Source organism: Erwinia sp. AnSW2-5 (assembly GCF_045107195.1).
In the GTDB taxonomy this organism is placed as follows: domain Bacteria; phylum Pseudomonadota; class Gammaproteobacteria; order Enterobacterales; family Enterobacteriaceae; genus Erwinia.
Genome location: NZ_JBJGXA010000010.1, coordinates 169,622 through 227,292 on the forward strand (window position 1 = coordinate 169,622; position 57,671 = coordinate 227,292).

General features: G+C 54.6%; 46 protein-coding genes (2 of these 46 running past the window's edge). 24 read left to right on the plus strand and 22 right to left on the minus strand.

The genetic code is table 11. The annotated features are described in order from the left end of the window. The 3 genes from ACFL9S_RS09070 to treF form a co-directional block, all read right to left on the minus strand. On the minus strand, positions 1-307 hold the 5' end (the start) of the coding sequence (locus ACFL9S_RS09070; RefSeq protein WP_405261522.1) for a DUF2817 domain-containing protein. It extends 788 nt beyond the left edge of the window; only the first 307 of its 1,095 coding nucleotides appear in the window; the start codon lies at positions 305-307; its stop codon lies off the left edge, out of view. Between the two features lie 3 nt (positions 308-310). Further along, complete coding sequence (locus tag ACFL9S_RS09075) at positions 311-1,090, minus strand: ABC transporter substrate-binding protein (protein WP_405261523.1); 780 nt, start codon at positions 1,088-1,090, stop codon at positions 311-313. Between the two features lie 171 nt (positions 1,091-1,261). Further along, positions 1,262-2,896 carry an alpha,alpha-trehalase TreF gene (gene treF / locus ACFL9S_RS09080; RefSeq protein ID WP_405261597.1) on the minus strand — a complete coding sequence of 545 codons (1,635 nt, stop codon included), beginning with the start codon at positions 2,894-2,896 and terminating at the stop codon, positions 1,262-1,264. A 463-nt stretch (positions 2,897-3,359) separates the two neighbouring features. On the opposite strand from treF, the gene ACFL9S_RS09085 reads away from it, so the two are divergent. Together ACFL9S_RS09085 and ACFL9S_RS09090 are read left to right on the plus strand one after the other, a co-directional pair. Further along, positions 3,360-4,763 (plus strand): MFS transporter, encoded by a 1,404-nt coding sequence (locus ACFL9S_RS09085; protein WP_405261524.1) that lies wholly within the window; start codon positions 3,360-3,362, stop codon positions 4,761-4,763. 141 nt (positions 4,764-4,904) lie between these two features. Beyond that, entirely contained in the window at positions 4,905-5,531 is a 627-nt protein-coding gene (locus tag ACFL9S_RS09090; RefSeq protein WP_405261525.1) for a LysE family translocator, read from the plus strand. 55 nt (positions 5,532-5,586) lie between these two features. Here ACFL9S_RS09090 and ACFL9S_RS09095 read toward each other — a convergent pair whose 3' ends face one another. Together ACFL9S_RS09095 and ACFL9S_RS09100 are read right to left on the minus strand one after the other, a co-directional pair. Then, positions 5,587-6,132, minus strand: coding sequence for a 3-isopropylmalate dehydratase (locus ACFL9S_RS09095; protein WP_405261526.1), 546 nt, complete (start codon positions 6,130-6,132; stop codon positions 5,587-5,589). 2 nt (positions 6,133-6,134) lie between these two features. Continuing rightward, complete coding sequence (locus ACFL9S_RS09100; RefSeq protein ID WP_405261527.1) at positions 6,135-7,436, minus strand: aconitase/3-isopropylmalate dehydratase large subunit family protein; 1,302 nt, start codon at positions 7,434-7,436, stop codon at positions 6,135-6,137. A 138-nt stretch (positions 7,437-7,574) separates the two neighbouring features. On the opposite strand from ACFL9S_RS09100, the gene ACFL9S_RS09105 reads away from it, so the two are divergent. Further along, the gene (locus ACFL9S_RS09105) at positions 7,575-8,468 is read left to right on the plus strand and encodes a LysR family transcriptional regulator (protein ID WP_405261528.1); all 894 of its coding nucleotides are present in this window, start codon (positions 7,575-7,577) and stop codon (positions 8,466-8,468) included. A gap of 124 nt (positions 8,469-8,592) precedes the next feature. On the opposite strand, the gene ACFL9S_RS09110 is transcribed toward ACFL9S_RS09105, so the two are convergent. After that, positions 8,593-9,372, minus strand: a complete 780-nt coding sequence (locus ACFL9S_RS09110) for an L-threonylcarbamoyladenylate synthase (protein ID WP_405261529.1) — start codon at positions 9,370-9,372, stop codon at positions 8,593-8,595. Positions 9,373-9,512: 140 nt separating this feature from the next. Then, on the minus strand, positions 9,513-10,577 hold the full coding sequence (locus tag ACFL9S_RS09115) for an SDR family oxidoreductase (RefSeq protein ID WP_405261530.1): 1,065 nt from the start codon (positions 10,575-10,577) through the stop codon (positions 9,513-9,515). Between the two features lie 95 nt (positions 10,578-10,672). Here ACFL9S_RS09115 and ACFL9S_RS09120 point away from each other — a divergent pair, with 95 nt between their 5' ends. Then, positions 10,673-11,581 (plus strand): LysR family transcriptional regulator, encoded by a 909-nt coding sequence (locus ACFL9S_RS09120; RefSeq protein ID WP_405261531.1) that lies wholly within the window; start codon positions 10,673-10,675, stop codon positions 11,579-11,581. 109 nt (positions 11,582-11,690) lie between these two features. Here the strand turns inward: ACFL9S_RS09120 and ACFL9S_RS09125 are convergent, their stop codons facing one another. After that, positions 11,691-12,503, minus strand: a complete 813-nt coding sequence (locus ACFL9S_RS09125) for an IclR family transcriptional regulator (RefSeq protein WP_405261532.1) — start codon at positions 12,501-12,503, stop codon at positions 11,691-11,693. A 336-nt stretch (positions 12,504-12,839) separates the two neighbouring features. Between ACFL9S_RS09125 and ACFL9S_RS09130 the strand changes: the two genes are divergently transcribed. From ACFL9S_RS09130 to araD, 11 genes are all read left to right on the plus strand, one after another. Further along, entirely contained in the window at positions 12,840-14,366 is a 1,527-nt protein-coding gene (locus ACFL9S_RS09130) for a sugar ABC transporter ATP-binding protein (protein WP_405261533.1), read from the plus strand. A 41-nt stretch (positions 14,367-14,407) separates the two neighbouring features. After that, entirely contained in the window at positions 14,408-15,508 is a 1,101-nt protein-coding gene (locus ACFL9S_RS09135) for an ABC transporter permease (protein WP_405261534.1), read from the plus strand. Beyond that, complete coding sequence (locus ACFL9S_RS09140; protein WP_405261535.1) at positions 15,505-16,605, plus strand: substrate-binding domain-containing protein; 1,101 nt, start codon at positions 15,505-15,507, stop codon at positions 16,603-16,605. Before ACFL9S_RS09135 ends, ACFL9S_RS09140 begins: the two co-directional genes overlap by 4 nt. Before the next feature lie 10 nt (positions 16,606-16,615). Beyond that, the gene (locus ACFL9S_RS09145) at positions 16,616-17,461 is read left to right on the plus strand and encodes an SMP-30/gluconolactonase/LRE family protein (RefSeq protein ID WP_405261536.1); all 846 of its coding nucleotides are present in this window, start codon (positions 16,616-16,618) and stop codon (positions 17,459-17,461) included. Positions 17,462-17,722: 261 nt separating this feature from the next. Next, the gene (yiaK, locus tag ACFL9S_RS09150; RefSeq protein WP_405261537.1) at positions 17,723-18,721 is read left to right on the plus strand and encodes a 3-dehydro-L-gulonate 2-dehydrogenase; all 999 of its coding nucleotides are present in this window, start codon (positions 17,723-17,725) and stop codon (positions 18,719-18,721) included. A gap of 13 nt (positions 18,722-18,734) precedes the next feature. Further along, entirely contained in the window at positions 18,735-19,205 is a 471-nt protein-coding gene (locus tag ACFL9S_RS09155; RefSeq protein ID WP_405261538.1) for a YhcH/YjgK/YiaL family protein, read from the plus strand. A gap of 13 nt (positions 19,206-19,218) precedes the next feature. Then, positions 19,219-20,514 carry an MFS transporter gene (locus ACFL9S_RS09160; RefSeq protein ID WP_405261539.1) on the plus strand — a complete coding sequence of 432 codons (1,296 nt, stop codon included), beginning with the start codon at positions 19,219-19,221 and terminating at the stop codon, positions 20,512-20,514. Then, positions 20,511-21,992 (plus strand): FGGY-family carbohydrate kinase, encoded by a 1,482-nt coding sequence (locus ACFL9S_RS09165; RefSeq protein ID WP_405261540.1) that lies wholly within the window; start codon positions 20,511-20,513, stop codon positions 21,990-21,992. The genes ACFL9S_RS09160 and ACFL9S_RS09165 overlap by 4 nt, the downstream gene beginning before the upstream one ends. Next, positions 21,989-22,651, plus strand: coding sequence for a 3-keto-L-gulonate-6-phosphate decarboxylase UlaD (gene ulaD / locus ACFL9S_RS09170; RefSeq protein ID WP_405261541.1), 663 nt, complete (start codon positions 21,989-21,991; stop codon positions 22,649-22,651). The genes ACFL9S_RS09165 and ulaD overlap by 4 nt, the downstream gene beginning before the upstream one ends. Positions 22,652-22,653: 2 nt before the next feature. Next, complete coding sequence (locus ACFL9S_RS09175) at positions 22,654-23,511, plus strand: L-ribulose-5-phosphate 3-epimerase (RefSeq protein WP_405261542.1); 858 nt, start codon at positions 22,654-22,656, stop codon at positions 23,509-23,511. Beyond that, positions 23,508-24,209 (plus strand): L-ribulose-5-phosphate 4-epimerase, encoded by a 702-nt coding sequence (gene araD, locus ACFL9S_RS09180; protein ID WP_405261543.1) that lies wholly within the window; start codon positions 23,508-23,510, stop codon positions 24,207-24,209. The genes ACFL9S_RS09175 and araD overlap by 4 nt, the downstream gene beginning before the upstream one ends. A 66-nt stretch (positions 24,210-24,275) precedes the next feature. Here the strand turns inward: araD and ACFL9S_RS09185 are convergent, their stop codons facing one another. The 3 genes from ACFL9S_RS09185 to ACFL9S_RS09195 form a co-directional block, all read right to left on the minus strand. Continuing rightward, on the minus strand, positions 24,276-27,362 hold the full coding sequence (locus ACFL9S_RS09185; protein ID WP_405261544.1) for an efflux RND transporter permease subunit: 3,087 nt from the start codon (positions 27,360-27,362) through the stop codon (positions 24,276-24,278). Continuing rightward, on the minus strand, positions 27,359-28,459 hold the full coding sequence (locus tag ACFL9S_RS09190; RefSeq protein WP_405261545.1) for an efflux RND transporter periplasmic adaptor subunit: 1,101 nt from the start codon (positions 28,457-28,459) through the stop codon (positions 27,359-27,361). The genes ACFL9S_RS09185 and ACFL9S_RS09190 overlap by 4 nt, the downstream gene beginning before the upstream one ends. A 78-nt stretch (positions 28,460-28,537) precedes the next feature. Beyond that, a complete protein-coding gene (locus tag ACFL9S_RS09195; RefSeq protein ID WP_405261546.1) occupies positions 28,538-29,185 on the minus strand; it encodes a TetR/AcrR family transcriptional regulator in 648 nt (215 codons plus the stop codon). Between the two features lie 161 nt (positions 29,186-29,346). On the opposite strand from ACFL9S_RS09195, the gene ACFL9S_RS09200 reads away from it, so the two are divergent. The 3 genes from ACFL9S_RS09200 (at position 29,347) to ACFL9S_RS09210 (ending at position 33,951) form a co-directional block, all read left to right on the plus strand. After that, entirely contained in the window at positions 29,347-30,327 is a 981-nt protein-coding gene (locus ACFL9S_RS09200; RefSeq protein WP_405261547.1) for an L-tyrosine/L-tryptophan isonitrile synthase family protein, read from the plus strand. 2 nt (positions 30,328-30,329) lie between these two features. Then, positions 30,330-32,597, plus strand: a complete 2,268-nt coding sequence (locus ACFL9S_RS09205; RefSeq protein ID WP_405261548.1) for an L-tyrosine/L-tryptophan isonitrile synthase family protein — start codon at positions 30,330-30,332, stop codon at positions 32,595-32,597. Positions 32,598-32,781: 184 nt separating this feature from the next. Continuing rightward, complete coding sequence (locus tag ACFL9S_RS09210) at positions 32,782-33,951, plus strand: cysteine desulfurase family protein (protein ID WP_405261549.1); 1,170 nt, start codon at positions 32,782-32,784, stop codon at positions 33,949-33,951. A gap of 68 nt (positions 33,952-34,019) precedes the next feature. Here the strand turns inward: ACFL9S_RS09210 and ACFL9S_RS09215 are convergent, their stop codons facing one another. From ACFL9S_RS09215 to ACFL9S_RS09230, 4 genes are all read right to left on the minus strand, one after another. Beyond that, positions 34,020-35,336, minus strand: coding sequence for a c-type cytochrome (locus ACFL9S_RS09215; RefSeq protein ID WP_405261550.1), 1,317 nt, complete (start codon positions 35,334-35,336; stop codon positions 34,020-34,022). A 10-nt stretch (positions 35,337-35,346) separates the two neighbouring features. Beyond that, on the minus strand, positions 35,347-37,131 hold the full coding sequence (locus ACFL9S_RS09220) for a GMC family oxidoreductase (RefSeq protein ID WP_405261551.1): 1,785 nt from the start codon (positions 37,129-37,131) through the stop codon (positions 35,347-35,349). 2 nt (positions 37,132-37,133) lie between these two features. Continuing rightward, a complete protein-coding gene (locus tag ACFL9S_RS09225) occupies positions 37,134-37,871 on the minus strand; it encodes a gluconate 2-dehydrogenase subunit 3 family protein (RefSeq protein ID WP_405261552.1) in 738 nt (245 codons plus the stop codon). Positions 37,872-38,172: 301 nt separating this feature from the next. Then, positions 38,173-40,635 (minus strand): EAL domain-containing protein, encoded by a 2,463-nt coding sequence (locus ACFL9S_RS09230; protein WP_405261553.1) that lies wholly within the window; start codon positions 40,633-40,635, stop codon positions 38,173-38,175. A 455-nt stretch (positions 40,636-41,090) separates the two neighbouring features. On the opposite strand from ACFL9S_RS09230, the gene sbmA reads away from it, so the two are divergent. Together sbmA and leuA are read left to right on the plus strand one after the other, a co-directional pair. Then, positions 41,091-42,320 (plus strand): peptide antibiotic transporter SbmA, encoded by a 1,230-nt coding sequence (gene sbmA / locus ACFL9S_RS09235; protein WP_405261554.1) that lies wholly within the window; start codon positions 41,091-41,093, stop codon positions 42,318-42,320. A 643-nt stretch (positions 42,321-42,963) separates the two neighbouring features. Then, a complete protein-coding gene (gene leuA / locus ACFL9S_RS09240) occupies positions 42,964-44,637 on the plus strand; it encodes a 2-isopropylmalate synthase (RefSeq protein ID WP_405261555.1) in 1,674 nt (557 codons plus the stop codon). On the opposite strand, the gene ACFL9S_RS09245 is transcribed toward leuA, so the two are convergent. The 3 genes from ACFL9S_RS09245 to gltP form a co-directional block, all read right to left on the minus strand. Further along, complete coding sequence (locus ACFL9S_RS09245; RefSeq protein ID WP_405261556.1) at positions 44,619-45,383, minus strand: AraC family transcriptional regulator; 765 nt, start codon at positions 45,381-45,383, stop codon at positions 44,619-44,621. The genes leuA and ACFL9S_RS09245 overlap by 19 nt on opposite strands. Positions 45,384-45,695: 312 nt before the next feature. After that, positions 45,696-47,240, minus strand: coding sequence for a methyl-accepting chemotaxis protein (locus tag ACFL9S_RS09250; protein WP_405261557.1), 1,545 nt, complete (start codon positions 47,238-47,240; stop codon positions 45,696-45,698). Between the two features lie 345 nt (positions 47,241-47,585). Beyond that, on the minus strand, positions 47,586-48,890 hold the full coding sequence (gene gltP / locus ACFL9S_RS09255) for a glutamate/aspartate:proton symporter GltP (protein ID WP_405261558.1): 1,305 nt from the start codon (positions 48,888-48,890) through the stop codon (positions 47,586-47,588). A gap of 521 nt (positions 48,891-49,411) precedes the next feature. On the opposite strand from gltP, the gene acs reads away from it, so the two are divergent. The 3 genes from acs to actP all read left to right on the plus strand — a co-directional run bounded on the left by acs (position 49,412) and on the right by actP (position 53,509). After that, on the plus strand, positions 49,412-51,367 hold the full coding sequence (gene acs / locus ACFL9S_RS09260; RefSeq protein WP_405261559.1) for an acetate--CoA ligase: 1,956 nt from the start codon (positions 49,412-49,414) through the stop codon (positions 51,365-51,367). A gap of 175 nt (positions 51,368-51,542) precedes the next feature. Further along, complete coding sequence (locus tag ACFL9S_RS09265) at positions 51,543-51,854, plus strand: DUF485 domain-containing protein (RefSeq protein WP_405261560.1); 312 nt, start codon at positions 51,543-51,545, stop codon at positions 51,852-51,854. Next, the gene (gene actP, locus ACFL9S_RS09270; RefSeq protein ID WP_405261561.1) at positions 51,851-53,509 is read left to right on the plus strand and encodes a cation/acetate symporter ActP; all 1,659 of its coding nucleotides are present in this window, start codon (positions 51,851-51,853) and stop codon (positions 53,507-53,509) included. The genes ACFL9S_RS09265 and actP overlap by 4 nt, the downstream gene beginning before the upstream one ends. 102 nt (positions 53,510-53,611) lie before the next feature. On the opposite strand, the gene ACFL9S_RS09275 is transcribed toward actP, so the two are convergent. The 3 genes from ACFL9S_RS09275 to ACFL9S_RS09285 all read right to left on the minus strand — a co-directional run bounded on the left by ACFL9S_RS09275 (position 53,612) and on the right by ACFL9S_RS09285 (position 55,417). Then, positions 53,612-54,157, minus strand: a complete 546-nt coding sequence (locus ACFL9S_RS09275; RefSeq protein WP_133842636.1) for a YfaZ family outer membrane protein — start codon at positions 54,155-54,157, stop codon at positions 53,612-53,614. Between the two features lie 140 nt (positions 54,158-54,297). After that, a complete protein-coding gene (locus ACFL9S_RS09280; protein ID WP_405261562.1) occupies positions 54,298-54,996 on the minus strand; it encodes an LrgB family protein in 699 nt (232 codons plus the stop codon). Next, positions 54,989-55,417: a CidA/LrgA family protein gene (locus ACFL9S_RS09285; RefSeq protein ID WP_405261563.1), complete on the minus strand. Its 429-nt coding sequence runs from the start codon at positions 55,415-55,417 to the stop codon at positions 54,989-54,991. The genes ACFL9S_RS09280 and ACFL9S_RS09285 overlap by 8 nt, the downstream gene beginning before the upstream one ends. 107 nt (positions 55,418-55,524) lie before the next feature. Between ACFL9S_RS09285 and ACFL9S_RS09290 the strand changes: the two genes are divergently transcribed. Continuing rightward, on the plus strand, positions 55,525-56,427 hold the full coding sequence (locus ACFL9S_RS09290; protein ID WP_405261564.1) for a LysR family transcriptional regulator: 903 nt from the start codon (positions 55,525-55,527) through the stop codon (positions 56,425-56,427). A gap of 113 nt (positions 56,428-56,540) precedes the next feature. On the opposite strand, the gene ACFL9S_RS09295 is transcribed toward ACFL9S_RS09290, so the two are convergent. After that, positions 56,541-57,671, minus strand: partial view of a Na+/H+ antiporter gene (locus tag ACFL9S_RS09295; RefSeq protein ID WP_405261565.1) — the 3' portion only. 519 nt of this gene lie beyond the right edge of the window; only the last 1,131 of its 1,650 coding nucleotides appear in the window; the start codon falls outside the window, past its right edge — the gene reads right to left on this strand; the stop codon is at positions 56,541-56,543.

Genomic DNA, 57,671 nt, shown 5'->3' on the forward strand with positions numbered 1-57,671 from the left:
ACGGATTGATCAGATGCACCAGCACCAGCGCCACATCCTGCGGCAGGGTGCTGCCATCCAGCCCTTCCAGCCAGGCGATCTGGCTGTCGGAGCCGTAATACCCTTCCACGCCGTGAGTGCCGGAAACCACCAGCATCACCTGCGGGGCATCCCCGCGGCCAATCACCGCCACATCGGTCGACAGCGCTTCGCCCTGCGGGCCGCTCAGCGGATGCGGATAGCTGGTGACAGCGCCTCCCAGCGCCCCTACTGCCGCCAGAAATCGTGCGCGCTGCTGGCGAAAATCAGGCAGTGTCGTTAACGTCATCGCTTACTCCGGGCGGTGATAAACATCGAAGCTGAAATACTGCTTCGCCAGGCGATCGTAGGTGCCGTTTTTGTGCAGTTCAGCCATCGCAGCGTTAATTTTGGCGATGCGAGCACCGTCGTCTTTACGCAGGCCGATCCCCACACCTTCGCCGAAGTATTTCGGGTCATACAGCGGTTTTCCGGCGATATGATACTCCGCGCCCTGCGGCGTTTTCAGGAAGCCGGACTCCGCCGCTGCGGCACTGGTAAAGGTGGCATCAAGACGGCCCGACGCCAGGTCCGGGTAGATTTCCGACTGGTTCGGATAGCTCACCACCTGCACGCCCTGGCTGCCCCAGACGCTTTTCGCAAAGCCTTCCTGAGTGGTGCCCTGCGCCACGCCAACGGTTTTGCCTTTCAGCGATGCCAGTTCCGGCATCAGCTTGCTGTCTTTACGGGTCAGCAACGCGCTCGGCGTGTTGTACAGCATATCGGTGAAGGCCACCTGCTCACGGCGTTTTTCGGTCATCGCCATGGCTGACAGGATGGCGTCAAACTTCCGCGCCTGTAACGCCGGGATAATGCCGTCATAACCGGTTTGTACCCAGACACATTTCACTTTCATCTGCTGGCAGATGGCATTACCCATATCAATATCAAATCCCTGCAACGATCCGTCAGCAGCCTTGGATTCAAACGGGGGGAACGTCGGGTCAACGCCAAAGCGCAGCTCGTCTGCGGCCAGAGCCGAAGCGCTAAATCCCGCCAGCAAAGCCAGCGCGGTCAGGGTCAGTTTTTTCATCTCAGGATCTCCGGGATCATCATGCGGGTTATCCCCAAGTAATAGCATGATTTTTCATGGAGAAATAAGGCTTTTGTCTTATGGCAGGCGAGGGGTAATAAGCCCGTTTTATAATGCGCGGTTTTATCGGGTAGACGTCGATGAGGGTGGCCGGGCGGCCACCCTCTTATCTCAGCGTCGTGGGTACAACTCAAGCAGACGGCGCGTCACGCCGTTGGTCCAGCCGAAGCCATCCTGCAACGGGTATTCACCACCGCCGCCGAGTAGCGCGGCATCACCGCTGATGTTGTATTTCTCCACCAGCTTGTGATGCTGCTGCCAGGTGGTGTCGACGGTCGTCAGCCAGCGGGTGGCAATCTCCTCCGCCAGCGCGTCATCGCCGTAACTGCTGAAGCCTTTTACTGCCAGCCACTGCATCGGTGCCCAGCCGTTCGGGCTGTCCCACTGCTCACCCGTCACTTCCATGCTGCACAGCATACCGCCCGGTGCCAGCAGATGGTCACGCACCGCTTTCGCCGTGCGCGTTGCCTGCTCCAGGCTCGACATCCCCACATACACTGGCGTCACCGCCGCTGCGGAGAAGGCGGCTTTCTCCCCTTCTCGCCAGTTGTAATCGCGATACAGGCCGGTTTCTTCTTCCCACAGATACTTATCCACGACGCCACGGCGGCGCAGCGCCAGCTGTTGATAATGGTCTGCGGTCTCCTGCTCGCCTTTACTGGCCGACAGGCGGGCAATGGTGGTTTCCAGCTTGTAGAGGAAGGCATTCAGGTCAACCGGCACAATGCTGGTGGTCTGGATGCTTTCCAGACGGCCAGGTTCAGCCAGCCAGCGCGAGGTGAAGTCCCAGCCGGATGCCGCTCCGGCACGCAGGTCGCGGTACACCTCGCTGGACGGGCGTGATGACCGACGCGCGGTTTCCACATCTTCCACCCAGGACTCGTCACGCGGCGTATCCCGGTCATCCCAGTAGCGGTTCAGCACCGAACCATCGGGCAGCATCACCACGTGGCGATACGCCTGATTTGGAGAGAGATCGCCCTCGCCGTCCATCCAGAACGCATACTCGCTTTTCAGCTGTGGCAGGTAGTGCTGTGCTTCATGGATATCATTCTTTTCGAACAACTCCACCATCATGGCAAACACCGGCGGCTGCGAACGGCTGAGGTAATAGGTACGGTTACCGTTAGGAATATGCCCGTATTTATCAATCATCCACGCAAAGTTGTCGGCCATGTTGTGCATCAGATCGCCACGCCCGGCGGCAGCAAAGCCCAGCATGCTGAAATAGGAATCCCAGTAGTAAGTTTCACCAAAGCGCCCGCCCGGCACCACATAGGGTTTCGGCAGCGGCAGCAGGGATGAAAACTCGCAGTGTTTTTCCGGCTGGCGGGTTAATACCGGCCATAGCGCATCAATATGCTGTTCGATGCTGTTTTCCGGGTCGGAAACATAGCGGCTATCGTGGGCACGCGGCAGCTCGAAATGCTCCAGCACGAATTCCAGCAGATTAAAATCATCCCGCTCACGCGCCAGATAATAACGATAAAGAATGCGTTCCGGTTCAAACCTTGGCGCGCAGTCGGCAAAGGTTTTACTGTCGGAGAAAATACGCGACATCTGCACTACTTCGAACAGCTCCTGATAGCGGTCTGAAGGGGTGAGAATATCGGACGCAGGTAGCCCACGGATCGGCTCCGGCTGTGGCTCGACCCCGGACTCAGGCCCAGCCTCATAATCATCATACCAGGCTTCATATTCAGTATGGTTATTGTCAATCATCGCTTCGTTTTGGTTAAAAGTGATAAGAACCTCCTGATGCCGAATAATCTGGCAAAGTCGCTGGATAAGTTAGATTGCTATTATAGTACCGCAGTCTCAGCGCGCAACCCGATGTTTCCATTACTCTTAATGAACAGATATTTCAAAAAATAAACAGAAGGGTAAATAAGCCAAATTCATTGACAATAAAAATGAAAATTGCCATTTTTCATTCATGGGTTCATTGCATTTTTATTTTTGAATATCGTGTTCATTAATCGCCAAATTACAGCAGGTTAACGGCGCTGGTGGCAAAAAAAGGCAAAAACGGATTACCTGGCTTTTTTAGCCGCATTCTTCAATCCTTACAGAAGATTAGCGTATTTTTCCACTGACGCACGATACGCAGCTGTGCCTGGTGCGCCCGCACTGTTATGTTACGGGCTTGTAAAAGTTGAGGATTGGGTCATTTTTTGTCTAATTCAGACAATACCCAGATGGAGTCCTGATGGAAAACCCCTTGTCCACGGTTGCAGCACCCGCTCGCACGCAGTGGATCGCTCTGCTGGTCGCCGTCACTTTCTTTATGGAGAACCTGGATGCCACGGTGATCGCCACCGCGCTGCCGCAGATGGCGCAGGATTTTTCTGTCAGCGTCATCGCCATGAATGTCGGCATCAGCGCCTACCTGCTGGCCGTCGCGGTTGGTATTCCGCTCAGCGGCTGGCTGGCCGATCGCTTTGGCGCACGGCGCATTTTCGCGGCCGCCATCGTGCTGTTTACCTTCGCTTCTCTGCTGTGCGGCATCAGTGACTCACTGTCGATATTTACCTTCAGCCGGGTATTGCAGGGAATAGGCGGCGCGCTGATGGTGCCGGTTGGCCGCCTGCTGGTGCTGCGCATCACCACCAAACAGGATCTGGTGAAGATGATCGCCTTTATTACCTGGCCCGGACTGATTGCCCCGGTGCTTGGCCCTCCGCTGGGCGGGTTGATCGTCTCGCTCGGCCACTGGCCGTGGATTTTCTGGCTCAATATCCCGCTTGGCATCATCGCACTGATCGCCACCTTCTGGCTGATCCCGCCAGGGATAACCGGGCAACCCGGGCGCTTCGATCTGCGCGGTTTTCTGCTGACCGCGATGGCCTGCGCCGCACTGATCACCGGGCTGGAGTGGCTGGGACAGGGCGCGTTACTGCACGGTACCCTGCTGCTGCTGCTCGGGAGCACCTGCACCTGGCTGGCATGGCGGCACGGCCAGCAGAGCGACTCACCGATGTTGCCGCTTGATAACCTGACCATTGCCACCTTCCGCAGCACCCTGCTCGGCGGTTCCCTGTTTCGTGCGGCGATTAATGCTATCCCGTTTTTGCTGCCGATGATGTTTCAGGTGAGTTTTGGTCTGTCGGCGGTAGAGGCCGGCGTGCTGGTGCTGTGGGTCTTTGCCGGAAACCTGGCGATGAAGCCCTTTACCACGGCGGTAATGCGCCGCTGGGGCTTCCGCCGCGTACTGCTGGTCAATGGCGTGCTGAGCACCGCCGCTATCGCGGTATGCGCCATTATCACCCCGGAGCTGCCTTATCCGCTGCTGGCGCTGGTGCTGTTTATCGGCGGCATGTCACGATCCATGCAGTTTACCTGTTACAACTCACTGGGCTTTGCCGATGTACCGTCGCCACAGATGAGCGCCGCCTCCACGCTGTTCAGCATGTTCTTTCAGTTCAGTCAGGCGGCTGGTGTGGCCTTTGCGGCGCTGGCGCTGCGCGCCTCAATGGCCTGGCAGGATAATCCGCAGCCTCTGGCGGCCGATTTCTCCTGGGCCTTTATTGCGGTGACCGCGCTTTCACTGCTGGCGTTGATCGACAGCCTGCGTCTGAAACCCGGGGTTGGGGAGCATGTACTGAATCGCTGACAGCCCGCGCGGCAGGAATATTTCCCAACTGTGATTTACTTCTCATTGCCGGGAAAATAAACTATTGCACCTTCGTAATTTGACGAAAAGAACAGACCCACCGCCCTCAGGCTGAGGGTGATAACCAGAAAGGATTATGTAATGACGCTTCAACTCTGGCTGGCTTATACCGGTGTGATTGCTGCACTGATTGCCATTCCCGGCCCTTCGGCCCTGATCAGCATGACCCACGGCCTGCGCTACGGTCGTAAACAGGCACTGGCAACGGTGACCGGCGGCGTGCTGGCCGCGATGATGCTGATGACCGCCTCTGCGCTGGGCCTGGGTGCCATCCTGGCGGCGTCCACCACCGCCTTTACCGTGCTGAAAGTGGTCGGTGCTGCGTATCTGATCTGGCTGGGCATTGCGGCCTGGCGTGATAACAGCGAACCCACTGCGGTGAGCGCCACGGAGCTGGAAGAGGCACCGGGTGCATTACGCCTGTTCCGCAAAGGTTTTATGGTTGGCATCAGTAACCCGAAAGATCTGCTGTTCTTCGCGGCGCTGTTCCCGAACTTTGTTGATGCCAGCCAGCCACATGCGGCGCAGTTTGCCACGCTGGCCATCACCTGGGCGGTGCTGGATCTCAGCATTATGTTCAGCTACGCCTGCGCCGGACGCCGCCTGTCAGGCGTGTTCTCCAACGCACGCCGCCTGCGCATCCTCAACCGTTCTACCGGCAGCCTGTTTGTCTTTGCCGGTGGTGCGCTGGCAATTTCAGCGAAATAATCCCGCCCGTTCCCGGACGAAGCCTCTGTGCAGGCTTCGTCCACCGCTCCCCGCGTTACCCGGTACGAATGCGCCCACTGGCGCGCGCATAGGCAAACAACCCGCCCGCATCAATGATATTCGCCAATTCTCCCACCGGATCAATTGCCCGCTGCTCACCCGTTGCCAGCACGGTCACCGTCTGACTGACGGTATCAATACTCACCCGGTCGCCGGTTTGCAATTGCTGATAAAGCGGCGCTGCCGTAGCGACAGGTAGCAGTTCGCCTGTCGCCACGCAGTTGCGGAAAAAGATGCGAGCATAAGACTGGGCAATCACTGCCTGCACACCGGCCGCTCCCAGCGCCATCACGGCGTGCTCACGCGATGAACCGCAGCCAAAGTTTTTCCCCGCCACAATAATGGGGTACGCAGAACGCCCGCTCTGCGCGTCGATAAACGGCAGCGCGCCTTCCGGCAAACCGCACATCGCCAGTGAGGCCAGCTGCGCGTAGCCCTCCGGCGAGGAAGGGTTCACTTTCAGATACTCGGCGGTCAGGATCTGGTCGGTATCAATATTGTTACCCAGCACGTACACCGCACCGCTTATGATCGATTCCATGCTTACACTCCGAATTCAACAGGGTTGGTGATCATGCCGGTCACCGCAGCAGCGGCGACAGCATAAGGGGAAGCCAGATAGATCGTGGCGCGCTTGTGCCCCATGCGGCCGACAAAGTTACGGTTGGTGGTAGAGATCACTGAAATCGGCTGGTGCACGCGACCAAAGGTATCGGCCGGGCCGCCGCAACAGGCCGCGCAGCCCGCTTCTGACGACAGCTGCACGCCAGCATCGGTAAGGATCTGATACACCGACTGCCCCTCAATCTGCGTGGTGATCAGACGATGAAACACCTCTTTGGTGGCCGGAACAGCGAAGGTGGGAATGGACACTTTTCGCCCCTTCATCACCCGTGCGGCAGCGACAAAATCCGCCAGCTTACCGCCCGTGCAGGAGCCAATATAGGCCTGGGAAATCGCCACATTCTTCAACGTATCAATCGACACCACGTTATCTGGTGAGTGCGGTTTTGCCACCAGCGGCTGCATGGATGTCACATCGAATTCGACCACCCGGCTGTAGACAGCGTCCGCATCGGCCGTCACCACGCTAAAGGGGATATCGGTGCGTTCCGCCAGATAGTCGAGGGTTGCCTTGTTCGGCACCATAATGCCGTTCTTCCCGCCGCACTCCACCACCATATTGCACATCGTCATACGCTCTTCCACCGACAGCGCATCAATCACGCTGCCGCCGAACTCAATCGCTTCATAGGTTGCGCCCTCTACCGTCAGCTCTGCCAGCAACGCCAGGATCAGGTCTTTTGCCTGCACATGAGCAGGCAGGACGCCGTGATAGTTGGCGCGAATAGTGGTGGGTACTTTCAGCGGGATTTCGCCCGTCCCCAATGCATAGGCGGCATCGGTGATCCCCAGCCCGACCGCAAAACAGCCAAAGGCCCCGGCGGTAACCGTATGGGAATCGGTGCCGAGTAACACCTCGCCGGGCCGGGTATGCCCACCTTCGGCCAGGCCAATATGGCAAACACCCTTATATTGTGGCGTACCGACGTCGTAGAAATATGTAATATTCTGCTCGCGAGCGAACTCACGCATCACACGAATATTGTGATTAGCCTGCGGGTCGGCCGAGTAAACAAAGTGATCCGGGATAAGAATAAAACGGTCGACATCCCATATTTTAGCCTGCTCACCAAACTCTTTTTTAAATACACTGGCGACGCCCGGCGTGCAGGGATCGTGCGACATTAATATATCCACTTTCGCCCAGACTATTTCTCCAGGCGTGACAGTTTCCCGCCCGCTGGCACGAGCGAGTATTTTCTGACTGATTGTCTGCCCCATGATGATTATCTCTGCGTGATACTTCGGCCATTAAAGAATAAATAAATTTTAATCACCTTACCGCTTTTCACTGCGCGGTAAACGTGGAATATGCTAATATCCTCTATTGTTTCCGCCCAAGAACAATCCGGGATAATAATGAGCGATTTTGAAAACCTGCACGGGATGATTATTTTTGCCAAAGTGGTGGAAACGTTAAGCTATACCGAAGCTGCGAAAGCCCTGGGGCTGGCAAAATCCTCGGTGAGTAAAGAGATCTCGGCGCTGGAAGTGCGCCTCGGGGCAAAACTGCTGCAACGCACCACGCGGCGGATTCAAGTCACTGAAGTTGGCATGACGTACTATCACTACTGTTACCGCATCCTCCATGAAGTCAAAAGCGCCGACCTGTTTATCCGCCAGTTCCACGAGGAGCCGACCGGTAGCCTGCGCGTGGTGGCCCCGGTGACCTTTGGTTGCCAGTGCATTGTCCCGGCGCTGAACAGTTTTGTTGCCAGCAATATCCACGTGAGTGTCGATCTCGACCTGACCGATCGCGCGGTCAATCTGGAGGATGATGGCTTTGATATCGCCATTGCCATTACGCGTGAGCTGCCCGACCACCGCCATTATCGCCCGCTGCTGGATATCGCCTGGGGATTGTATGCCGCCCCGGATTATCTGAAGAATATCGATCCCATCGCCAGCCCGGACGATCTGCCGCGCCATGATTTTATTCTGTTTCGCGGCCCGGCCCACACTATTTCATTGCCGTTCCGTAAAGAGAAACAGAAAAAAGACATTGAAGTCCGCAGCCGTTTTCGCGCCAATAACAGCATCGCTTTATTAAATTCAGCCGTGGCACAAACCGGCATCGCCTATCTGCCCAATTATATTGCACAGGAAGCGGTTGCACGGGGAGAACTGGTACAGATATTACCCGACTGGGAAATGGATATTTATAAGTCATACGTTCTGGTGAAGAGTGATAACTTTATTTCACCGCGCGTGCGATTATTTATTGAGGATTTGCAGAAGGCGTTACAGAAGTAATATTATTGGCCGAAGAAAGGGGCGGAACTGGCCGACCGAAAATAATGGTCGGCCACTACGGGAAATATTAATGTAGGGGCTGACCTTCTTTTCCGGTCAGCCCTTATTAATCTCCGGAAGGAGATTAATAATAGTTGCCGTGACGGTAATCCCAGGTGGTAAAGATGTCAGACATGATCGACATAATCTTTTCCACATCCAGACCTTTACGGATCAGCACCGGGCATGGCGTGATGTTACGCTCGCCTTTCTGCTCTGGCACCAGCTTGCCGTTATCGTCAACCATCGCGACCATCACACCCTGCTCGTAGCGGGTCTTCTCAGACTCGTTTGGCTGGATAGATTTCACGTAGTCGTTGGCAGCAATAATCAGGTCTGCGTGCGCTTCGATGCGGTCGCCAATGCCTTCTACCAGACCACGGTTGCCTTTGCCTGATGGGTTCGCGGAGCTGGCGAAGGAGAATTTACCGTGGTTTTCCCACAGCTCTTTCGCCAGATTTTCACCAGGCACGCCGAACTTGATCACGAAGCAGCTGGTCTGACGGCGGTCCATCATCAGCTCTTTAGATCCGTCATCCGGGATACGCGCTACCGCTTCTTCTTTCCACGGCAGAATGCAGCCCAGCAGAACATCTTTGTCCCAGTGCTGCTGATACAGTTCTTCGATTTCCGGGTTCAGCTGTGCCAGCTCTTTCAGCTGTTCCAGAGAACCACACAGCACCACGCCTGGCTTGTTACGGTTACGCTGCTTGGCGTCAAACTTGCGCTCCAGACCTTTGGCATCAGAGGTCATGATGATGTAGCCCACTTTGGTCGGGCAGACGATCATGCCGCCGTTAGCAGACAGGATCTTCACGGCTTCCGGCTGTAAGCCACCATTCCAGTTAACAACTTTATCGTTCATAACAGCACCTTTGCGTTCGGATTCGGTTCAAATTAAGTGGGTAATCACCCGTTGAAACCATCCTGCCACAGCCAGTTTTTAGCGCAACAATAAACATCAAAAAGCCATGATTGTTTCCTAATGGAAACAACCGTTGCCTGTCAGCGCGGGATTAGCTGCTCTGCTTTAAGACGGTCAAACAGTTCAAAAAAGGCTTCTCGCGTCGGCTGATAGCCATTAAACCCGGCTTTGCGGCTTTTGCTGACATCAGTAAACACTTCCATCGGGCGACCGAGATCGGCATCGGTGTGCCACCAGGAGGCCAGTTTTGTCACATCATTCTCTTTCAGGCTGTGCTGGCGGGCAATCTCCTGCCACTGCTGTGCAGCATCGTTCATGCGTCCTTCCAGCGGCTGCTCACCGTTGAACGGCGCGGCGTCAAGGCCAAAGTATCCGGCGATTTCTCCCCACATCCACTGCCAGCGGAACACATCACCGTTGACCACATTGTAGTCCTGGTTTTGCGCTGAAGGCGTGGTGGCAGCCCAAATCAGCTGGTCGGCCAGCAGACGGGCATCGGTCATATCGCTGACGCCCTGCCACTGCGCCTGTGATCCCGGGAAGACAAACGGCTGACCGCTCGCTTTACACAGCGTGGCGTACACCGCCAGCGTCTGCCCCATATTCATGGCGTTACCCACCGCGAAACCAATCACCGTGTGCGGGCGATGAACGCTCCAGGTGCAGCCATATTTTTCTGCGGCGGCAAAGACTTCATCTTCCTGCGCGTAGTAGAAGTTTTCTACCGGCTGGCGTCCCTGCTCTTCCCGGAACGGCGTCACCGGCACCGTGCCTTTGCCGTAGGCATCAAACGGACCGAGATAGTGCTTCAGCCCGGTGATCAGCGCCACATGGCCGCCTTTCAGGGTGTCGCCCAGTGCATCCAGTACATGACGCACCATGCCACCGTTGACGCGGATATTCTCTTTCTCGTTTTCCTGACGCGCCCAGGCGCTGAAGAACACCTTATCGACCACCACGTCTTCGAGTGCGGCCTGAACGGATTGGGCATCGGTCAGATCGGCGGTTAGCGAGGTAACCCCGGCGGCGACCGGCGTGCGGCCGCGTGATAACCCATAAACCTGCCAACCCTGCGCCAGCAGGCGTTCTGCCAGGGCACTTCCGGTGACGCCGCTGACGCCGACAATCAAAGCTCGTTGCTGCATAATTTCTCTCCTGTTCAGTGATGCCTTCAGCTTAATAGAGAATTAAATTCCCATCTCAGGTATAAATTCACAGTATTCATGAACTGGAGGAACGAATGGCTACATCTGAAGATCGCCTGAAAGGGATCACGGCTTTTGTTGCCACGGTGGAGAGCGGCAGCTTTACCGCCGCCGCCGAGCGGCTGCATCTGACCAGCTCGGCCGTGAGTAAAAGCGTGGCGCGGCTGGAAGCGCGCCTCGGTTCACGCCTGTTTGAGCGCACCACCCGCAGCCTGGCGCTGACCGATGCCGGGCAAGCCTACTACGACACCTGCACCCGCGTACTCGGTGAGTTGAGCGAAGCCGAATCGGTGCTCGCCGCTCAGCGCACCATCCCTGTCGGCCGCCTGCGCGTTGCCGTTCCGCACACTTTTGGCCGCCTGCATATGATGCCGCTGCTCAATCACTTCTGCCAACAGCACCCGGATATGCAGCTTAATCTGTCGTTCTCGGACCGCTTTGTTGATCTGTTTGAAGAGGGTGTGGATGTCGCGGTACGCATCGGCGGGCCAGGCAGTTATCCCCCTTCGCTGGCGGTACGCTATCTTGGTTGTGAACAGCTGATCTTTTGCGCGTCGCCTGACTATCTGGCGCAACACGGCACACCGCAGTCGTTAGAGGCGCTGGAACAGCACCGGGCGATTGTGTACGACCGCATCGACGGCAGCACCAGTCCGTGGCATGTCACCTCGCCGGATGGCCGTGTCACCACGCGTACCGTGCCGCACCGGATGGCGCTGGGGGATGGCGAAGCGCAGCGTTCAGCGGTGATGGCCGGGCTGGGCGTAGCGCAGATGGCAACCTGGCTGATGGAGGAGCAGCTGGCACGTGGTGAACTGGTGGCTTTCCTGCCGGAACTGACGGTGCCAGGCCTGCCGCTGTATGTGGTCTGGCCGCGCAGAAAGCAGCTCACGCCGAAGGTCGATGCGCTGCTGAGTGCGCTGGAGACATTGAGGATTGGATAAAGATGCCCTGAGGGATCCCCCTAACGCGCGGTGGCTGACCCTGTGTTTCGGTCAGCCAGTGACACAGGCCCGGCCAGTGGTGCGCATCACCAACACGGGGCGATCCACATTACCCATGAAAACCCAATTCAGCGGAGATCGCTTTCGCGGTGGCCACCACGGGTGCCATCAGTTTCTTCACCCCGACCTGCTGGAGTTTCGCTGTCGGCAATGATACGGAAACCGCAAACGGCACCCGCTGCTGAATATCAAACACCGGGGCAGCAATACAGGAAACACCCAATTCGTTCTCTTCACGGTCCATCGCCGTCTTCTGCTGGCGAATATTTTTCAACTCTTCCAGCATTTCCGACAGCGTGGTGATGGTATTTTTTGTCAAGGGCTGAATGGTGTCCTGATGGCTCTGCCAATAGTGCGCCGGGTACTCTTCGCTGCCCCAGGCCATAAAGATTTTGCCCATCGCCGAGCAGTACAGCGGCATATGCTGGCCGATATAGGCACGGGTACGCATCATCCCGGTGGTCGGCTCCAGCTTGTAAATCAGGATCACATGGTCATCTTCCCGGCTGGAGAAGTTCACCGTTTCCCCCACCTCAAGATTGAGTTTTTCCAGGTGCGGCGCCGCGACGTGGATCACGTTGAGCGACGACAATGCCTTCTGCCCGACGGAGATAAACTTGGTGGTCAGCCGGTAGCTGCCCGGCGAAGGGGCCTGCGTCACATAACCGCTGCTGTGCAGCCCCTGCAACAGCCGGTGCACGGTACTTTTGTTCATCCCGGACAGCTCCGAGAGATGGGCCAGCGGGCAACCGTTCGGGTAGTTGCTTAAGAGTTCAATCAACTGAAGGCCACGAAACAGGCTCTGTGTCCCCAGCGGCTTGTCTTTCTTATCATCCTTCACGCTATCCGCTTTTACGCTCATCCACGCTTCCTCTAAGTTTCCCGCGCCCCGCACCGGGGAGTTGCCAGATGGTAACTCATGCATCCCGTACTGTGAATATGAAACGACGTTTCAGTGTGTTTTCTGAGAGACAAATCTGCCAAAAAACGCCTGTTCAGAAGTGAGCTATTCATCACAATTCCACAACATTAAAAACAACACATTGTTTTTAAACGATAAATAAAACCTCCATGCCTTTGCTTTCCATTCCAACTGAGAATAGTATTTTTGAAACTTGATTTCGCATATTGGAATATTGCGGTGTTTTTTCTTGCTGTCACCGCTTTTGATGCTCACCAGGAGTTGCAGGAGGCTGTCATGCAGCATACACCCGGTACACCGGTTCTTACGCTGAGCCATATCACCAAACGGTTCGGTGGCAATATCGCCGTCAACGATGTCAGTCTGGAGGTTTTCCCCGGCGAAGTGGTCGCCCTGTTAGGGGAAAACGGTGCCGGAAAATCCACCCTGATCAAAGTACTGGCCGGCGTTTATGGCCGCGACAGCGGAGACATTCGCTTTCGCGACGCCAGCATCGCCTCTGCCGCCAGTTTGAAAACCGCTCGCCAGCAACCCATCGCCTTTATCCATCAGGATCTCGGGCTGATTGAGTGGATGACGGTCGCCGAAAATATGGCGCTGGTGATGGGATTTACCCGTCGTCTGGGGCTGATTGACTGGCGTGCCGTGCGCGAACGTTCACGGGCTGCGCTGGATGAAGTCGGTATCGCCCTTGACCCGGATGCCCGCGTGTTTGAGCTGTCGCGCACGGAGAAGTCCCTGCTGGCGATCGCCCGTGCCGTGGCCGTCAATGCCGAAGTGCTGGTGCTGGATGAACCCACCGCCTCGTTGCCCGCCAACGATGTCCGCCATCTGTTCAGCGTGATCAACCGCCTGAAAAGTAAAAAGGTCGGGATGATTTACGTCACCCACCGTCTGGATGAAGTGATTGAGATTGCTGACCGGGTCTGCGTGATGCGCGACGGCAAGCGCGTGGCAGGCGGGATGACGGCGCAATATAACTTGCGCAACCTCGTGGAAATGATCGTCGGAGAAGCCATCGACGGCGATCAGCGTGAAGCGCTGCCCGAAGGGCAACCTCCGGTGCTGACGCTCAACGAACTGCGCATCGATGAAGTCGGCCCGGTGTCCTTCAGCCTGCAACCCGGCGAAATGCTGGCACTGGCCGGGCTGCGCGGTGCAGGACAGGAAGAAATTGGCCGTCTGCTGTTCGGCCTGCGCCAGCGCAGCGGGGGCACCATTGCGTTCCGCGATAAGGACTATCACGCCCGGTCCCCACAGCAGGCGATGGCTGCGGGCGTCTCGCTGGTGGCGGGTGACCGCACCGGAGAAAGCCTGGTGATGTCGATGAGCGTGCGTGAAAACCTGTTTATTAACCCCTGCGCCAGCGGCCATCCGCTGCTGTCACGCTACGGTCGCCGGGCCGAAATCGGCGCCAGCTGGTGGAAAGTGCAGCTATTCGATGTGCGTCCGAAAGACGTCAACCTGGATATCAGCGCCCTTTCCGGCGGTAACCAGCAAAAAGTGGTGATGGCACGCTGGATGCACCTCAATGCCCCGCTGCTGATCCTCGAAGACCCCACCGCAGGCGTCGATGTCGGCGCACGCGAAGAGATCTATCACCTGCTGAACAAAGCGCTGGCCGACGGTGTAGCGGTGCTGGTGATTTCCAATGACTTTGAAGAGATTGCCCATATCTGCAACCGCGCACTGGTGTTTAACCGTGGTCAGGTGGTCGGCGAACTGAAAAATGACCAGGTCACGTTTGCCAACCTGCTCGAACTGGCTTCGGCCAGTCACGAAACCCCTGTCGCTACCGTCTGAATTGTTAACGCCACCCTTCGACGGTGGCAGGAGAAGCTGTTATGTCCAAAACATCCGTAAAATCGACCGCGCTGGAACAGCGGGTCAGCCTTGGCGAGCATGGCGCCGCCGCGTGGTTAATGCAAATCGTCACCCGCTACGGCCTGCTGCTGCTGTGTATCCTGCTCACCATTCTGTTTTCCGTGCTCTCGCCGTCGTTCGCCAGCATGCTAACGTTGCAGGCGATCCTTGCCAGTAAAGCCAAAATCGCCCTGCTGGCGCTGGCGGCCACCATTCCGATGATAGTCGGCAAAATCGACCTTAACGTCGGCTTTGGTATCGTGCTGTGGCATATCCTCGCCATCACCTTGCAGGTGGAATATGGCTTCTCCTGGCAGATGGCGGTGCTGACCGTGCTGGCGATCTCCGCGCTCTATGGCCTGCTGAACGGCATTCTGGTGGCGCTGGCCGATATTGACAGCTTCGTTGCTACCCTCGGTTCCGGCACCGTGCTGTACGCCGTGGCGCTGTGGCACTCCGGTGGCCGCCAGATTGTCGGCGACCTGCCTGATGCGTTTACTGCCCTGCACCACACCGAAATCTTCGGTATCCCGGTAGGTGCTTTCTACGTGCTGGCGGTGGCCATTATCCTGTGGCTGATCACCGAACACACCCCGCTCGGGCGCTGCATGTATGCCGTCGGCGGCAACCCTGCGGCAGCACGGCTCAACGGCATTGCCGTCAACAAATTTACCATCGGCGCCTTTATCGCCTCCAGCGTACTGACCGGGTTCAGCGGCGTACTGATCGCCGCTGAACAGGGCGTCGGCCAGGCCAGCGTCGGCATGGATTATCTGCTGCCTGCCCTGGTGGGTGCCTTCCTCGGCAGCACCACCATCCGTCCCGGCCGCGTGAACGTCTGGGGCACCGTGGTGGGGATCGCGATCCTGGCGATCGGCATCGCCGGTATCCAGCAGTTCGGCGGCGATTTCTGGGTAGAACCGCTGTTTAACGGCGCCACCCTGCTGCTCTCCATTACCCTCGCCGGTTACGCTCAGCGCCGCCGGATGCTGAACCAAAAGGCCGTGGTGCGCAGTCAAAGCACTCCGGCTACCACTCCTGACAATAACCAGAAAACCATCACTCCAGGGAGTACCCTATGAAACGTCATCTTCTTGCTCTGACCCTTGGCACCCTGCTGGCAGGATCGCTGCCCGCCTGGGCCGACAGCTACCTCGATCAGGCCACCGCCGCCATTACCAAAGCCACGGCCAGCGTCACCGAATGGGACGGCCCCACCACCGGGCCTGTCCTGCAAAAGAATAAGAAGGTGATTTTTATCGCCTCGGATATGAAAAACGGCGGCGTACAGGGTGTGCAGCAGGGGCTGAGTGAAGCCGCCGCTGCCGCCGGCTGGAAGCTGGAAACCCTCGACGGCGGTGGCTCAGTAAAAGATCAGCTGGCGGCACTTAACCAGGCCATTGCTCAACGCCCGGATGGCATCGTGATTGGTGGCTGGAACCCGAACGTTGCCAAGATCCCACTGAAAAAAGCCATCCAGCAAAAAATCGTGCTGATGGCCTGGCACGCGGAACCGCAGCCAGGACCGATTGCTAAATATGGTGTGGTCGCCAACATCACCTCTGACTCCAACGAAGTGGCGCGCCTCGCCGCGCAGTATGCAGTGGTACAGTCCGGCGGTAAGGCACAGGTGCTGATCTTCACCGATTCGCTCTACCAAATCGCGCTGGACAAGGCCAATGCGATGAAACAGGAAATTGAGAAATGCAGCGGCTGTAAAGTGGTGGAATTTATCGATACGCCGCTGGCGGATACCGCCAACCGTATGCCATCCATGACCTTCAGCCTGTTGCAGAAGTACGGCGATAAGTTCCAGTACGCGCTGGCGATCAATGACCTCTATTTTGACTTTATGGCCCCGGCGCTGAAAACCGCAGGGAAAGGCGGTAAAAATGCGCCGTTTAATATCTCCGCCGGGGATGGCTCGATCTCTGCCTTCCAGCGTATCCGCAGCGGTGACAGCCAGATCGGCACCGTGGCCGAGCCACTGAAACTGCACGGCTGGCAGTTGCTGGATGAGTTTAACCGCGCCTTCGCCGGGCAACCGCCGTCAGGTTATGTCACCCCGGCGCACCTGATCACCAAAGACAATATCGGCAGCGATGGCGGACCGCAGAACCATTACGACCCGCAGAACAACTACCAGGGACATTACAAAACCATCTGGGGCGTGAAGTAACGGAGGCATTATGCAGATCGATGATCTCAGGCTGGAAACACTCTGCTCCCCGGCGATCTGGGCCGAAGGACCGGTGTGGCTGCCAGAGCAGGACGCGGTGATCTTCAGCGATGTGAAAGGCAACCGTATGTTCCACTGGCAGCGCAGCGGTGAAGTCAGTCTCTGGCGTTCACCCTCGCACTATGCCAACGGCAACGCCCGTGATAATGAGGGCCGGGTGGTGAGCTGCGAGCACGGCCGCCGTGCCATCAGCCGAACGGAGCACGACGGCAGCGTCACGCTGCTGGTGGAGAAGGTCGACGGTAAACGCTTTAACTCGCCGAACGACGTGGTAGTGCGATCCGACGGCACGATCTGGTTCACCGATCCGCCTTACGGCATCGTCAGCGACGACGAGGGTTATCACGCGCACAGCCAGGTGATCGGCTGTTACCTCTACTGTTTCGATCCGGCCAGCGGACAACTGACCATCGCCGCCAGCGATCTGCAACGCCCCAACGGGCTGGCCTTTTCGCCCGACGAGAGCCTGTTGTACGTGGCGGATATGTCGATTGTCGACTTCCCTACGCTGGGCCGACGCCAGCTGCGGGTCTATCCGGTCGACGGCAGGGAACTGGGCAGTGGACGGCTGTTTGCTGAGGTTGCTCCCGGTTTCCCGGATGGCTTCTGCGTGGATCATCGCGGCAACCTGTATTGCAGCTGCGCCGACGGGGTGATTATTTTCGACAGCCACGGCCGCACGCGGGGCAAGATCCCCGTGCCTGAACGTGTGTCGAACTGCGCCCTTGGCGGCCCGGACGGTAACGAGCTGTATATCACCGCCACCACTTCGCTGTACCGGGTGATCATCGGTTAGCCGGCCGGGCGAGGCATGCCTCGCCCCTACGGTGGCAGGATGATGTTGTAGGGGTCAGGCCTGCCTGACCCGGTTTCCCCACGCCACAATCTCACCCAATGTGTTGGCGATCACAGAACCCGACACTAATTTTATCTCACTGTTTTATAAAGATAAAATCCCACCTCATTTCTTTGACTTGTTCCCCCCTGGCGCATAGGATTTATTTGGAACGATATTCCACATATTGAAATAAAGCCACCTTCGGGGAGAGACAGCAGTATGAGAATCAGCTATCAGCAGTTGAAACAGGAGTTCCTGCGGGTGTTACTGGCACGCGGTGTGCCGGCGGACAAAGCCGAAAGCTGCGCCACCATGTTCACCGACACCAGCGAGAACGGCGTCTACTCCCACGGGGTGAATCGGTTCCCCCGCTTTATCCAGCAGCTGGATGCCGGGCACATCGTGCCGCAGGCCGAAGCAGAAAAAATCCTCTCGCTGGGTGCGATAGAGCAGTGGGATGCCCACCGCGCCATCGGCAATCTCACCGCCCGCAGCATGATGGATCGCGCGATTGCACTGGCCGACGGGCACGGCATCGGGCTGGTGGCGTTACGCAACGCTAACCACTGGATGCGCGGCGGCAGCTACGGCTGGCAGGCAGCGGAAAAAGGCTATATCGGCGTCTGCTGGACTAACTCCATCGCGGTGATGCCGCCGTGGGGTGCGAAAAACTGCGCCATCGGCACCAACCCGCTGATCGTCGCCGTGCCGGGCGAACCGATCACCATGGTCGATATGTCGATGTCGATGTTCTCCTACGGCATGCTGGAGGTGAACCGCCTGGCGGGTAAAACGCTGCCGGTCGATGGTGGTTTTGACAATGACGGTGAATACACCCGCGATCCCGCCACGATTGAAGAAAATCGCCGCATTTTACCGATGGGCTACTGGAAAGGTTCTGCTCTCTCGATCGTACTGGATATGGTCGCCACCCTGCTCTCCAACGGCGCATCCGTTACCGAAGTCACGCAAGATAACGGCGATGAATTTGGTATCTCACAGGTGTTTATCGCCATCGACGTCGACCGCCTGATCGACGGTGCCACCCGCGACAGCAAGCTGGCACGCATTCGCGAGTCCATCACCGGGGCCGAACGCGCCGACAGCCAGCAGGCCATCCGCCTGCCCGGCCATAAATTCCCCGGTATCCGTGCAGAGAACCAGCGCCTCGGCATTCCGGTTGATGAGCGCGTCTGGGCACGTATCCAGGCACTGTAAGGGAGGAAACCGCATGATTTTTGGACATATCAATAATACCGATGCACACCATTATCCGCCTGCCATTGCACGTGCCCTCGACTATTTAGCCACTCACGACCTGGCCAATATGGCGGCCGGACGCTATCAGGACAGCCAGACCGGCTGGCAGGTACAGGTGCTGGATCTGCACACCGCCCCGCACGGCGATAACTACCCGGAAGCACACCGTCGTTTTATCGACGTGCAGTATCTGGTGTCCGGCAACGAGCTGATGGGCGTGGCGACGGAGAAGTGTGAACCGACTATCCACCAGCCCTACGACGACGAACGCGACATCATCTTTTACCAGGATGCCCCGCATGAAACCCTGGTGCTGATGCAGCCAGGCAATTTTGCCGTGTTCTTCCCGCAGGATATTCACCGCCCGAACTGCGCGCTGAATGCGCCCGAGGCCATCCGCAAGGTGGTGGTGAAGATCCCCACGGCCGATCTCGCTGACTAGAAAGAGGATCACTATGAGCCTGACTTCCACATCGATCACCCGGGAAGGGATCCCTTCACTGCGCTGGCTGCGGATCATTCCGCCGATCCTGATCACCTGCATTATTTCCTATATGGATCGGGTCAATATCGCCTTCGCCATGCCCGGTGGGATGGACGCCGATCTCGGCATCAGTGCCTCGATGGCCGGACTGGCTGGGGGGATCTTCTTTATCGGTTACCTGTTCTTACAAGTCCCCGGCGGCAAGCTGGCGGTCTACGGCAACGGTAAACGCTTTATTGGCTGGTCGCTGCTGGCCTGGGCGGTGATCTCTCTGCTGACCGGCCTGGCAACCAATCAGTATCAGCTGCTGGCGCTGCGCTTTGCCCTCGGTGTATCCGAAGGCGGCATGTTACCCGTGGTGCTGACGATGATCGGCAACTGGTTCCCCGATGCCGAACGCGGCCGCGCCAACGCCATTGTGATCATGTTTGTGCCGATCGCCGGGATCCTCACCGCCCCGCTTTCTGGCTGGATCATTACCGCCTGGGACTGGCGCATGCTGTTCTTCGTGGAGGGCGTGCTGTCGCTGTTTGTGATGGCGCTGTGGCACTTCACCATCAGCAACCGCCCGCAGGAAGCGAAGTGGATCTCACCCGCTGAAAAACAGTATCTGATCAAAACCCTGCACGACGAACAGCTGCTGATCAAAGGCAAAAACACCCGCAAAGCCTCGCTGCGCCAGGTGATGAAAGAGCCGGTGATGTGGCGGCTGATTATGGTGAATTTCTTCTACCAGACCGGGATCTACGGTTACACCCTGTGGCTGCCCACCATCCTCAAAGGGCTGACCAACGGCAACCTGGAGCAGGTGGGCTTTCTGGCGATCCTGCCGTATGTCGGGGCGATCTTCGGCATGTTCCTGTTCTCATCGCTGTCCGATGCCACCGGACGGCGCAAGCTGTTCGTCGCCCTGCCGCTGGCCGGGTTTGCCCTGTGCATGGCGCTGTCGGTGCTGCTGAAATCCCATATCTGGTGGTCATACGCCGCGCTGTGCGGCTGCGGGTTCTTTATTCAGTCGGCAGCCGGGGTGTTCTGGAGTATCCCTCCCCGCCTGTTTAATGCCGAAGTGGCGGGCGGTGCTCGCGGCGTGATTAACGCGCTGGGTAACCTCGGCGGCTTCTGCGGTCCTTATATGGTCGGCGTGCTGATTGTTGCTTACAGCAAAGATGCCGGGGTTTACAGCCTGGCGATCTCACTGACAATCGCCTCACTACTGGCACTGACGCTGCCTGCACGCTGCGATGCACAGAACAAGGAGGCAGCATGAGCTACTGGTTAGGGCTGGACTGCGGCGGCACCTTTATTAAAGCCGGATTGTATGACGCCGAAGGTCGTGAACGGGCTGTAGCACGGCAAACTCTGCCCGTGCTGGTGCCAGAGCCAGGGCGCGCCGAGCGCGATATGCCGCTGCTGTGGCAGCAGGCCGCCCGCGTGATTGCCGAGGTACTGCAAACCAGCGGGCTGGATGCCGCTCAGGTGGCGGGCGTGGGGATTTCAGCACAGGGTAAAGGGCTGTTTCTTTTGGATAAACAGCAGCAGCCCCTGGGCAACGGCATCCTCTCGTCGGACCGCCGGGCGCTGGCGCTGGTACAGCGTTGGCAGCGCGAAGGGATGCCGCAGACGCTTTACCCGATAACGCGGCAAACGCTGTGGACCGGGCACCCGGTTTCGCTGCTGCGTTGGTTAAAAGAGCATGAGCCGCAGCGCTATGCGGCCATCGGCAGCGTGCTGATGGCGCATGACTACCTGCGCTACTGTCTGACCGGAAAACTGGCCTGTGAAGAGACCAATATTTCTGAATCCAACCTCTACGATATGGAGAAGGGTGGCTGGTCTGCCGCCCTGGCGAACACACTCGGCCTCGGCGACATTCTGCCTGCCCTGCCGCCGATTGTCGGCCCAACCGAGATCGCCGGAGAAGTCACAGCAGAAGCGGCAGCACTGTGTGGGCTGCGCGCAGGCACGCCGGTGGTCGGCGGGCTATTCGATGTGGTGTCGGCCGCGCTGTGCGCCGGGCTGCATGACGATACCCGGCTGAACGCGGTGATGGGCACCTGGTCGGTCACCAGCGGCATCACCGACCGCATCAGCGATGAAAGTGGTCATCCGTTCGTGTACGGGCGCTACGCCATTGACGGTCAGTACATCATTCACGAAGCCAGCCCGACCTCGGCGGCCAATCTGGAGTGGTTCTGCCAGCAGTGGGGGATTGACGATTATGCGCAGCTGAATCAGTGGGTCGCCGCCCTGCCGCCTGCGCAAAGCTCGCTGCTGTTCCTGCCGTTCCTCTACGGCTGCAACGCCGGGGCCGACCTGCACGGCAGCTTCTTTGGTATGCAGGCAGGCCACCAGCGCGGCCATCTGGTGCAGGCGATCTACGAAGGCGTGGTGTTCTCGCACCTCACCCATCTCAACCGCATTCTCATCCGCTTCCCTCAGGTCAGCGCTCTGCGCCTGAGCGGCGGGCCGACGCGTTCCGCCGAGTGGATGCAGATGTTTGCCGACGCCAGCGGGCTGCCGGTCGAGATCCCACAGATTGAAGAGAGCGGCTGCCTGGGCGCGGCGCTGGCGGCGATGACCGGCACCGGAGCGTATTCCTCTCTGCAACAGGCGCAGCAGGGGCTGGCACCCGCCATCGTCAGCTATCAACCGGATGCGCAGCGCCATGCCCTGTATCAGAAAAAATACCAGCGTTACCAGCAGCTACTGACGGCGCTGATCGCCGCACAAGGAGTTACATCATGAGTCATTCACGGATTCCGCAGTTGCAATTGGCACTCGATCACACCCGGCTGGATGCCGCGCTGGAAACGGCGCAGCGGCTGCATCAGCAGGTGGATATCGTCGAAGCGGGCACCATTCTCTGCTTCAGCGCCGGGATTGACGCCGTGCGCCAGCTGCGCCAGCAGCTACCGGATAAAACCCTGGTGGCCGATTTTAAAGTGGCGGATGCCGGGGCCACCCTGGCGCAACTGGCGTTTGAAGCCGGGGCCAACTGGATGACGGTGATTTGCGCAGCCCCGCTGGCGACCTTTGCCAGCGCGCTTGAGGTCGCCCATCAGCACCAGGGAGATATCCAGATTGAGCTGTTCGGCCACTGGACGCTCGATGACGCCCGCCAGTGGCGCAAGCTGGGGCTAACGCAGGCTATCTACCATCGTGGCCGCGATGCGCAGGCCAGCGGCCAGCAGTGGAGCCATCAGGATCTGGACGCAATGAAAGCCCTGTCCGATCTGGGCTTTGCCCTGTCGGTCACCGGGGGGCTCACCCCGGACGAGCTGCCGCAGTTTAAACAGATTGATGTGAAAGCCTTTATCGTCGGCCGGGCGCTCAGTGAAAGTGCCAACGGGCTGGCTACCGCTGCCGAGTTCCATCAGGCGATTGCCGACATCTGGGGAGAATAATCATGCGCCAACACCCGCTGGGAATTTATGAAAAAGCCCTGCCCTCGCACCTGAGCTGGCCGGAACGCCTCGCCCTGGCGAAAGCCTGCGGCTTCGATTTCGTCGAGATGTCGGTAGATGAAACCGACCTGCGGCTGTCACGCCTGCAATGGAGCAAGGAGCAGCGCCTGTCGCTGGTCAACGCGATAATGGAAACCGGGGTAACCATCCCCTCCATGTGCCTCTCCGGGCACCGCCGCTTTCCGTTTGGCAGCCGAGACCCGGCCATCCGTGAGCAGGCCTATAAGCTGATGGAGCAGGCGATCCAACTGGCAAAAGATGTCGGCATCCGCACCATTCAGCTGGCGGGCTACGACGTCTACTACGAACCGCACGATGAAGGCACGGTGGCCCGCTTTGCTGAAGGGCTGGCCTGGGCGGTCGACCGCGCTGCCGCCGCACAGGTGATGCTGGCTGTCGAGATTATGGACACCGAATTTATGAATGCCATCAGCAAATGGAAACACTGGGATAAACAGCAGGCTTCGCCGTGGTTCACGGTCTATCCCGACATCGGCAACCTCACGGCCTGGGGCAATGACGTTGCCGCCGAACTGGCGCTGGGCATTGACCGCATCGCCGCCATCCATCTGAAGGACACGCAGCCAGTCACCGCCAGCTCTTCGGGGCAGTTCCGCGACGTGCCATTTGGCGAAGGTTGTGTCGATTTTGTTGGCGTGTTCCGCACGCTGAAACAGCTTAACTATCGTGGCGCGTTTCTGATTGAGATGTGGACCGAAAAAGCCGAGGAGCCGGTGGCCGAGATCGTGCAGGCCCGGCGCTGGATTGAACAGAAAATGCAGGAAGGAGGCTTACAATGAGCTTAGCAACACTGAAACAGCAGGTTTTCGAGGCCAATCTGGCGCTGCCGCGCCACCATCTGGTGACCTTTACCTGGGGCAACGTCAGCGCCATTGATCGCAGCAGCGGACTGGTGGCGATCAAGCCTTCCGGCGTGGAGTATGACGGCATGACGGTTGACGACATTGTGGTCGTGGAGCTGGAAAGCGGCCGCACCGTGGAAGGCAGCAAGAAGCCCTCTTCCGATACGGCCACGCATCTGGCGCTGTACCGGGCATTTGCCGATATCGGCGGCATCGTGCATACCCATTCGCGCCACGCCACCATCTGGGCGCAGGCCGGGCTGGATCTGCCCGCCTGGGGCACCACCCACGCCGACTATTTCTACGGCACGATTCCCTGCACGCGCCTGATGACGCCGCAGGAGATCGCTGAAGATTACGAGCACAACACTGGCGAAGTGATTATCGACACCTTCCGCTCACGCGACATCAGCCCGACGGCAGTCCCGGCGGTGCTGGTCAACGCCCACGGGCCGTTCGCCTGGGGCAGCAGCGCGGATAACGCCGTGCATAACGCGGTGGTACTGGAAGAGATTGCCTATATGGGGATTTTCTCGCGTCAGCTGACGCCGGGGATGCGTGATATGCAGCAGGTGCTGCTGGATAAACATTATCTGCGTAAGCATGGGGCGGGGGCGTATTACGGTCAATCATAACCCTGACAGGCCGGTTATCGTCACCAGAACCATGACGATAACCGGTCCGGTCAGAACAGCCTTGCACTAACGAGCATGGCTAATCTGATCGGCATGCGGGTCAGGCAGCGCTTTCACTTTAAAAAATATGGCATAAAGCGAAGGCAGGAACAGTAATGTCACTATCGTTCCACCGATAGTCCCGCCGATCAGTGTATATGCCAGCGATCCCCAAAATACGGACTGGGTCAGGGGAATAAACGCCAAAATCGCGGCCAGTGCCGTTAAGAATACGGGCCGGAACCGTTGCACTGTTGCTTCCATGATCGCAGCATTATTGCTTAATCCGGCTTTAACATTATCCTGGATTTGCCCAATCAGGATCAGCGTATTCCTCATCAGGATACCTGCAAGGCCAATCAATCCCAGAATCGCGTTAAAACCAAAAGGTTGATTAAACAGAATGAGCACCGGAACCACACCGATCAACCCCAGCGGGGCGGTAAGGATCACCATGAACATCGCTTTGATTGAACGCACCTGAAAAATAATCACCGACAGCATTAATATCAGCATGATGGGAAATATTTTTTCCAGCGCATCATTGGCCTTTATGGACTCTTCAATGGATCCCGCCATCTCAATGCGATATCCCACGCCAAGAGTTTTCTCGAGAGGAGCCAACCTTTCCATAATATTTACAGATAAATCAGGTGGTTGATATCCTTCCCCGGCGTCTGCCTGCACGGTAATTGTCGGCAGTCGGTTACGCTGTTTAATCAGCGGTTCTTCTGCCATCACCTGCAACTGCCCCACCTGAGATAAAGGAATGTGCTGACCCTGGCTACCTGTGAAGGTAAAGCTATTCAGCCGGGAAGGGTCCAACCGGGCCTCACCCGAACTTCTTAGCACCAACTCTGCGGTGCGCGTACCGTCCCGCACCTGGGAGACGGAAACACCATTGATATAGAGCCTTAACTGGCTGGCGACATCATAGGCTGTCAGCCCGAAAGCATTCAGCCTGCTTTGGTCGATAATAAAGTGAAGGGTAGGATTGAGGTCCCCCCAGTCCTTATTAACGTGTTCAACATGAAGCGTTTCCAGCATCACCTTTTGCACCTCAGTCGCGATGGATTTAACCCGGTCGCTGTCGGGGCCCGTCACCCGAAAAGCAATGGGATAAGGTACGTAGGGACCGAAAACAATCTGGCTAACCCGCACTCGGGCTTCAGAAGAGAGACCGTCGACCACCGCGTTGCGTAGTTTGGTTTGTAGCACATCACGGGCATGCTGATCTTTGGTCAACACAATGATTTTAGCAAATGCCGGATTGGGTAATTCTGGCGATATAGACAGATAGAAACGCGGAGCACCTTGCCCAATGTAGCTTGTCATAATGAGTGTCTCACTCTGCTGCTGCAACCACGCTTCAACTTTGGCGGCAGCAAGACTGGTTTGCTCAATAGACGTCCCGGAAGGCAGATTAATTTCCACCATCACTTCAGGCCTGTCAGATATTGGGAAAAATTGTTTTTCCACCAGCCCCATACCTGCGGCACAAAGGCCAAGAACCAGGAAAACACTGAAGCTGACCATCCATTTAAACCGGATAATCAGGGAGAGCATTTTGCGCATACGGTTGTAGAAAGACGTGTTGTAAATATCGTACAAACTGCGGTGGGACTTTGTCGCTTCCGGCAGGAGTTTAACCCCCAGGTAGGGAACAAAAGTAACGGCTACAAGCCAGGAAACAATCAGAGAAAACGCAACGATCCAGAAAATATTTCCGGCATATTCTCCGGCGCTGGATCGCGCAAACCCCACAGGCATCAGACCTATCGCAGTGACCAACGTCCCCGCCAGCATAGGGGCTGCAGTATGAGACCAGGCATAAGAAGAGGCCTCAATTCTGCCAAAGCCAGCCTGCATGCGCACAATCATCGACTCTATAGCGATAATTGCATCATCAACCAGCAGGCCAAGGGATAAAATTAACGCGCCCAGCGTGACTCTGTCGAAATCCCGGTGCGTGGCTAACATGATGATAAAAACAATCGACAGCGTAAGCGGTACTGCGGCAGAGATAATTAATCCCACACGCCAACCAAGACTGAACAGGCTGACTAACATAATCACTGTTAACGCGATAAAAAATTTAAGCATAAACTCATTAATCGCCAGTTTGATGTTGTCTGCCTGGTTGGTGATCTCAACCAGAGACATGCCCAACGGCAAATCTGAAGATATCTGCTTTTGCTTTTCCCGAAGACTATCTCCCAGCTTTAATCCATTCCATCCCTGATACATCACCACACCAATAAGCAGAACCGGGGTGCCCTGATTTCTTATTTTAAATGCGGGGGGATCTTCATAACCATATTTTACTGTAGCAATATCCTTCAGCCTGATAGTGCGCCCGTTTTCCACGATGGGCGTATTCTCAATTCGTTCCAGGCTGGAGAGTGCACTGTCGGTACGGATAAAGACATCTGTACTAGAGGTGCTGATCGCCCCTGCCGGAGCCACCCTATTTTGCCCGGCGAGTGCAGCACGTATTTTATCGAGCGATAATCCCAGGGTAGTGATTTTATGATAATTGAAATCAACAAAAATGCGTTCAGCTTGTTCACCGATAAGATTGACTTTTTTCACACCCGGCACTGTCAGAATCTGCTGCTTCAAGTCTTCAGCCGTTCGAACCAGGTTTCTCATCGACTCATCTTTGGCTTTCAAGGCGTAGATAGTGAATATTACATCACCATATTCATCATCCATTTGGGGGAACTGTACGCCGGAAGGCAATTTCACCTGCTCATCCATAATCTTCTTACGGCTTTGATAAAATTCGCCGGCCACCTCAGCAGGGGGCGTCTCATCTTTTAATGTCAGGGTGATAAAGGTTAACCCTGGTCGGCTGAAAGTCTCTGTCCTGTCGTACCAGGTCAGTTCTTGCAACCTTTTTTCTAGCGGTTCAGCGACCAGTTGCTGCATTTCTTTTGCTGTTGCGCCGGGCCATGCGGCGGTGATGGTCATCGACTTGATGGTAAAGACGGGATCTTCCGCACGTCCTAAATTGATAAATGAATAAATACCCGCAAGGCAGGTAATGATTAAGAAAAAAACGGTAATCGATCGTTCCCGCACCGCAAGTTCAGACAGATTAAATCCCTTCATGACTTGTTCTCTGAAAGCGGAAGATAGCGAACTTTGTCATTTTCGCGTAAGAGATGAGCACCGAGAGAAACGATCAGCGTATCCTGATTAAGATCAAGCACTGTGGCACTGTCATTCGTCAGCGTTAATATTTTCACCGGACACCAGGAAACTTCAGACGTCTTTTCATTGATGCACCACACCCCTGTACCCTGTCCAAAATCATTAATGGCCGTCACAGGAATATGTGTTGAACCTGATACAGGCTGATGATCAAAACTAAGGGATACTGTTGAACCTAACGGGGGGAAAACACCGTCCAGCGTATAATGTGCTGCGTAAGTGCGTGTCGTAGGATCGGCTGCCTCTGAAAGCAATCTCAGTGTTGCCTGGGTGGTTTTATTATTACTGTAGAGATGAGCGGTAGCGGTTTCCCCTATTTTTGGGCGCTGGCTTTCAGGAAGATTTATTTTGGCTTCGCGTGACCCCTGGTGGGCCAACTGGATGACGATTTGCCCGGCAGAGACATACTCACCCGGTTCAATGAAAGTGTTAGTGATCACGCCATCAACATCAGCGGTTAATTCCGCATAGCCGGTTTCATTACTGGCAATACTCAACTGCGATTCAGCACTGCGCAGTGCTGAACGATTAACATCTGCCTGCGCTTTTGCCGCATCATAATCAACCCGGGATACCGCCCCTGTCGACACCAGTGAACGGAATCTCTGCTCATTATTTGTCGCTTTAAGCAGCTCAGCTTTTGCCGCCAACACCGCCTCGTTGCTGGCATTTAGCTGCGATAAAAGATCGGCCGCATCAATTCGGGCCAGGATCTGTCCTTTTTTTACGCGTTGACCAACATCGACATTTTTTTGCATTACCTTGCCAGCAACACGAAAACTCAAATTGCTCTGTGTTTTCGCCACAACAGTGCCCGTAAAGCTTTCTTTATTAATTTGTAAATTGTCAGTAGTACGAAAAGTTCGTACTAAAGGCGGGGAAAGAGAGGTTTGTGGTATTGAATTGTCGCAACCCGAAGCTGAAAGAGCAAAAAAAACGATAACAATTCTGACTAAGGTATATTGATAATGACGTTTAGATTGGGCGCAGAACATGTGTATCCTTCCTTCTGTTTAGCGTTTTAGAAGGAAGTTACACAGCTGTGACTACTATGTCAAACAGTCACTAAAATATCATTTTTTTCTGATACCAGATAGAACAAGATCAATAACCAGTTTTGGGTCTTGATCCTGAGAATACTCTAACATCACAGGGTTAAGAAAAGACTGGAAAGACAGATAAATAGATTCCCCTACCACTTCAACAGGTAATCTGTTGTCAAACAATCCACTACCCCGCCCTTCATCAAGGATAGCCGCAATAGTGGTTTCAATGAAATTTTGCAGTCGTTGATGGCAATACCAGTTTTCCAACACAGCAAACTTTACGATGTCGTACAATTTTTTCTCTTCAAAAAGAAGTTGTTTAATCGTATTTGTTAATGAAGTGATGAACAGACTAAGTTTTTCATCAGGAGAGGCCGCTCTGGCAAAACTGACTGCTGATGAATCGATAATAGTCTCAATGCAAGAAGAGGCAATAGCTTCACCAATCGCTTGTTTTGAATTAAAAAATTTATAAATATACGCTTTTGAAAAACCAATATGTCTCGCCAGCTCTGAAACGGTTGTTTTTTCATATCCGAACGTACGAAAATAGACACCTGCCGCACGAACTATCTGTTCTCTGACTTCATGCTCTGCTGGCCCCCTGATATGACTCAGTGATGTATCACCCGAAATAACCTTCGTTGAAAAATGTATACTTAATTTTTTCTTCATGCTAACAATACCATTGTGACTAAATAGTTTTTCGGTAACCGAAATACGTTTATAACACTAATAACGCCAATTTTAACAGTTTATTTAATACAATAAAAGTTTAAAAAAACCAATCTGATTGACTCACCCTATATTTAAACAATATTAAGGATAATATCTCTATGAAACATGAAAGGAACACGTCAAAGTCAGCAGATGAAAACATAGATAATTCCCATTATGTTGCCGAAAAAATCATAAACATTCTGTTTAATGAAAGAAGGATGGTACAGGGTGAATCTGATCTTAAAATACCTCGTGAACGTGAGTACGGCCCACATTTACAGACGTTATTGAAACGCATCAACGAAAATAAAAAAATAAACATGATATTGCCTGCCTTTCCCGGAAAATCACCCAATAAGAAAAAAACGTTAGGTGTACTTCCCGATCTGGCAGAGAAAACGGCGATGAAGAACCTGTCTGATTTATGCATAAAAATTAAATCGATCTACGAGCCAGGTGCGCAAATAATTATTTGCTCTGATGGTTACTGCTTTTCGGATGTGGTAGAAATCAGTGATGAGGAAATCGAGCAATATCTGATCGCATTAAAACAGTATGTCGATGAAAATCACCCTGACTGTTTCACTTTCTATGATCTGGATGACCATTTCGAATACATTAAAGATTTGCCGACCAAAAGAGATGAACTGTTAGTCTTTTTCGGTGAACCGATCGAGAAAATAAAAAACAACCGTGAAATATATCCTTCAGTTCATGATATGTATATTGGTATCACTAAATTTCTTTTCGACGATATGTGTGGCATGGAAAAATATGCAGCGTTTAGCAAAAACAACTTACAGAAAAGAGCGCGAACTAATGCATATCGGGTCATACAGCGAAGTAATGCCTGGAGTCAATTAGTCGAAAAAATATTCCCCGATTCCTTACGACTATCTATACACCCACAGAAAAGAGAATCACGAAAAATTGGTGTTAGCCTGGCAAAGTCTGATGATAATTGGCTGACCCCCTGGCATTCCGTAGCATTAAAGCGTGGAAAGGAGATCGTGCTGTTTAAACGTTATGAAATTGATGAGAACTCAACGGCAATGGTTTATGTCAATGGCAGCCCAAGCCACTTTGTCGAGATATAAACATGGATGAATTGATGGCAGATCGTCCTTTTAAGGAGATGACGATGAAATATGAGAAATTTTTAAATGCAATAAAAATCGACTCACTCACATTATCTTCCGGTAAGTTAAGTCATGATAACCTTAGCCAATTAAAAGAGTTCGGGGTTGAATATATTGTTAACCTTTCTGATGATGAAACGCTGGATAATGGAGATAATGAAGAAACCGTTGTAACGAAATCAGGTTTTCAGCGATACAGTATTTTAGTGGATTTTTGGAATCCAAAAAAAGAAGATTTTATTTCATTTTGCAGCATATACTCAATGATTGCCGATAAGAAAAAAATAATACATTGCGATTTAAATTATCGCGTTACTTTTTTTATCGCCTATTACAACATGCTTTTTTTAGGATGGGGGAAAAACACTGTCGATGCATTTATTTCACAGGTATGGAACCCTGAAGAATTTGGCGCATGGGATACATTTGGAGAAAAGTTACAGCACTACATTCAGCATAAAAAAAACACTCAACAATTAGACAGTAAAATAGAAAAAGTTATTGCCGCAATGACACCAATGTTTAGCGAGCAGAACAGTGAGGCTATCTACAGGAAAAGGCTGGCATATCTCAAAGAAAAGCTTGTTTGGTGGATCATGCATGATATTCCTGTTGAATTAATTCTTCCAGGATTCCCACTAAAATCGCCTAACATTGGCATTAAAGTCATGGGAGCATTACCCGATCAAGGTGAATATCTTGCATTAAGAGAACTGAATAATGTTTGTCATGCCATCGCAGATGTTTATGAGCCAGGGGCTGTATTAAATATTTTTAGTGACAGCAGAACCTTCTCTGACATTCTTAACATACCGGACTCTGTTGGTAAAGAATACAACCTTACCGTGAGGAAACTAAACCAATGGTCAAATATCAAATGGCATTCTTATGCATCTCTGCATGAAAAAAACGTTAATTTCAATGCGTCCAACTCAACTGTTGATGAAATACTGGGTTTTTATCTAAAAAAGGCCTCATCCTATGTTCAACAGAAAACAAAAACACCTAACAAAGAGGATATTCATGCCATAGAAAGAATGTTATCCCTCGAATTATATTCACATAATGAAAGTCTGACTCCAGAACAAAAAAAATGGGTTGCCACATTAGCCAATAAAATGTTCGTTCGAGGCATGGGCCTGAGTGAAATGATTAAATACCACTTCCCGAAAGAAGTGAGATTGAGCACTCACTTATCATCATCACATGAAAAAATACCCATCACACTTCTGCCTGGCGATATGAAAATGGGGAAGGTACCCTGGAGCCAAACACCATTATTATCTCACAATGGTAAATGGAAATTATTTCATAAACATGAAATAGAAAAGGAATATAATATCATGACCATAGAAAACAAAGAAAAACCTTGGGGAGTGATTGAGTTACCCATTGAATCGCATGATGACTTTAAAGCACAGATTATCCATGAAGGCCGGTTTGGCATTCTCTTAACCCACATCAATAATCACAACAAAAGGAATTGTTTAGACTTACCAACAGCACTACTTGAAAAGCTGATCCTCAACTATGGTTTTGTCGTTATCAGAGGGATTGACGTAATAGATGAAGATAACCTGACCCAATTTACTGCACAGTTCGGCAATCCTTATATATGGCAGTTTGGCCCCGTACATAAAGTTAAGCCACATGATAAACCTGATGGCTTCGTCCACTCGCTGGAGGACATTCCGCTGCACTGGGATCTGAGTATGCTGCCTCCTGACAATCCCTTCGTTGAAAAAGATCCCAATTTCGCGGCAAAATCATTTGTTCTGTACTGTAAGAAAGCGCCACTTCCTGGAGAGGGACAAACCACATTGGTTGATGCAAAAAATGCACTCGATATCCTCGATAGCAAAACCCGGAAAGAATGGGAGCAGTTTGTTATGAGCTACCATACTCCCTTTACCTACTTTGGTGGCAAGGAACGTCAATACCCGCTGATTGCGAAACACCCGATCACTGGCGAAAAAGTATTGAGATATCAGGAATCCAGTCATTCAGATCTGCAAAAATTCATGACTAAAGTGGTGGGAAAAGACACCGATTCTGATGAAACCGTTCGTCTTATTAATAACCTCGCCTATGATGAGCGTAACCTTGTCGAACATATCTGGCAGGACGGCGATATCGTTATTATTGACAACTATAGTGTGTTGCACGGACGTCGTTCAATGTCTGAAAATTCTGCTGACAGGGAGCTATGGCGCGTTCAAGTGTATTGATGTTAATTTTATACTCTGCCGTCATATTGTTCACAATCAATACTGTAAAACTAACATCGACTTATTAATAGTTTCTACTTTACCCCAGATGACTGAATATATCAGTTGCTGGGGGTTTCACTTTCCACCTTATGGGTCATGTTTATGGTCACCAGACCCTATAACTAACAGGATAAAAACAAAGATGAAAGTTCCCCCCCTCATCCCTGTCTACTTAGATTACAATGCCACAACACCCTGTGATGACAAAGTTATTGAGGAAATGATCCCTTTTTTTAATGTCATTTATGGCAATGCGGCAAGCACAAACAACCATCATGGGAACCAGGCTCATCATGCTGTTGAAGAGGCGAGAAAGAAAATTTCAACATTGATTGGTTCAAATCCAGATGAAATCATATTTACGTCTGGAGCAACTGAAAGTAATAACCTTGCGCTACGCGGCCTCTACAGCATTAATAATGTAAATGGCAACCATATTATTACCTCGTCAATCGAGCACCCTTCCATTTTGGCAACGCTGAAGGATCTCGAAAAAGAGGGTGCATCAGTGACTTACATTGAACCTGAAACTAATGGTGAGATAAGTGTTGATAAAATAAAATCGGCAATCATGGACACAACAATACTTATTTCAATCATGTACGCCAATAACGAACTGGGTACGATCAATGCCATCGACAGCATTGGCAATATCGCCAGAGAATATGGCATCACGTTCATGTGCGATGCAACCCAGGCAGTGGGTAAAATGACACTGGACATGCATTCAAATAACATTGATCTTCTGACTTTTTCAGCGCACAAGATATATGGTCCAAAAGGTGTCGGGGCCTTATATCTTCGCAAGTCGTCAGGCGTGTTCGATACATTAATAAAAAAGCAGATAACGGGCGGATATGGTGAGTCTGGTTTAAGAAGTGGAACGTTAAATGTTCCCGGTATTGTTGGTTTTGGTAAAGCAGCTGAGCGGGCAGAAGAGGCATTAAACACCGGGGAGCCGACAAAGATGAAAAGGCTTCGCGATCGCTTCGAGCAACAGCTACTGACTTTCGCCATGGTGACATTTAATGGGGCTGAATGCCCTCGCTTACCTCATGTCAGCAGCGTGACATTTGCAGATATCGATTTTAAACGCTTCCTGGAAAAATTAACCCAAAGTCTTTCCATCAGCACGTCATCCGCCTGCTCTTCCGGGCATGCTGCGGGCAGCCATGTCTTAAGGGGCATTGGTCTTAATGACCATCAGGTTAAATCAAGCGTCAGGTTTAGCTTTGGCAGGCAAACACGGCCAGAAGAAGTGGAATTCGCTTTAACGGTGATTAAGGAATTGTATCCAACCTGTCACCTGTAATCAGTATGGCGCGGACATGCTTTAACAACAGGGCTGACCGTCCTATCAGGTCAGCCCGAATGAGTCTGTTACGGCGTTAACTTCTCCACATCCGCATTACCCTGCTGATGTACCACCGCCTCATCTTTACGCACTTTTGCCACCTCGCTGGCCGACACGGTTTCAGCCGCCGTATTGCCCCAGCTGGTGCGGATAAAGTTCACCACATCGGCGACCTGCTGGTCGTTCAAACGCCAGCCGAAAGCCGGCATGGTAATGGTGGTCGGTGCCCCTTTCATGCCCGGCAGCTGTGCGCCGCTCAGCACAATATGGATCAACGACGTCGGGTCAGAAGTCAGCACCACCGGATTACCACGCAGTTCCGGGAAGAAGCGTTTATAGCCACTGCCATCCGTCTTATGGCAGGCTGCACAGCTGTCCACATACACCGACGCCCCGGTTTTGCTGTCATCACCTTTCCACAGCGCTTTCGCCACGGTGTCGTCCGGCGTAAAGCCGACCTGATTCGGATCTTTGGCACCCAGCGACTTCAGATAGCGGGCAATTGCCGTGGCATCTTCCGGCGTCAGATGTTGCAGGCTGTGCTGCACCACGTCAGTCATACCGCCAAACACCGCCGTATGATCGTTACGGCCCATACGCAGGAACTGCACCAGATCGTCTTCACTCCAGCGGCCAAGTCCATCACGTCCGTCACCTCTGAGATTGCTGGCGGTCCAGCCATCAATTGGCGCATTGCTGCCGGAAAGGAAGTCGCTGCCTTCATCGTTGTTTAGCGCTTTTTCCTGCATGGTGATGCTGCGCGGTGTATGGCAAGCTCCGCAGTGGCCCAGCCCTTCCACCAGGTACTGACCGCGTGCCAGCACCGCATCCTGCCCTTTGATCGGCTGGAATGCCTTCACATCCGGGGCAAACACCCCGCGCCAGATGGCCAGCGGCCAGCGCATCGACAGCGGCCACGGAATGTCACTCTCCTGATTCGCCTGCGCCACGGGCTTCACGCCGTGCATAAAGTAAGCGTACAGCGCCTGCATATCGTCGTCGCTGACCACCGCGTAAGAGGGATACGGCATCGCCGGATAGAGCGTATCGCCGTTTTTCGCCACGCCATGACGGACCGCTTTCTGGAAGTCGTCATAGCTGTAGCCGCCAATCCCGCCCTGTTTATCCGGGGTGATATTGGTGGAGTAAATGGTGCCGATCGGCGTGGCCATCGGCAGCCCGCCTGCGAACGGTTCGCCACCCGCTTTCGTGTGGCAGGCCACGCAGTCCCCGGCACGGGCGAGGTAATCACCGCGTTGGATCAGTGCGTCATTGTTGTCGTCTGCCAGCGCGTTAAACGCCATCATGCCCGGCAACAGGGCAATAAGAAGTAACTTTTTCATCTGCTTATCCTTATGCCTGCACCAGCGGACCCGGGTTTTTCAGGTACTGTTCGCGAATCGCTTTTGCCGACCAGTAGGTCAGCGCGGCCACCATGCCGGTCGGGTTGTAGCCCAGACCCTGCGGGAACGCCGAGGCACCGGGAACAAACACGTTCGGCACATCCCAGCTCTGGAGATAGCGGTTAATGGCGCTGGTTTTCGGATCTTCGCCCATGATCGCCCCACCGTTCATATGGGTGGTTTGATACACGGTGGTATCGAAATGGGTCCCGGCGGCTTTTGGCGAGCCGCTGATCAGTTTCGGATTCATCGCTTCAGCAATCTTGTGCATCCGGCCATGCATAAACTGCGACATCTTGATGTCGTTGTCCTGCCAGTCAAAGGTCATACGCAGCAGCGGCTGGCCGTGAATATCTTTGTAGTTCGGATCGAGATCGAGATAGTTATTGCGATAGGACTGGTGCGCGCCGTGTGCATCCATCGAGACGTGGTGAGTATAGTGATCCGCCACCGCCGCTTTCCATTTGCTGCCCCAGTTCGGCGTGCCCGGAGGCGTTGGCAGGCCAGAAATCGGCTTCACGCCCGCCTGGTTGACCCACATCGGTGAACCGCCGACAAAGCCATATTTGGCATGGTCAAAGTTATCCGCATTGAAGTCATCCACGCCGACACCCGCGCCACCTGCACCGATAAAGTTATTGGTGAAGACGTCTTTATCGAAGAACGCCTTAATGGTGGAGATATTCTGGTAGGCAAAGTTGCGCCCGATGGTGCCTTCGTTGGTCACCGGATCGTACGGCTTACCAATGCCGGAGAGCAGCATCAGATGCACGTTGTGGAACTGGAAGGCGGAGAGGATCACCAGATCGGCCGGCTGCACGTTCTCACGCCCCAGCCCATCCACATAGGTCACGCCCGTGGCATGTTTCTTATCGTCGGTCAGATTCACTCGCAGCACATACGCATTGTTGCGCAGCTCGAACTTCGGCTCCTGGCGCAGCGCGGGCAGGATGTTCACGTTCGGCGAGGCTTTGGAGTACATGTAGCAGGCATAACCGCTGCAATAGCCGCAGAAGTTGCATGGCCCCATCTGGGCACCGTAGGTATTGGTATAGGGACCAGAGGTGTTGGCCGAAGGCAGATCGTAAGGATGGTAGCCAATGCTCTCTGCGGCCTGGGCAAACAGCTGTGCGGAGTACGTGCGCTTCTGTGCTGGCAACGGGAAGTCAGCAGAACGGTCCGGGGCAAACGGGTTACCTTTGCCGCCCTGGCCGACCACTTTGCCCTTCACGCTCCACGCCGACCCGGAGGTGCCAAACACGCGTTCGGCCTGATCGAAGAACGGTTCCAGCTCATCGTAAGTCACGCCGAAGTCCTGAATGGTCATGCCATCCGGGATGAAATTTTTGCCGTAACGCTCTTCATAGTGGCTGCGCATGCGCAGTTCCATCGGATCGACACGGAAATGTACGCCCGACCAGTGCAGGCCCGCGCCGCCGGTGCCGGTGCCGGGCAGAAACGCCGCCAGCTGACGGTACGGCTGTGCAGTCTGCGCGGCATTGTGACGGATGGTCACGGTGCTTTTTGACAAATCCTGGAACAGCTTTTTACGGATGTTATAGGTCAGTTCGTCAATCACCTGCGGATACGCGCCGTCAGGATAGGTATCACGATGCGGGCCACGCTCCAGCGCCACCACGTTGAGACCGGCTTCGGTCAGCTCTTTCGCCATGATCGCCCCGGCCCAGCCGAAACCGACAATCACCGCATCCACTTTTTTCTGTTCGTTTGCCATGACTATGCTCTTTCCCCGCGAATTGATACCGGCGGCAGCGTGTAGCGCTCACCGCGTTCTACCCAGTCCATAAAGTCGGCGCGTGCGCCTGGGAAGTTGATCAGCTGCCAGCCGACCAGCCCCTGATTACCGCCGTGGATCGGGTCGCTGAAGAAGCCTTCGCGGGTGTTCTGTAACAGGAAGGAGAAGAAGGTTTTGGCCGGGACCTGGGGCAGTTCAACGCTGCCCGCTTCCAGTACCTGAAGGAACGCGTCCTGCTGTTCGCCGCTCAATGCCGCAAATACCTTGCCGTGCTGCTGTTTTGCCAGTGCATCGGCATCGGCCAGACCCAGGCGGTAGATATCACGCGGCGTCAGTGGCAGCTGATAGCCCAGCGCTTTATCAGCATCCGGGTGGAACGGTCCCTGCATATACCAGTTGCTGCCCGTGGCGTAAGGGGTATTCATCTGGCGATCAATATACTCAGGAACGCCCGCTTCCAGCGCACCGGGGCCGCGCTCATCCGCCGGGATCAGTCGTGCGGCGGCCGCCTGAAGGAACGCGTACTCTTCCGGCGTAAACCAGGTGGGTTGGTACTCACGTGCTTGTTGCGGGCCAGCGGGCGCGCTGTCTTGCGCGGCCGCCGACGCAGATGCCGCCAGCGAACCTAATCCAGCACTTCCCAGCGCCATCACCGGGGCCAGCGTGATGGTTCTCAGCAGAAAATCTCTGCGTGTACTGCCTGTTTTTTGCTCTGACATGACATTGCCTTCTCGAACGTTCGCCTGGGCGATCGCAAAAATGGGGGAGCGGATGGGTCATTGTTCCGGCGAATTTCAGTTATTATTGTTACCGGTAACAATTACATATACTGTAACAGTAATACGTACAAGGCGTGAGGGGATAGAAACAAAAAGGCACAATTTCATTAACAATTGTGATGGCAGGCAGAGGGCGAGGCGTGCCTCGCCCCTACGAGGGATGATGCTGTATACGGGCGGCGAGGGATGATGCTGTATACGGGCATTGTAGGGGTCGGGCATGCCCGACCCGGTGTTAAGCTCAGAACTCCTGCAAACGGCTCTCTGACGGCTGCGGGCGCCCAAAGTAGTAGCCCTGGAACAGGGTACAACCTTCCGCTTTCAAACGTTCAAACTGCTCGTTGCTTTCTACGCCTTCAGCGGTGATCTGAATATCCAGGCTGCGGCTCATGCCGGTAATGGCACGGATAATCGCCAGCGCTTCACGGCTGTCATGCATATCGTTAATGAACGACTTATCGATTTTGATTTTGTCGAACGGGAACGAGCGCAGATAACTGAGCGACGAATAGCCGGTGCCAAAGTCATCCAGCGCAATACGCACGCCCAACGTTTTCAGCTTCTGCAAGATGTGGATGTTCACCAGGGTGTTATCCAGCAGCACGGACTCCGTAATCTCCACTTCCAACCGATGCGGTGCCAGGCCGGAATCCTTCAGCGCCGCTTCAACAACCGAGACCAGCGCACTGTTTTTAAACTGCAATGGCGACAGGTTCACTGCCACGCTCTGCTCACCCGGCCAGGTGGCAGCCTCACGGCAGGCTTCATACAGCGCATAGGCTCCCAGGCTGTGGATCAGCCCGGTCTCTTCGGCAATCGGAATAAAGTCCATCGGCATAATCATGCCTTTTTTCGGGTGATGCCAGCGCATGAGCGCTTCATAGCCGATGATCTCGCGATGCAGGTTGTTGGTAATCGGCTGGTAGTAAAGCTTCAGCTGACGGCCGGTGATGGCCTCACGCAGATCGTTTTCAATCACCCGGCGCTTCTGTGCCACATCACTCATGGCCGCCGTGAAGTGCTCAAAGCGGTTACGGCCGTTACGCTTGGCTTCGTAAAGTGCCATATCCGCGCAGCGCAGCAGTTCATCCGGCGTGGTCATGCCGCTGTCCGAAATAGCAATACCCACGCTCAGCCCGACGGAGAGGTTGTGGCCATCCACGCAGAACGGTGGACGAATGGTTTCAATCAGACGACTGGCTACCACTTCGGCTTCATGCTGGTGCGTCAACCCCGGCAGCACAATTGAAAACTCGTCGCCACCGCTGCGTGCCAGCGTGTCCTGGTCGCGCAGCACCGAGCGCAGTCGTACCGCCACCGAACGCAGCAAATCATCCCCCACCTGATGGCCCAGCGCATCGTTAACATTTTTGAAATTGTCCAGATCAAGGCCCAGCGTTGCCGTTTTACGGCGCGCATCACGGTCTTCACGCAACGCCTGGGTCAGGCGCTGACTGAACAGAACGCGGTTTGGCAGGCTGGTCAGGTTATCGTGGTGCGCCATATGGTGGATACGCGCATCGGCAGCACGCTGATCGGTAACATCATCGGCGATCAGCAACACATAGTTATGGTGCTCATCGTTACCGCGAATGATCGAAGCGCTGGCATTGATAATGCGGTCACCGCCCGGCGTGGTCAGCAGCCGTTCGTTACGCTGCATCCCCTCTTTGCGCTGCGCATTGTCAGAGAGTTGCATAAAGTACTCGCCCATCTCTGCCGTCATGCAGTCCGGCGCACGTTTGCCGATAAAGTCACGCTGCGTGCCACCCAGCAGCTTCTCCGCCTTGCTGTTGATCAGCAGGATCTCGCGTGACACCACATCTTCAACGATGACGCAGGAAGGAATGTTGGCAATGATGGTATCGAGAAACGTTGACAGCGAGGCCATTTTCTCACTGTTCTGCTCGGCCAGATCTTTCGAGCGCAGGATCTGATGCTCATACTCACGGACTTCGGTGCAGTCGCGGGTGATCTTGGCAAATCCGATCAGCTGATCGTGGTCATTACGGATCGCGTCGATCACCACATGCGCCCAGAAAGCGCTGCTATCTTTGCGGTAGCGCCAGCCGTAATCTTCGAAACGCCCGTTGTTGGCGGCGGTTTTCAGGTTGGTTTCCGGCAGTTGCAGCAGGCGATCCTGAGCGCTGTAGAAGCAGGAGAAGTGCTTCCCGACGATCTCTTCAGCCGCGTAGCCTTTGGCGCGGCGCGCACCGGTATTCCAGTTCATCACCATGCCACGCGGGTCCAGCATATAGATGGCGTAATCTTTTACCCCTTCCACCAGCACGCGGAATGTCTGCTCACGTTCGATTTGTTCGCGCTGCATACGACGCTGCTCTGTGCAGTCGCGGGTAATTTTGGCAAAACCGAGTAACTCACCGCTCTCGCTGCGAATAGAATCAATGAACACATGGGCCCAGAAAGCGCTGCCATCTTTGCGATAGCGCCAGCCTTCCGTCTCAAAGCGCCCATTCGCGCGCGCGGTCTGCAACCCATACTCGGGAAGGCCTTTTTGGCGATCTTCATAGCTGTAGAAACAGCTAAAGTTCTTCCCGACGATCTCAGCAGGGAGATAACCCTTGGCACGCTGCGCCCCAGGGTTCCAGTTGGCGACAGTTCCATCCGGCGTGAGCATATAGATCGCATAATCGACCACGCTTTGTACCAGCAGTCGGTACATAACATCTGAGTTTTCATTCATTATTACTTTCGCCTGGACGCTGGTGGTCATTTTCCCGTCAGGGGAAAACGCTGTCAGCGCTGCAATACGCCATTCTCTGGCGCAAAATATACCGCCCCCGCGCCCCCAGGGCTGCAGGGTTCTTGTCTTTCAGTGTGGTTAAACCACACGGGTATAAACTGAAAACATGAGCCAATTCAAGAAAATTCAGTCTATTCATAGCAGTTCATTGATCGTTATCGGCTTTGGTTAAAAAACATTCAGAGTTAATTTTCAAACAACCACGCTATTTCGCATGAATTTAAAGGTGAATTTGGTATTCCACCTCTACAAAATAAAGAGTACGGGACAATTAACGGCATAAATAACCACAGAGAATAAAGTATTTTCGTCACGGACATTAATAGATACAACCTTAACGAGATTACTCACAGTCAATCGCGGTATAACCACCAGACATTAACAGCGGAGTGCCTATGTTTAAATCCTTTTTCCCCAGGCCAGAGCTGTTTTTTAGCAGCGTGGTGATCTGGAGCCTGTTGGCCGTTTTGTTCTGGTTTGGCTATGCTGACAGCAAGCTCGCTCACCTGATGATCCATTTTTCATGGCTGCCTCCCGGTGCGTTGCCCAACAACGCACTGCGTTTTATCTCCCCCGGCGAACTGGGCTTCTACAGCTATTATCTGCTGGTCACGCTGCTGTTTGCCGGAGGCTGGTTTTTCTTCAGCCCGCATACCTGGCAACGCTGGTCAATCCTCGGCAGTGCGCTGATTATCTTTGTCACCTGGTTTTCCGTCCAGGTCGGTGTCGCGATCAACAGCTGGTATGAGCCGTTCTATGACCTGATCCAAAAAGCGATGGCACATCCGAATACCATTCAGATCTCGGCGTTTTATACCCAGATAAACGGCTTTCTCAGTATCGCGTTCATTGCCGTGGTGATTAACGTGCTGAATCTGTTTTTTATCAGCCACTACGTGTTCCGCTGGCGCACCGCGATGAACAGTTACTACATGGAATACTGGCCGCGCCTGCGCCACATCGAAGGGGCTGCCCAGCGTGTACAGGAAGACACCATGCGTTTCGCCTCCACGTTGGAGGACATGGGCGTGAGGTTGATTGATGCGGTGATGACGCTGATCGCCTTTTTACCGGTGCTGGTGGCGCTGTCGGTGCATGTGAAAACCGTGCCGATCCTCGGCCAGATCCCCTATGCGCTGGTGATTGCAGCGGTAGTATGGTCACTGTTCGGCACCGGGCTACTGGCGGTGGTGGGGATTAAACTACCCGGTCTGTCATTTCGCAATCAGCGGGTGGAAGCCGCCTACCGTAAAGAGCTGGTATACGGCGAGGATGACGCACAGCGTGCCAACCCGCCGCTGGTACGCGATCTGTTTAGCCACGTGCGTAAGAACTACTTTCGCCTCTACTTTCACTATCTCTACTTCAATATCGCGCGTATTTTTTATCTGCAACTGGATGCGGTATTCAGCATCTTTGTGCTGTTTCCCTCAATTGTCACCGGGGCGATCACCCTTGGCCTGCTGACGCAGATCACTAATGTGTTCGATCAAGTGCGCAGCGCGTTCCAGTATCTGATCAACTCCTGGACTACGCTGGTCGAACTGATGTCAATCTACAAGCGACTGCGCAGCTTTGAGCGCGCGCTGGATGAAGACAATACTGCCGATAAAGTCAGTGTATAACCCATAAGGGGCGTGGGAATCCCACACCTCTTGCAGGGCAATTATTCATAAAAACGCAAAAACAATGCTATTTCTATAAACACAGAACGACTACATGTTCAGCTAATAAATAAAACCTCATAGAAAACCATTATTACCGCTGTAACCAGCCCTTCGTGTCGTTGATTTAAATTTCAACAACGTCAGCGACATTTTATATCAAACCTTTCTTATATACTTACACAATAACATGAAAAATAAGTAATTTTTATATATATTAATATTTTAACACATATTAAAATCGCATCATTAATGACATCAAATTGTAGCGACAATCACATTTCCCTATTAAATGAAATGCAATGCGCGCAGAAAAAGTATATAACTGATGTCAGTTGACGTTGTGATCGTAATACAATCTTCAGTCATTGACGTAAACAACGCGTAGCAGGCCATCTAATACGATTACAGGCATACCACTGCAACGCATTGCAACTCTACAGCCACGCCAACACCAGGGCGTCGAGAGGAGCAGGCTTAATCCCCTGCTCCTTTTTTTTCGCCCTTCACTGTCACTTTTTCACCCGCTATTGTCAGTTTTGCGCCAGCCAGGCAGCCTGTTTTCACCGCAGAATAGGTCCTTTCCCCCATAAGGAGCCTAACGATGCTGCACCAACCTGCCGACAAATATCACGCCTTTCCAGCCGTCACACTGACCGATCGCCAGTGGCCTGACCGCACGCTGACCGCCGCTCCGCGCTGGCTCTCTACCGACCTGCGAGATGGCAACCAGTCACTGGCCGAACCGATGGATGGTGCGCGTAAGAAAGCATTCTGGCAGCTGCTGATACAGTGTGGTTTCAAAGAGATCGAAGTGGCGTTTCCTTCGGCTTCACAGACCGACTTCAATTTCGTCCGTGAACTGATCGAAGAGCGGATGATCCCCGATGACGTGACGATCCAGGTGCTGACCCAGGCCAGAGCGGATCTGATCGATCGCACGTTTATCGCTCTGGAGGGCGCGAAGCAGGCCTGCGTGCATTTGTACAATGCCACCGCGCCGGTGTTTCGCCGTCTGGTGTTTCGTCAGAGCCGCGAGCAGATTATCGAACTGGCAGTGAACGCCACCCGTCTGATCCGACTGCGCTGTGAAGAGCAGCCTCAAACGCGCTGGACCTTTGAATACTCGCCGGAAACCTTCTGCTTCACCGAAGCTGACTTTGCGCTGGAAATCTGTGAGGCGGTGGCGGCCGTCTGGCAGCCTTGTGCGCAGCGACCGATGATTATTAATCTGCCTGCCACGGTGGAAGTCAGCACGCCTAATGTGTATGCCGACCAGATCGAATACTTCTGCCGCCACTTTTCTCAGCGCCCACAGGTGTGCATCAGCGTGCATCCGCATAACGATCGCGGCACCGGGATTGCCGCTGCTGAGCTGGCGCTTCTGGCCGGGGCAGACCGGGTTGAGGGCTGCCTGTTTGGTAACGGTGAACGCACGGGAAATGTGGATCTGGTGACGATGGCCCTGAACTTCTATACCCAGGGCATTCATCCGCAGCTCGACTTCAGCCAGATGAAGCAGGTGGTCGATGTGGTTGAGCAGTGTAACCAGCTGCCAGTGCATCCGCGCCATCCCTACGCAGGGGAGCTGGTGTTTACAGCCTTTTCAGGCTCCCATCAGGATGCGATTAAAAAGGGCTTTGCCGCCCGTCAGCAGCAACAGGATAGCCGCTGGGAAGTGCCTTACCTGCCGCTCGACCCGGCGGATATTGGCTGCAGCTACGAAGCGGTGATCCGCGTCAACAGTCAGTCCGGGAAAAGTGGAGCGGCCTGGATGATCGAGCAGAATCATGGGCTGGCTCTGCCACGCGCCCTGCAACAGGATTTCAGTCAGCAGGTGCAGCAGGTCGCCGATCGGGAAAGCCGTGAAATGACCCAGGCCGCCATCTGGCAACTGTTCCGCCGGGTATATGGTCTGGAAGCCGCACATTTACAGCTGGGTGAGTACCGCAGCGAAAGCGACAGCCAGGGACAGCTACGTTTTGACGCGAGCATTCAGCAGGGCGATAAGCATTACAGCATCAGCGGGCGGGGAAACGGTTTGCTGTCGGCGGCGGCCGATGCGCTGCGTCAGGCGCTGGATGTCTCCTTTACCATTCAGGATTATCACGAACATACGCTCGGCCAGCGCAGTGACAGCCGCTCCGTCACCTACCTGCGCTGTATCTTCCCTGGCAATAGCAGCGCCTGGGGCGTCGGTATTGACAGCGATGTCTCGCGGGCCTCGTTACAAGCGCTGCTGAATGCCGTGGCGCAAGATCAGTGGGCCGGGAAGTAGTCGCTGGGGGCGACGCCGAGAATACGGCGGAACATGGCGCTGAAGGCACTCTGACTCTCATAGCCCAGCTCCAGTGACACCGTCAGCACCGAGTCCCCCCTGGCCAGGCGCGTCAGGGCCTCCATCAGCCGGGCGCGCCGCACCCAGTCGCTGAATTGCAAACCTGTCTCCTGATAAAAACGCCGCGCCAGCGTGCGGCTGCTGACATTAATGCGTTGGGCACTGTTTTCCAGCGTCCAGCGTTCACCCGGTGCCGCCCGCAGCGCCAGGCAAAGCCCGACCAGCGCTTCGCTCTGCGGTTCTGGCAGGTTGAAAGGCAGTACGGTCATCACCCGAATTTCATCGAGGATCAGTTCATAAATACGCTCAGCACGGCTGGCGGGGGCATAGCGTTCGGGCAGGTCGAGGGAGGCTACGATCAGCTCGCGCAGCAGGGGCGAAACCTGCACCACCTGGCAACTGGCAGGCAGATCGGCACGCGCCAGCGGATCGATAAACAGCGTGCGCGCCGCAACGTCGCCGGTCATTTGCAACGCGTGTTTCACCCCGGCAGGCAACCAGACGCCACGCCCCGGCGGCACAACCCAGTGCCCGAGCGGCGTTTCAATCCGTACCACGCCTGTCAGGGTATGAACCAGCTGCGCGCAGTTATGATGATGCAGCGGCTCAACGTCACCATGACGGTAATCATGGGCAAACGGCACCAGCGGACGGTGGGCAAAGCAGAAGTCGAGGATGGCTGACATAGGAACCTCATGGGGAGCAGGCAGTCAGCTTAGCAAATCCAGGGGGAACGGGCATTGAATCGTAGAGGATGACCCTCTTTGAGCAGTAGGGGCTGACCTTCTTTTTCGGTCAGCCCGTTGGGTGCACATCAGCAACACGGGTCGATCGGAAAAGATGATCGACCCCTACGTGGCACTGCGCCGTGTTGGGTGTACACCTTCAGCACGGGTCAATCGGAAAAGATGATCGACCTCTACGTGGCACTGCGCCGTGTTGGGTGTACACCTTCAGCACGGGTCGATCGGAAAAAATCATCGACCCCAACGAGTTCATTAACGGAAAACGCTGATCGCTTCAACCAGACGCGTAGCCTGGTGCGTCATTCGCCCGGAGGCCTGCGCACCCTCTTCCACTTTTGCCGCATTCTGATGGGTGATGTGATCCAGATCTTCCACCGCCAGGCTGATCTCACCGATGGCGGTGGCCTGCTCTGCGGTTGCCGAACTGATCTGGGCGATCAGTGACGTCACGTTCTGCACCTGGGACACAATGTTTTCCATCGTTTTACCCGCGTCATTGACATGCTGCGTGCCAAATTTCACTTTATCGGCGCTGCTCTCCACCAGCATTTTGATCTCACTGGCGGCCTTGGCACTGCGCTGGGCCAGGCTGCGTACTTCCCCGGCAACCACGGCAAAACCTTTCCCCTGCTCACCCGCGCGGGCGGCTTCCACTGCGGCGTTCAGTGCCAGAATATTGGTCTGGAAGGCAATGCCGTCAATCACGCTGGTAATATTGGCAATTTTCTTCGAACTGTCGGTGATCTCCGCCATCATCTTGACCATATCCGTCATCGCTTCACCGCCCTGTACGGCGGCGCTGCTGGTGCTGATCGACAGACTTTTCACTTCGGCAGCGGTTTCGGTATTGCTTTTCACCGTGGCCGTCAGTTCATTCATGGTGGCGGCGGTCTGCTGGACATTGGCAGCGGCCTGTTCGGTGCGGCGGCTCAGTTCGCTGTTACCCTGTGCAATGGAGTCACTGGCACTCAGCACATTGATTGCCTGGCCACTGACATCATGCACCAGCCAGCGGAACATCAGCCCCAACTGACCAATCGCCCGCAGCGTGGTCCCGACCTCATCAACCCGATCAATCTGCTCAACTTTATGATTGGCCCCGGTCGCCACGCGCAGCGCCTGCTGACAAACGCGTTCAATCGGTCGTGATATCTGCTGTTCCAGCCAGGCTGACGCCAGCAGCAGCAGCAATGCCATGCCCGCAGCAAAAATCCCCAGCGCACCATGACTCAGCCCCAATGCCCAGACGCCCAGCGTCGCCAGCGGCAGCAGTGCCAGCAGCGCGCTGCGAATACGCCAACGCAGCGGCAGGGTTTTGAAGACTGAACGCCAGGCCATCAGGCCAGTACGCACAATCAGCCCCTTATGGAAGCGCTTCCCTTTCGCGCGCCCTGTTCGGAAATCCTGATACAGACGCTCGGTATCGCGGACCTCCTGCTGGCTCGGCTTGGTGCGTACCGACATATAGCCCTGGACGTTACCGTTACGCACCACCGGAATGGCATTAGCACGCACCCAATAATGGTCACCATCTTTGCGGCGGTTTTTCACCAGCGCGGTCCAGGGTTCCCCTTTTTTAAGCGTCGCCCACATATCGGCAAAGGCTTCCGGCGGCATATCAGGGTGACGCACCATATTATGGGGCTGCCCGTTAATCTCATCCGCCGTGAAACCACTGACCTCCATAAAAGCATCGTTGGCGTAGGTGATATGGCTGTCGGTATCGGTGGTTGACATCAGTGTGGCGTCATCGCCAAACACATATTCTTGCTGTGTAACGGGCAAATTATTGCGCATGAGTTAAATCCTTTAATGGATCAACGGGAGTGGGATAAGAAAAAATTAGTAACTTTTTTTTATATTTTCGGCGCGAAATAGTGGATCTTTAGCAGGGTTTTTACAAATTTCGTGATCCGGGTTACAAAGCTTATCGCATCGATACACAGATACTTTTTGCCAACAAATTCCGGCCTGGCGGGAGCAAAAGGCCTTGCTCATTGTAAGTGATTATTCTTAACAGAGAATTTATAATATTACTAATGCATCTTTTTCATGACGAACGGCAAGATGAACGCGGAGGAAGGGATAGGCAGGAACAAAGTGGAGTAAATCGGGCTGACGACGTCTCGCCAGCCCGCAGGGTTATGAGGTTGAAGGCTGCGTTTTTAGCTGCGCTTCATAAGCCAGGGCCTGTTTGGCATCGAACTGGTTTTCCCACTTGGCAATCACCAGCACCGCCAGCGCATTGCCGACCACATTCAGTGCCGTACGCGCCATATCGAGGATACGGTCAACACCCGCAATAAACGCCAGGCCTTCCAGCGGGATACCCACGCTGCCTAACGTTGCCAGCAGCACCACAAACGACACGCCCGGCACACCCGCAATCCCTTTCGACGTCACCATCAACGTCAGCACCAGCACGATTTCCTGCCCCAGAGAGAGGTCAATACCGTACAGCTGGGCAATAAAGATGGCCGCAATGCTCTGGTAAAGGGTGGAGCCGTCGAGGTTGAACGAGTAGCCCGTCGGCACCACAAAGCTGGTGATCGACTTAGGCGCACCGTAGGCTTCCATCTTCTCCATAATACGCGGCAGCACAGTTTCCGAGCTGGCGGTAGAGTAAGAGAGGATCAGCTCATCTTTCAGGATGCGTATTAAGGTCGTAATACGCAGCTTACAGAAGCGTGCCACCGCACCAAATACCACCAGCGCGAAGAACATGATCGCCGCGTAAACCAGCACCACCAGCTTCGCCAGCGGCCACAGTGAAGCAAAACCGAAGTTCGCGACGGTGACGGAGATCAGCGCAAACACCCCGATCGGCGCATAGCGCATGATCATATTGGTGACCTTGAACATCGCTTCTGATGTCGAACGGAACACTCTCACCAGCGGGTCGCGGTGTTCAGACGGCAGTGAAGAGAGGCCGAGGCCAAACAAGACTGAGAAGAAGATAATGGGCAGCATGTCGCCTTTGGCAATCGCCGCAAAAATATTCTGCGGGATCAGCGACAGGATCGTGGTCACCAGACTGTGTGGCTGACCCTGAACCTGCGCCGTTGTGGCTTCATACTTAGAGATGTCCACCGTTGCCAGCGTCGACATATCAATGCCGGAGCCGGGTTGAAACACGTTCGCCAGAGTAATTCCTGTCACAATGGCAATGGTGGTAATCACTTCGAAATAGACGATGGTTTTCACACCAATACGTCCGAGTTTTTTAGCATCACCGACACCGGCAATACCGACAATCAGTGTAGAAATCACAATCGGTACAACGATCATTTTGATCAGGTGAATAAAGATATCACCGGCCGGGCTAAGAACGTTGGTGATTAACCATTCACGATTTTCTGGCTGATTATGCAATATCGCCCCAGCGGCGATCCCCAGCACCAGCGCAATCAATATTTGCCAGGCAAGGCTTAACTTTACGGCTTTCATAACGTGTATTTTCCTTAACAAAACCTGCTTTCCGCGTGTTGCATGCGGAGTGAATAGCACTCAAGGGAGGCTGACCGGGATCGGGCAATTCGCAGGTAGTGGATGGTTGAAACCTGATTTACAGGCGCGTAATCAGTACCATTTTCAACGGCATAAATGCAACCCTGCGAGAGATGTGGCTACTTTACAATCTGGTAACAGGATAAAGAGCTGCCTTTGAGGTAATAAAACAAGTCTTTGTAATAATTGGAAATATTCAGATTAAAAACAGCATAGCTATTCATTACCCTGCCATATCCCGCAGAAACAAAATGGTCTATGTGCACTTTTTTTGCACGACATGTCGTGCGCATCTCAACGATTTTTATTGTAAATGAATATCTTTAGAGCAGGCGGCGCCCTCAGTTCCATCACATTCTGTTATGACGTGATCTGCCGCGCAAAAAGAAAACAAAGCCAAACCAATATCTTCACTTAACCTTTGATTGACATATTATTAACAATCTTCAAGGAGGCCAGCTATGAGCCAATCACATCTCTACCCGGTTCCCGCGAACATTGCGGAAAATACCCAGATTAATGCTCAGCAGTACGCGTCAATGTATCAGCAGTCGGTACAGGACCCCGATGCGTTTTGGGGTGAGCAAGGCAAGATCCTCGACTGGATTAAACCTTACACGTTGGTGAAGAACACCTCCTTTGCGCCTGGCAATATCTCTATCCGCTGGTTTGAGGATGGCACGCTAAACCTGGCGGCCAACTGCCTGGATCGCCACCTGAAAACGCGTGGCGACCATCCGGCGATCATCTGGGAAGGGGATGACAGCAGTGAAAGCAAGACGATCAGCTATCGCGAGCTGCACCGCGACGTCTGCCGCTTCGCTAACACCTTAAAACAGCTGGGCATCAACAAAGGCGATGTCGTGGCTATCTATATGCCGATGGTGCCGGAAGCCGCCGTTGCCATGCTGGCCTGTGCGCGTATCGGCGCCGTGCATTCGGTGATCTTCGGCGGTTTCTCGCCTGAAGCGGTCGCCGGACGCATCATTGACTGTAACGCCCGCCTGGTGATCACCGCCGATGAAGGCGTGCGTGCCGGACGGACCATCCCGCTTAAGAAAAACGTGGATGATGCACTGAACAATCCCAACGTCACCAGCGTAGGGAACGTGGTGGTGTTTCGCCGTACCGGTAAAGACGTCGGCTGGAACAGTGAACGCGACCTGTGGTGGCACGAGCTGGCCAACACAGCCAGCGACCACCATCAACCAGAAGAGGTGGGTGCTGAAGACCCGCTGTTTATTCTTTATACCTCGGGTTCCACCGGGAAGCCGAAAGGCGTGCTGCACACCACAGGCGGCTACCTGGTGTATGCCGCCACCACCTTTAAATACGTGTTTGACTACCACCCGGAGGATATCTACTGGTGTACCGCCGATGTCGGCTGGGTGACCGGCCACAGCTACCTGCTGTATGGCCCGCTGGCCTGCGGTGCCACCACGCTGATGTTTGAAGGCGTGCCGAACTGGCCAAAACCAAGCCGTATGGCGGAAGTGGTCGATAAACACAAGGTGACAATTCTGTATACCGCGCCGACCGCCGTGCGTGCGTTGATGGCTGAAGGGGATAAGGCGATTGCAGGCACCGATCGTTCCAGTCTGCGTATCCTTGGTTCCGTCGGTGAGCCGATTAATCCGGAAGCCTGGGAGTGGTTCCACAAAAAAATCGGCAATGGCCGTTGCCCGATTGTCGACACCTGGTGGCAGACGGAAACCGGCGGTTTTATGATCACCCCGCTGCCGGGCGCGACTGCGCTGAAGCCCGGCTCGGCCTCTAACCCGTTCTTTGGCGTGCAGCCTGCGCTGGTGGATAACGAAGGCAATGCGCTGGAGGGGGCCAGTGAAGGCAACCTGGTGATCATCGACTCCTGGCCCGGTCAGGCACGTACGCTGTATGGCGATCACGAACGCTTCGAGCAGACCTACTTCTCTACCTTTAAAAATCAGTATTTCAGCGGTGACGGCGCACGCCGTGATGAAGATGGCTATTACTGGATCACCGGGCGTGTGGATGACGTGCTGAACGTCTCCGGCCATCGCCTGGGGACGGCAGAGATCGAATCAGCGCTGGTGTCTCATCCGTTAATCGCCGAAGCAGCGGTAGTGGGTATTCCGCATGGTCTGAAAGGCCAGGCAATTTATGCCTATATCACTCTGAATCATGGCGAAGAACCGTCACCCGAGTTGTATACCGAAGTGCGTAATTGGGTACGTAAAGAGATTGGCCCGATTGCCACCCCGGATGTGCTGCACTGGACAGATTCATTACCGAAAACCCGCTCCGGTAAAATCATGCGTCGCATCCTGCGAAAAATTGCTGCCGGTGATACCAGCAACCTCGGTGATACCTCTACTCTGGCCGATCCTGGTGTGGTGGAGAAATTACTCGAAGAGAAACAGTCCATTAAAATGCCATAACCCACAGGGGCCATCGTGCCCCTGCTTTTCATAGTCATATCATAAACCTGCCGCAGAGCAGATCGCTTCAGGCCTTAATATTGTCCGTACCAGGATATCAAGAATAGACTCCCCAGATCATTGACGTTAATTATTCAAGGATCAAAGGAATAACCCTGTATCTGGAGATATTACAATGAGCAATGTCCTCTACTTAAGAATAGAAAAAAGCGCGAAGTTTAAAGAGCTGGTGAGAAAACGTCAGAGCTTTGCCACCCTACTGTCCATTATTATGTTAATGCTGTATGTCGGCTTTATTCTGCTGATTGCTTTCGCACCCGCCTGGCTTGGTACGCCGCTTTATGAGGGGACAAACGTGACGCGCGGTATTCCAATTGGCGTGGGTTTAATTGTTATTTCCTTCCTGTTAACCGGTATTTATGTCTGGCGTGCTAACGGTGAGTTTGACCGTCTGACCCGCGAACTGCTGAATGAGGTGAAAGGATGAAATCACGCCATGTGTTATTTGCGCTGGTGGCATTGCTGCCGTGCGGGGTACTGGCTGCCGATGCTATCAGCGGCACGGTAGAGCGCCAGCCGACCAACGTTGAAGCGATTATCATGTTCCTGATTTTCGTTGCCTTTACGCTGGGGATCACTTACTGGGCCTCCAAACGCACCCGCTCGCGCAATGATTACTACACGGCGGGCGGCAATATCACCGGCTTCCAGAACGGTCTGGCGATGGCCGGGGACTTTATGTCTGCCGCTTCATTCCTTGGGATTTCCGCGCTGGTGTACACCTCCGGATATGACGGGCTGATTTACTCGCTCGGCTTCCTGGTAGGCTGGCCGATCATTCTGTTCCTGATTGCCGAACGCCTGCGTAACCTCGGGCGCTACACCTTTGCTGATGTGGCTTCTTATCGTCTGAAGCAGAAGCCGATCCGTACCCTCTCCGCCTGTGGTTCTTTGGTGGTGGTAGCGCTGTATCTGATTGCGCAGATGGTGGGTGCAGGCAAGCTTATCCAGCTGCTGTTTGGTCTGGATTATCATGTGGCGGTGGTGCTGGTCGGAATTCTGATGGTGATGTACGTGTTGTTTGGCGGCATGCTGGCCACCACCTGGGTGCAGATCATTAAAGCCGTACTGCTGCTGTTCGGTGCCAGTTTTATGGCCATTATGGTGATGAAAACCGTCGGCTTCAGCTTCAACACCCTGTTTACCGAGGCCATGAAGGTACACCCGAAAGGCATCGCGATCATGAGCCCTGGCGGGCTGGTGCATGATCCGATCTCAGCCCTGTCACTCGGACTGGGGCTGATGTTTGGTACCGCCGGATTGCCGCATATTCTGATGCGCTTCTTTACCGTCAGCGATGCGCGTGAAGCACGTAAAAGCGTGTTCTGGGCAACCGGATTTATGGGCTATTTCTACTTCCTGACCTTTATCATCGGGTTTGGTGCCATCCTGCTGGTTGGCGCCAATCCGGTGTTTAAAGATGCCACCGGGGCGCTGATTGGCGGCAATAATATGGCGGCGGTGCATCTGGCCGACGCGGTAGGCGGCAGTCTGTTCTTAGGCTTTATCTCTGCCGTGGCCTTCGCCACTATTCTGGCGGTGGTTGCGGGCCTGACGCTGGCTGGTGCCTCTGCGGTGTCACACGACCTGTATGCCAGCGTGTTCCGTAAGGGCCAGGCAAGCGAGCGTGATGAGCTGCGGGTGTCGAAGATCACCGTGGTGCTGCTGGGGATCGTGGCGATCCTGCTGGGCATTATGTTTGAGAAGCAGAATATTGCGTTTATGGTCGGGCTGGCGTTCTCGATTGCGGCAAGCTGTAATTTCCCGATTATTTTTCTGTCGATGTACTGGTCGAAGCTGACCACGCGCGGTGCCATGATTGGCGGCTGGCTGGGTCTGCTGACGGCAGTTCTGCTGATGATCCTCGGCCCGACGGTGTGGGTGCAGGTACTGGGTCATGCCAAAGCGGTGTTCCCGTATGAGTATCCGGCGCTGTTCTCGATGCTGGCAGCGTTTATGGGTACCTGGCTGTTCTCGGTGACCGATAGCTCGGCATCAGGTGCGGAAGAACGTCAGCGCTTCCAGGCGCAGTTTGTGCGCTCGCAAACGGGCGTGGGCATTGAAGGTGGGAAAGGGCATTAACCCCGAAGTTGTGTCAAAGGGGGCGGGCATGCCCGCCCCCTGCAACGGACGCGTAGGGGTTGATCGTCTTTTCCGATCGACCCGCCGCCCAGGTGGCTACGACTAGAAGTGCAGCGCAGCACCCACGTATGGACCATCAGCAACGACATTATCTTTACGGCCATCTTTGCCGTTCAGCGTCATATACTTGTAACCCACGCTCACATCCACCAGAGAGATCGGCTGGAAGCTGACGCCCGCAGACGCTTCCTGGTAGTTATCAATATGGCTGGAGAACGAGTCAGGAGAGTAGAAATACTCACCGTACACGTTAAACATTTTGGTCACTGGCACTTTCACGCCGCCACCAATGGCAATCGCGTAGCCATCTTTGGTGTCTTTCGGATTAGTCGACAGCGCTTTAACGGTCGGAGACAGGAACACATCGCCAATCGCGACGTTGTAACCCAGACCCAGGCTCTCTACGTTGCCGTCGTGATCGCTGCGCAGCCAGTCGCCAGAAAGGGCAAAACCAGGGGTTGTTGTCCCCAGGCCAACGTGCACATCAGTGTAATCCTTACCCACACTCACGCCACCTTCGATAGCCTGAGCAGAGCCTGCCAGCGCCAGCAGCGCCAGTGCGCCAGTTGTCATTGCCACTCTTTTCATTTCATTCTCCTGATTAAATTTTACTCACGCCGGGATGCGGCGGCCTTGCAGAGTAAACCAACCGTCCCTGAAATTATATGAGAAACCAACTAATCACGCTGAATTTGAGTAACCTTACAAACGCTCTGAATCCGGTCAGATTAGCTCACCGCCCACATGATATGACCGATAGCCGGTGCTATTACTACGGTCACGACACCCGATAACATCATCACCAGGCTGGAAACTACGCCCTCCTGCTGACCCAGCTCGTAAGCGCGCGCCGTACCGGCACCGTGCGACGCCGCGCCAAATCCGGCCCCTCTTGCCAGCCCCTGTTTGATCGCCAGACGCAGAAACAGCAGATCGCCCACCGCCATACCAAACACCCCGGTGATCACCACAAACAGCGCCACCAGGTCCGGCTGCCCACCCAGCTGCTTCGCCGCCGCCAGCGCAAACGGCGTGGTGATGGAGCGTACTGCCAGGCTGCGCTGAATACTCTCCGGCAGTGACAGCATCTGCGCCAGCCACACCGAGCTGCACACCGCCACCGCCGTGGCGGTGATCACTCCGGCACTGAGCGATATCCAGTGGCGACGAATGATCGCCATGTTTTCATACACCGGCACGGCAAACGCCAGTGTGGCAGGGCCAAGCAGCCACAGCAGCCAGCGGCTGTCGTTGATGTAATCCTGCCAGGATATATGGGCCACCACCAGCAGCGCGACCAGCACCATCGGTGTCATCACCAGTGGCATCAGCAGCAGACGATGCCAGCGACGGTACAGCCGTTTATTGCAGAAGTAGACGGCCAGCGTAGCCAGCAGGCATAACACACTGAGGATAAAATCATTCATCGCTTTTCTCCTGTTTACGCGCCGCCAGCCACAGCTCAAAACGATACACGCGGTCCACCACCAGCGAGGTGGCCCCCAGTACCAGCAGCGTACTGACACCAATCACCAGCAGAATACGCCAGCCTTCGAGGCGTAACAGATCGCCGTAGTTGACCACCGCCACCACCGCAGGAACAAAGAACAGCAGCATTTCAGCCAGCAGCCAGCTGGCCCCCGCCTTGACCCAGCCCAGCGGCATCACATGCAGCATAATCATCGACAGCAGCAACAGCATACCGACGATGTTGGCGGGCAGAGGTAAATGCAACCAATTCACCAGCTGCTCTGAGACCAAAAACAGCCCGACATAAAGCGCCACCTGTAGCGGAATCTGTACCCGTTGCAGCCAGGCCGAACCCTGTGGACGAAGTGCCAATGCCATGCTGTTTACCCCTTTGTGAATGTTTTTATGGGAAAGAGTATAAAGCCGTAACAAAGGGTGAAAAAAATGACTTAATATTATTCCAACTATGCCAGACAGGAATGATTATGGACGTTCGCGCCCTGCGCTACTTTGTGGAAGTGGTTCGCCAGCAAAGCTTCACCCGTGCCGCCGAGCAGCTGTACGTCACACAACCGACCATCAGCAAGATGTTGCGCCAGCTGGAAGATGAGCTGGGCTGTACGTTACTGATCCGTGAAGGACGTAAACTGCATCTGACGGATACCGGGCAGGCGGTGTACCAGCGCGGCGTGACCATCCTGCAAGAATTTAAGCAGCTGGAAGCAGAAATCAGCGATATCAACGAACTGAAGACCGGCGAGCTACGCCTGGGTATTCCGCCGATGGTGGGCATGCAGATTGCCGGTTCAATCTCCGCATTTCGTCAGCGTTATCCGGGCGTGGCGCTGAAAATTTCTGAGTTTGGCGGCCTGACGGTGCAACAAGCCGTGCTGTCCGGCAGCCTGGATATTGCCATGACCGCCCTGCCGGTCGCTGATGATTTACCGCTGAATTCGCTGTCACTGATGAGCCACCCGCTGTGTGTTCTGGTACCGCGCACGGAAGCCTGGCTGCGCCGCAGTCATATGCCGATCAGTGAGCTGGCCGGGCACCCGATTCTGATTTATAACGAAGAGTTTTCCCTTAATCGCCAGCTGATGCGGGCGTTTCAGGCCAGTGGTTTTACCCCGCAGATTGCGGTGCGCAGCGGGCAGTGGGATTTTCTGGCGGCGATGGTACAGGCGGGCATGGGCGTGGCTATTCTGCCGGAGCCTATCTGTCAGCGTCTGGATAAAAGCCAGCTACTGTGGCTGCCGCTGGAGTCGGATCTGGTGTGGAATCTGGGATTAATCTGGCGCGAGGGGAGCTATCTGTCGCGCAGCGCCCAGGCATGGATTACCTGCTGTCGCGAGTTCTGGCCGGGTGAAACACCGCGCATTTCATTGTAACCCCGCAGGGCGAGGCATGCCTCGCCCCTACACGAAATGTACAACGTCGGGCGGGTTACCGTAGGGGTCGGGCATGCCCGACCCAGAAAACGCACGGGATCACCCGTACGCGGTTATTCTTCTTTTTCGATCAACAGTGTTTCCAGCAGGTCGAGATCGTGCAACAGCTTCTGCATCGTCTCATTGCTGATTTGCTGCCTCGCCCGCAGATGATACAGCTCAGCGCGCTCAGAACGCAGGGCGCTCAGACGGAAACGTCGCTCCAGGTTCTCGGCAAACAACGCCCGCTCCATATCCTCTTTGCCATCCACACGACGACGCAGATTGCCCGTCACCCGTGAACTGACCTCTTTCAACAGCTCGGGATCGATGTTCTCTTCGGTGTCGACCATCAGGCGTTCTTCCATCTTATGCAGACTGTCGATAGCGACACTCGCCATCGCCGCACGCGCCATCTGTAGCTCACGGCGGTGGCTTGCTTTGTCGACGCCTTCAACGCCCCGCAGCAGCAGTGGCAGCATCACCACGCCCACCAGCAGCGAGAACAGGATCACCCCGGTCGCCAGGAACACCAGCTCATAACGCGCCGGGAAGTCGTTCCCATTACTCAGCAACAGCGGAATCGACAGCACACCGGCCAGGGTAATCGCACCGCGCACCCCGGCGAAAGAGGCGATCAGCAGCTCACGCGTCGAATAGCTGGAAAACTCCATTGGCCGTTTTTTTAACGCCGTGCGGCTGATCAAACGCATGGTCCACAGCCAGCCAAAACGCACGATCATCAGCGCCATGTAGATCAGCGCGACTGAGGCGAACAGTACCCACAGCTCAACGTTCGGGTCGGCATCAGCCTGGCGCACGGAGATTTCCAGAATCCCGGGCAGTTGCAGGCCCAGCATCAGGAACACCATGCCGTTAAATACGAATTCCAGCATCTGCCAGACGCTGTTGGCACGCAGGCGCATCGCCAGCGGCGCCTGACGAATAATACCAGAGCGCGAAATGGTCATCCCGGCGGCAACCGCCGCAAGAATGCCGGACACGCCGAGATGTTCAGCAATCAGGTAAGAAGCAAACGGCAGCAGCAGCAGCAGCACGGTCTGAGTCGCCGGATCATCGCCACTCCAGCGGCTGAACAGGCGCAGTGACTTACCGTACAGCAGGCAGATCGCAATCCCCGCCAGCAGGCCCCCCACCGCCACTTTCGCGAACTCCAGCGAGGCCCCGGAAACGGTAAACACCAT

Excerpts from the sequence above, each read along its gene's own strand:
- ACFL9S_RS09290 (WP_405261564.1), top strand. The coding sequence starts at position 55,525 with ATGGACGTTCGCGCCCTGCGCTACTTTGTGGAAGTGGTTCGCCAGCAA.
- ACFL9S_RS09225 (WP_405261552.1), bottom strand. The coding sequence starts at position 37,871 with ATGTCAGAGCAAAAAACAGGCAGTACACGCAGAGATTTTCTGCTGAGA.
- sbmA (WP_405261554.1), top strand. The coding sequence starts at position 41,091 with ATGTTTAAATCCTTTTTCCCCAGGCCAGAGCTGTTTTTTAGCAGCGTG.
- ACFL9S_RS09090 (WP_405261525.1), top strand. The coding sequence starts at position 4,905 with ATGACGCTTCAACTCTGGCTGGCTTATACCGGTGTGATTGCTGCACTG.
- acs (WP_405261559.1), top strand. The coding sequence starts at position 49,412 with ATGAGCCAATCACATCTCTACCCGGTTCCCGCGAACATTGCGGAAAAT.
- ACFL9S_RS09175 (WP_405261542.1), top strand. The coding sequence starts at position 22,654 with ATGCGCCAACACCCGCTGGGAATTTATGAAAAAGCCCTGCCCTCGCAC.
- ACFL9S_RS09210 (WP_405261549.1), top strand. The coding sequence starts at position 32,782 with ATGAAAGTTCCCCCCCTCATCCCTGTCTACTTAGATTACAATGCCACA.
- ACFL9S_RS09085 (WP_405261524.1), top strand. The coding sequence starts at position 3,360 with ATGGAAAACCCCTTGTCCACGGTTGCAGCACCCGCTCGCACGCAGTGG.
- ACFL9S_RS09205 (WP_405261548.1), top strand. The coding sequence starts at position 30,330 with ATGGATGAATTGATGGCAGATCGTCCTTTTAAGGAGATGACGATGAAA.
- ACFL9S_RS09195 (WP_405261546.1), bottom strand. The coding sequence starts at position 29,185 with ATGAAGAAAAAATTAAGTATACATTTTTCAACGAAGGTTATTTCGGGT.
- yiaK (WP_405261537.1), top strand. The coding sequence starts at position 17,723 with ATGAGAATCAGCTATCAGCAGTTGAAACAGGAGTTCCTGCGGGTGTTA.
- ACFL9S_RS09245 (WP_405261556.1), bottom strand. The coding sequence starts at position 45,383 with ATGTCAGCCATCCTCGACTTCTGCTTTGCCCACCGTCCGCTGGTGCCG.
- ACFL9S_RS09125 (WP_405261532.1), bottom strand. The coding sequence starts at position 12,503 with ATGAGCGTAAAAGCGGATAGCGTGAAGGATGATAAGAAAGACAAGCCG.
- ACFL9S_RS09285 (WP_405261563.1), bottom strand. The coding sequence starts at position 55,417 with ATGGCATTGGCACTTCGTCCACAGGGTTCGGCCTGGCTGCAACGGGTA.
- ACFL9S_RS09110 (WP_405261529.1), bottom strand. The coding sequence starts at position 9,372 with ATGAACGATAAAGTTGTTAACTGGAATGGTGGCTTACAGCCGGAAGCC.
- ACFL9S_RS09165 (WP_405261540.1), top strand. The coding sequence starts at position 20,511 with ATGAGCTACTGGTTAGGGCTGGACTGCGGCGGCACCTTTATTAAAGCC.
- ACFL9S_RS09220 (WP_405261551.1), bottom strand. The coding sequence starts at position 37,131 with ATGGCAAACGAACAGAAAAAAGTGGATGCGGTGATTGTCGGTTTCGGC.
- actP (WP_405261561.1), top strand. The coding sequence starts at position 51,851 with ATGAAATCACGCCATGTGTTATTTGCGCTGGTGGCATTGCTGCCGTGC.
- ACFL9S_RS09145 (WP_405261536.1), top strand. The coding sequence starts at position 16,616 with ATGCAGATCGATGATCTCAGGCTGGAAACACTCTGCTCCCCGGCGATC.
- ACFL9S_RS09115 (WP_405261530.1), bottom strand. The coding sequence starts at position 10,577 with ATGCAGCAACGAGCTTTGATTGTCGGCGTCAGCGGCGTCACCGGAAGT.
- ulaD (WP_405261541.1), top strand. The coding sequence starts at position 21,989 with ATGAGTCATTCACGGATTCCGCAGTTGCAATTGGCACTCGATCACACC.
- ACFL9S_RS09200 (WP_405261547.1), top strand. The coding sequence starts at position 29,347 with ATGAAACATGAAAGGAACACGTCAAAGTCAGCAGATGAAAACATAGAT.
- ACFL9S_RS09280 (WP_405261562.1), bottom strand. The coding sequence starts at position 54,996 with ATGAATGATTTTATCCTCAGTGTGTTATGCCTGCTGGCTACGCTGGCC.
- ACFL9S_RS09130 (WP_405261533.1), top strand. The coding sequence starts at position 12,840 with ATGCAGCATACACCCGGTACACCGGTTCTTACGCTGAGCCATATCACC.
- ACFL9S_RS09275 (WP_133842636.1), bottom strand. The coding sequence starts at position 54,157 with ATGAAAAGAGTGGCAATGACAACTGGCGCACTGGCGCTGCTGGCGCTG.
- ACFL9S_RS09215 (WP_405261550.1), bottom strand. The coding sequence starts at position 35,336 with ATGAAAAAGTTACTTCTTATTGCCCTGTTGCCGGGCATGATGGCGTTT.
- ACFL9S_RS09135 (WP_405261534.1), top strand. The coding sequence starts at position 14,408 with ATGTCCAAAACATCCGTAAAATCGACCGCGCTGGAACAGCGGGTCAGC.
- ACFL9S_RS09155 (WP_405261538.1), top strand. The coding sequence starts at position 18,735 with ATGATTTTTGGACATATCAATAATACCGATGCACACCATTATCCGCCT.
- ACFL9S_RS09230 (WP_405261553.1), bottom strand. The coding sequence starts at position 40,635 with ATGAATGAAAACTCAGATGTTATGTACCGACTGCTGGTACAAAGCGTG.
- ACFL9S_RS09105 (WP_405261528.1), top strand. The coding sequence starts at position 7,575 with ATGAGCGATTTTGAAAACCTGCACGGGATGATTATTTTTGCCAAAGTG.
- leuA (WP_405261555.1), top strand. The coding sequence starts at position 42,964 with ATGCTGCACCAACCTGCCGACAAATATCACGCCTTTCCAGCCGTCACA.
- ACFL9S_RS09190 (WP_405261545.1), bottom strand. The coding sequence starts at position 28,459 with ATGTTCTGCGCCCAATCTAAACGTCATTATCAATATACCTTAGTCAGA.
- ACFL9S_RS09250 (WP_405261557.1), bottom strand. The coding sequence starts at position 47,240 with ATGCGCAATAATTTGCCCGTTACACAGCAAGAATATGTGTTTGGCGAT.
- ACFL9S_RS09095 (WP_405261526.1), bottom strand. The coding sequence starts at position 6,132 with ATGGAATCGATCATAAGCGGTGCGGTGTACGTGCTGGGTAACAATATT.
- gltP (WP_405261558.1), bottom strand. The coding sequence starts at position 48,890 with ATGAAAGCCGTAAAGTTAAGCCTTGCCTGGCAAATATTGATTGCGCTG.
- araD (WP_405261543.1), top strand. The coding sequence starts at position 23,508 with ATGAGCTTAGCAACACTGAAACAGCAGGTTTTCGAGGCCAATCTGGCG.
- ACFL9S_RS09140 (WP_405261535.1), top strand. The coding sequence starts at position 15,505 with ATGAAACGTCATCTTCTTGCTCTGACCCTTGGCACCCTGCTGGCAGGA.
- ACFL9S_RS09160 (WP_405261539.1), top strand. The coding sequence starts at position 19,219 with ATGAGCCTGACTTCCACATCGATCACCCGGGAAGGGATCCCTTCACTG.
- ACFL9S_RS09185 (WP_405261544.1), bottom strand. The coding sequence starts at position 27,362 with ATGAAGGGATTTAATCTGTCTGAACTTGCGGTGCGGGAACGATCGATT.
- ACFL9S_RS09120 (WP_405261531.1), top strand. The coding sequence starts at position 10,673 with ATGGCTACATCTGAAGATCGCCTGAAAGGGATCACGGCTTTTGTTGCC.
- ACFL9S_RS09265 (WP_405261560.1), top strand. The coding sequence starts at position 51,543 with ATGAGCAATGTCCTCTACTTAAGAATAGAAAAAAGCGCGAAGTTTAAA.
- ACFL9S_RS09075 (WP_405261523.1), bottom strand. The coding sequence starts at position 1,090 with ATGAAAAAACTGACCCTGACCGCGCTGGCTTTGCTGGCGGGATTTAGC.
- ACFL9S_RS09100 (WP_405261527.1), bottom strand. The coding sequence starts at position 7,436 with ATGGGGCAGACAATCAGTCAGAAAATACTCGCTCGTGCCAGCGGGCGG.